This window comes from Variovorax sp. GW821-FHT10D07, from assembly GCF_059415325.1.
In genome coordinates this window covers 1-57,384 of the sequence record NZ_JBWKMZ010000011.1, presented here as the reverse complement: position 1 = coordinate 57,384, position 57,384 = coordinate 1, and the positions used below count along the sequence as shown (strand labels likewise).

Below are 57,384 nucleotides of genomic sequence, written 5' to 3'. Positions count from 1 at the left end.
GGTCGGCCAGATGCCGATCGGCGACGCCGACACGAACGCGGCCTCGCCGGGCGGCGGATTGCGCAACGTGACCGAGTTCAACTACCGCATCAGCGACGCGGCCCAGGCCCATGTCTTCGTCGGCCTCACGACCTCGACGCGCGGCGAATCGGCGGTCATCGCCAAGGCCTTCGGCGAGCACGGCTTCGACGCGCTCGACCTCACGCACGACGAGCTCGCCAAGGAGCATCTGCGCCACCTGGTGGGCGGACGCACCGGCCTCGCGCACGACGAGCGCCTGCTGCGCTTCATCTTCCCCGAGCGCCCCGGCGCGCTGCTCAAGTTCCTGAGCCTGATGCGGCCGAACTGGAACATCAGCCTGTTCCACTACCGCAACCAGGGTGCGGATTACGGCCGCATCCTGGTCGGCCTGCAGGTGCCCGCCGGCGACGGCGAGGCCTTCGATGCCTTTCTCGAGACGCTGGGCTATCCCTACGTGGAAGAAACCGCGAACCCCGCGTACCGCCTGTTCCTCCAGGCCTGATCCGAAGGCCCGAAGGCGCCACGGCAGCGCCTCCCCCAAAAAAGAAAACCGGCGCGATGCCGGTTTTTTTTCTTCCTGCCGAACGCACGACGGCGCGAAGGCTACTGCGCGGTCGCCCCGCCCTGCCCGGGCTGCGGCATCGGCGCCCCCCCATCCGGCTGCAGCGCGCTGGCGGCGGGCGCCATCGCAGGCATGGTCGCGGGCAGGCCCCCCACATTCGCCGGCGCCTGCATCACGGGCGCCGTACCGATCGGCGGCGGCACGCTCACGTTGATCGGCGCCTTCACCGGCAGTTGCAAGGTGAAGGCGGCCGGCGCGTCCATCCGCGTGCCCAGCGTCGCCGAGCGCAGCCCGACCGACTGCAGCACATAGCCTTCGCCGACGCGTGCCCCAACGCGGAAGGGGCGGGGCGGCTTGCCGTCGACGGCGATCAGCGCCGCGCCCTGGCTCGAGGGGTCGGCCACCACGCCCGCGAGCGCGAAGCGGCTGGCCGCCTCGGGCGCCACCGGCGCATTGCTCGAGGCCGGCAGCACGCCGAAGATCCGCGCCACCGCGTCGGTGTCGGCGGCCGCGGCGGGCCGTCCGGCGGCAGCGGCGGCCGCCACGGTCTGCACCGGCGAAGCCAGCCGCAGCCCCCAGAACACGGCCGCGCCGGCCGCGAGCGCCCACAGGCCTGTGGTTGCGAGGGGCGCATGCCAGCGCGCGGCGGTATAGGGACTTGTCATGGCCGCGGATTATCATGCAGCGCGCTTTCCGAACCATGTCACCGAAATCCATGACCAAACTCCTTCGCGCCGCCACCCGTTCCGCCCAGCGCGGCTTCACGCTGATCGAGCTGATGGTGGTGCTCGTCATCATCGGCGTGCTGGCCGCGCTGATCGTGCCGAACGTGATCGAACGGGCCGATGACGCCCGTGTGACGGCGGCCAAGACCGACATCAACAACCTGATGCAGGCCCTCAAGCTCTACCGCCTCGACAACCAGCGCTATCCCACGGGCGAGCAGGGCCTGCAGGCACTGCTGGTGCGCCCGACCACCGGTCCGGCCGCGCCCAACTGGAAGCCCTACGTCGAGAAGCTCCCGAACGACCCCTGGGGTCATCCCTACCAGTACATGAACCCGGGCATCAAGGGCGAAATCGACGTGCTCTCGCTCGGCGCCGATGGCCAGGCCGGCGGCGAGGGCAAGAATGCCGACATCGGCAGCTGGCAATAGCCGGGGCGGCCGCCAGGCTGCCGGCTTCACGCTGATCGAGCTGATCGTGGTGATCGCGATCATCGCGATCGCCACGGCCGGCGTGAGCTTCGCGATGCGCGACAGCGGCCAGGCCCGTCTCGACCGCGAAGCCGACCGCCTCGCAGCGCTGCTCGAATCGGCCCGCGCCCAGTCGCGCGCCAGTGGCATCGCGGTGCGCTGGCGCCTGGTCGAGGGCGGCAGCTTCGTGTTCGACGGCCTGCCGCCCGGCACCTTGCCCAACGGCTGGGCCTCGCAGGGCATGACGGCGCAGGCCTTCTTCGCCAACGGCATTCCGGTCGCGACGCTGCTGCTCGGCCCCGATCCGATCATCGCGCCCCAGCAGGTGCTGCTGTCCTCCGACGGCCCGCCCGCGCGCACCCTGCGCATCGCGACCGACGGTCTGCGTCCCTTCTCGGTCAGCAATCCATGAGGCAGCGCGCCCCCCGCGCCGCGGCCGCCGCGCGGCGCCGTCGCGGCTTCACGCTGATCGAGGTGCTGATCGCGCTCGGCATCGTCGCGCTCGCGCTGGCCGCGGGCTCCGAGGCGACGATGGCGCTCACGCGCAACGCGCAGCGCCAGTCCGACCTGCTGCTGGCCGACCTGTGCGCCGAGAACGAGCTGGCCAAGGCCCGGCTCGCGCGCCAGATGCCGGGCGTGGGCATCTCGGGCTCCATCTGTGCCCAGGCCGGTACGAGCTTCAACGTGACGACCACCGTCTCCGCCACGCTGAACCCCAACTTCAACCGCATCGACGTGCAGGTGCGCGACACGGTCGATGCGCCGATCCTGCGCCTGTCGACGGTGGTGGGGCGCTACTGATGGACCGCACGCCTTTCCGCGCCCGGCCCGCGCGCGGCTTCACGCTGATCGAGCTGCTGGTCGCGCTCGCGGTGATGGCGCTGCTCGCGCTGGTCAGCTGGCGCGGGCTCGACGGCATGTCGCGCGCCACCACGCAGAACCAGCTGCGCGCCGACGCGGTGCTCACGCTGCAGACCACGCTGGCGCAATGGAGCGCCGACCTCGACGCGGTGGTCGCACTGGCGCAGACGCGTCCGATCGACTGGGACGGCCGCGTGCTGCGCCTCACGCGCAGCGGCGGCGACGCCGCCAACCCCAGCGTGCTGGTGGTGGCGTGGACGCTGCGCGCCGGCCCCGACGGCGTGCGCTGGCGCCGCTGGCAATCGCCGCCCTTCAGCACGCGCGGCGCCTGGCAGCAGGCCTGGACCCAAGCGGCCTCGTGGGCGCAGGAGAACGGCGGCGCGCAGGGCAGCTACGGCGGCCCCAACGGCTTCAGCGACACGGTGCTGATCCCGGTGCAGAACTGGCAGCTCTACTACTTCCGCAACGACGTCTGGGTGCCTGCTGGCGAGCTGCAGGCCACGCCGGCCAATCCGCAGGCCCCGATCGGCTCGATCGTCAGCATGCCCGACGGCGTGCGGCTGGTGCTCACCCTGCCGCCGGGCGACGGCCTCTCGGGCACGCTCACGCGCGACTGGGTGCGGCCCACCGTGGGATCGCAACGCTCATGACGCCACGCCACCGCCATCGCCATCAACAGGCCGGCGCCGCGCTACTGGCCGCGATGCTCACCGTGACCCTGGTCGCCACCTTCGCGGCCGCAGCGCTGTGGCAGCAGTGGCGCGCGTCCGAGGTCGAATCGGCCGAGCGCGCGCGCGTGCAGGCGGCCTGGGTGCTGGTCGGCGCGCTCGACTGGTCGCGCCTGATCCTGCGCGAGGACGGCCGCGCCGGCGGCTCCGACAACCTGGCCGAGCCCTGGGCCGTGCCGCTCGAGGAAGCGCGGCTCACCAGCTTCTTGGCGGCCGACAAGAACGTCTCGAGCGACCAGCTCGAGGGCCTGCCCGATGCCTTCCTCTCGGGCCGAATCGTCGATGCGCAGTCCAAGCTCAACGTGCTGACGCTGGTGAATGCGAACAAGCCGGTGCCGGCGGCGGTCGCCGCCTTCACCAAGCTGTTCGGGCTGCTGAACCTGCCGGGCGCCGAGCTCAGCGCGATGACCGCCTCGCTGGCGCGCACGCTGGCCACCACCACCGATGCCTCCGCCGGCGCGCCGGCCGACGACGGCGCCAGCGCGCCGCTGATGCCGCAGGAGGTGTCGCAGCTCGTGTGGCTCGGCCTCTCGCCCTCGACCGCGGCGGCGCTCGAACCCTACGTCACGGTGCTGCCGATCCGCACGCCGATCAACGTCAACACCGCCAGTGCCGAAGTCCTCGCCGCCAGCCTGCCCCGGCTCACCATCGCCGATGCGCGCCAGCTCGTGGAGCGGCGCACGCGCTCGTACTTCAAGGACATCGCGGCCGCCAATGCCGGCCTGCCCGACGGCATCCTGTTCAACGCCGAGCAGCACAGCGTCGGCACGCAATTCTTCGAGGTCTATGGCCGCCTGCGCATCGACCGCACCTGGGTCGACGAGCGCTCGCTGCTGCAGCGCGACGGCGTCACCGTCAAGACCATCTGGCGCACGCGTGGCACCGGCGCCACCTACACCTCGGTCAAACCCTGAGGCCCGTTACATTTTTCCGAGCATAAAAGCCTTCCAACGCCCGTCATATCTGTCAGGTACGCTATGAAAAACGTAGTGCGCCTTTGTAAGACGCCCACCTACAATCACCGGCTTTTCCCCACACCCCCATGACCCCGCTGCTGCTCATCGCTCCCCTGCCTCCGGCCGACGCCGCGGGCGAGTACGACTGGGCCCAGGCCGGCGACGACGGCATCGTGCTGCGCGACCATGGCCGCGCACTGCTCGCGCTGCTGCCCTCGGGCAGCGAGGTCACGCTCGGCGTGCCGTCGACCGCGCTCTCGTGGCACCGCGTCACGCTGCCCAAGGGCAGCATGGGCAGCGCCTCCAAGCTGCGCGCCGTGCTCGACGGCCTGCTCGAGGAACACCTGCTCGACGACCCCGAGGCGCTGCACTTCGCGCTCGAACCCGAGGCGCGCGCCGGCGATCCGGTGTGGGTCGCGGCCTGCAACCGCATCTGGCTGCGCTCGGTGGTGCAGGCGCTCGAGGCCAGCGGCCGGCGCGTCACCCGCATCGTTCCCGAGTTCGCGCCGCAGCCGGCCGACGGCCCGCCGCAGTTGCTGATCACCGGCGAGCCCGAAGCCCCGCAACTCACGGTCTGCGACGCCGACGGCGTGGTCTCGCTGCCGCTCGCGGGCGCCGGCCTCGCGCTCTCGGCCGGCCTGCCGGCCGACACCGCCGTGATCTCGGCCGAACCGGCCGTGGCCGCGGCGGCCGAGCGGCTGCTCGAGCAGCGCGTGCCGATCGTGCAGGCGCCGCAGCGCTGGCTCCAGGCCGCGCGCTCGCGCTGGGAGCTCGCGCAGTTCGACCTCGCGGTCACGGGCCGCGCGCGCGCCGGCAAGAAATTCGCCTCCGTGGTTCAGACCCTGCGCTACGCGCCCGAATGGCGCGCCGCGCGCTGGGGCGCGGTGGTGCTGGTGCTCACGCAGCTGATCGGCCTCAACGCCTGGGCCTGGAAGGAGCGCAGCGCGCTCGAGGCCAAGCGCGAAGCCGTCAAGGGCGTGCTCACGCAGACCTTCCCCACCGTCAAGCTGGTGGTCGACGCGCCGCTGCAGATGCAGCGCGAAGTCGCCGCGCTGCAGCTCGCCGTGGGCGACGTGGCCAGCGGCGACTTCGAACCCATGCTCGGCGCGCTCGCCGGCAACCTGCCGCCGGGCCGCGTGCCGAGCGCCATCGACTACGTGGCCGGCCAGTTGCGGCTGCGCGGCCTCGGGCTGCAGCCCTCCGAGGTCTCGCAGCTCACGTCCGCGATGGCGCCGCGCGGCTACGGCGTGCGCACCGAAGGCGATCTGCTGCTGGTACAGGCCGAGGCCACCCGATGAAATTCACCGAAGAACTCAAGGCCCGCTGGGCCGTCCTCGCGATGCGCGAGCGCCGCATGGTGATCACCGCCGTCTCGCTGGTGGCGCTGGCCCTGCTGTGGTGGATCGCGCTCGCGCCCGCGCTGCGCACCCTCTGGGCCGCGCCGGCCGAGCATGCCAAGCTCGACGCGCAGCTGCAGCAGATGGCCACCCTGCAGAACCGCGCCAAGGCGCTGCAGTCGCAGCCGCGGCTGGCGCGCGACGACGCGCTGCGCGCGCTCGAGACCTCGGTGCGCCAGGGCATCGGCGCCAGCGGCCAGCTGATGACCGGTGGCGGCGGCTCCGGCGACGTCGCCACCGTCACGCTGCGCCCCACCGCCGCCGATGCGCTCGCGCAATGGCTCGCGCAGGCGCGCGGCAACGCCCACGCGGTGCCGCGCGAAGCGCACCTCACGCGCGCGGTCGCCGCCACCCCGCCACCGGCCCTGGGCACCGGCGCGGCGCAGGCCGCCGCGCGCGACAAGGCCCCCGAGCCGCCGCAGATCCGCTGGGAGGGCACCCTCGTCATGACGCTGCCGGCCGCGCGATGAGCCGCCCCCTCCACCGGTGCGCCCGGCCATGGTGACGCGCGCCCCGCTGTCTTCCCCCAAGCCGCGCCGCGGCTGGCGCTGGGCGGTGCTCGGCATCGTCGTCGGCGCGCTGGTCGCGCTGGTGCTGTTCGCGCCCGCGCGCTGGCTCGCGGCCGGCCTTTCGAGCTGGAGCGACGGCCGCCTGCTGCTGGTCAATCCGCGCGGCACGGTCTGGAACGGCGCCGCGGCCGTGGTGTTCGCGAGCGGCGCGGGCGGCGGCGAAGCCGTCTCGCTGCCCGGCACGCTCAACTGGCGCCTGCGCCCGAGCTGGGGCGGCGTGTCGGCCTCGCTCGACCTGCCCTGCTGCGCCGCCCAGCCGCTCGAGCTGCGCGCCGGCCCGCGCGCCGGTGGCGTGCAGATCGACTGGGGCGATGGCCGCTCGCGCTGGCCCGCCACCATGCTCAGCGGCCTCGGCGCGCCCTGGAACACGCTCAAGCTCGAAGGCACCCTCGACCTCTCGACGCGCGCCTTCTCGCTGCGCACCGACGGCCCGGTGCTGCGCATCGCGGGTCAGGCCACGCTCGACGCCACCGACGTTTCATCCAGCCTCTCGACCCTGCGGCCGATGGGCAGCTACCGCCTCGCGCTCGAGGGTGGCAACCGCCCCTCGCTGCTGCTGAGCACGCGCCAGGGCAGCCTCGAGCTCAACGGCAGCGGCAGCTGGAACGGCACCGCATTCCGCTTCAACGGCGAGGCCAGTGCCGCGCCGGGCAGCGAAGACGCTCTCTCCAACTTGTTGAACATCATCGGGCGGCGCGACAACGCGCGCTCGATCATCACCCTGGGTTGACCTGACCATGACGACGCCCCTGTCCTCCTTCCCCCGCGCTTCCCGTGGCCTGGTCGCGCATGCGGTCCGGCTGCTGATCGCCGCCACCTTCCTGCAGGCCGCGCCGCTCGCGCTCGTGCCCGCCTTCGCGCAGGGCGAAGCGCCGCGCCGCGGCGAGCCGATCACGCTGAACTTCGCCAACGCCGACATCGAGGCCGTGGCGCGCACCATGGCGGTGGTCACGGGACGCGACGTGGTGGTCGATCCGCGCGTGAAGGGCACGATGAACCTCGTGACCGACCGCGCGATCCCGCCCTCGGCCGCCTTCAACCAGTTCGCCTCCGCGCTGCGGCTGCAGGGCTTCGCGGTGGTCGAGGCCGACGGCCTCTACAAGATCGTGCCCGAGGCCGACGCCAAGCTGCAGACCAGCACCGTCACCACCACCACGGGCGGCACCGCCTCGGTCGCGGGCAACCAGATCATCACGCAGATCTTCCGCCTCAACTACGAGTCGCCGAACAATCTGCTGCCGGTGCTGCGCCCGCTGATCCCGCCGAACAACACCATCAACGTGAACCCGGGCAACAACTCGCTCGTGATCACTGACTACGCCGAGAACATGCGCCGCCTTTCGCGCATCATCGCGGCGCTCGACGTGCCCAACGCCTCCGACATCGACGTGATCCCGCTCAAGCACTCGATCGCCACCGACATGGTGCCGCTGATCCAGCGCCTGGTCGACGGCGGCGGCGCCACCGGCCAGCCCGGCGCGGCCGCGGCCGGCGGCGGCACCGATGCCTCGTTCCGCACCACGCTGATGGCCGATCCGCGCAGCAACGCGCTGATCCTGCGCGCGGCCAATCCGGCGCGCGCGGCGCTGGTGCGCACGCTGGTCGACAAGCTCGACCGCCCCGCCATCGACAGCAGCAATGGCGCGGCCGGCAACATCTACGTGGTCTACCTGAAGAACGCCGACGCGGTGCGGCTCGCGGCCACGCTGCGCGCGGCCATGGCGGCGGCGCAGACCAACAACCAGGGCCAGCCCGGCGCGGCCGGCGGTGCCGCCGGCGCGGCCGCGGCGCAGTCGCAACCCAACCTGTCGGCGGCGATGCCGGTCAATTTCGGCAATAGCAACTCGCAGGGCGGCAGTTCCCCGCAGGCGAGCGCGCCGCTGAACAACGCCAACCAGCCCTCCACCGGCGGCCAGATCCAGGCCGACCCGTCGACCAACTCGCTGATCATCACGGCGCCCGAGCCGCAGTACCGCCAGATGCGCGCCGTGATCGACAAGCTCGACGGCCGCCGTGCCCAGGTCATGATCGAGGCGCTGGTCGTCGAAGTGAACGCGACCAAGGCCGCGCAGTTCGGCGTGCAATGGCAGAGCGCGCTCGGCAACAACGCGGTGCTCGGCACCAACTCGAGCCTGACCGGCACCAACCTGCTGGCGCTCACGACGGCGATCGCCACGCGCAACCCGCAGGGCATCTCGCTGCCGCAGGGCTTCAACATCGGCATCGGCGGCAAGATCGGCGGCCACTACGTGCTGGGCGCCATCGCCAACTTCTTCGCCAGCGACAACGACACCAACGTGCTGTCCACGCCGAACCTGCTGACGCTGGACAACGAGGAAGCCAAGATCGTGATCGGCCAGAACGTGCCCTTCCCGACCGGTTCCTACTCGAACCCCACCACCGGCGGCCTCAACCCCTTCACCACCGTCGAACGCAAGGACGTCGGCCTCACGCTGCGCGTGCGCCCGACCATCAACGAGAACGGCACGGTGAAGATGACGATCTTCCAGGAGATCTCGACCGTGCTGCCCGGCAGCCAGACCGACCCGAACGGCCCCACCACCAACAAGCGCTCGCTCGAATCGAGCGTGCTGGTGGAAGACGGCGGCCTCGTCATGCTGGGCGGCCTGCTGTCCGACAACTACGGCAACAAGATCGAGAAGGTGCCGCTGGCCGGCGACATCCCGGTCGTGGGCAACCTGTTCAAGAACGAGACCCGCTCGCGCGAGAAGAACAACCTGATGATGTTCCTGCGCCCGGTCGTGATGCGCGACGCCGCCTCCACCGAGGCCTTCGCCTTCGATCGTTACGACCAGATCCGCGCGCTGCAGGTCCAGGCCCAGCCCGATACCGGCAACCCGATGCTCAACAAGGTCGATGCCGCGCCGATCCTGCCCGACACGCCGCTGACGCGCGCGCCGCGCGCTCCCTCGGGCAGCCTGCGCGAGGAAGGCACGCAGCTCATCCCGCCGCCGATCCCCGCGCCCGACAACCGCAAGCTGCCGGCCAGCCCGTTGCGCGGCGCCCTGCCGCCCACCGCCGACCCGGCCACCCAGCGCGAAATGCCCTGAGGCCCGAAGGCCGCACGCCCGCCCCGCTCGAAACCCGCACCGACCACGCCCCGCCGACCCGCCCCATGCGCTATCCCCTGCCCTACGCCTTCGCCCGCAGCCAGCAACTGCTGCTCGAGGAAGCCGACGACGGCCGCTACACGCTGTGGATGTCGAGCCACCCCGCGCGCAGCGCCGTCGGCGAGGTCGCGCGCAAGTACGGCGTGCGTTCCTTCGAGGTGCTGGCCGACGGCCCGCTCGCGCAGCGCATCAGCGCCGCCTACGCGCAGGGCGAATCGAGCGCCGCCGCGGTGGTCAGCGAGGTGCAGAGCGATGCCGACCTCTCGCGCATGATGCAGGAGCTGCCGGCGGTCGAGGACCTCTTGGAGAGCGCGGGCGACGCGCCCATCATCCGCATGCTCAACGCGCTGCTCACGCAGGCCGCGCGCGACGGCGCCAGCGACATCCACATCGAGCCCTACGAGCGCACGTCGTCGGTGCGCTTTCGCATCGACGGCACGCTGCGCGAGGTGGTGCAGCCCAACCGCGCGCTGCATGCCGCGCTGATCTCGCGCCTGAAGATCATGGCCGACCTCGACATCTCCGAGAAGCGGCTGCCGCAGGACGGACGCATCTCGCTGCGCATCGGCACGCGCGCGGTCGACGTGCGGGTGTCGACCTTGCCGAGCGCGCACGGCGAACGCGCCGTGCTGCGGCTGCTCGACAAGAGCGAGTCGAAGCTCACGCTCGAATCGGTGGGCATGCTGGGCGACACGCTGGAGCGCTTCGAGAAGCTGATCACGCAGCCGCACGGCATCATCCTCGTGACCGGTCCCACCGGCTCGGGCAAGACCACCACGCTGTATGCCGCGCTGGCCCGGCTCGACGCGAGCCGCAGCAACATCATGACGGTGGAAGACCCGATCGAGTACGAGCTGCCGGGCGTGGGCCAGACCCAGATCAACGCCAAGATCGAACTCACCTTCGCCAAGGCCCTGCGCGCCATCCTGCGGCAGGACCCGGACGTGATCATGATCGGCGAAATCCGCGACTTCGAGACCGCGCAGATCGCGATCCAGGCCTCGCTCACCGGCCACCTGGTGCTGGCCACGCTGCACACCAACGACTCGGTCAGCGCGGTCACGCGTCTCACCGACATGGGCGTCGAGCCCTTCCTGCTGAGCTCCTCGCTGCTGGGCGTGCTGGCGCAGCGGCTGGTGCGCAAGGTCTGCACCAGCTGCGGCGGGGCCGGCTGCGAGGCCTGCGGCCAGACCGGCTACCAGGGCCGCACCGGCATCTTCGAGCTGCTGGTGGCCGACGAGACCATCCAGGGCCTGATCCACAGCAAGGCGGCCGAGAGCGAACTGCTCAAGGCCGGCGCGCGCGGCGGCCTGCGCCTGATGCGCGAGGACGGCGAGCGGCTGGTGCAGGCCGGCATCACCTCGCGCGCCGAGCTGCTGCGCGTCACGCGCGACTAGCGCAGCACCGGTTCCGCCATGCCCGCCTATTCCTTCGAAGCCATCGATGCCGCCGGCCAGTCGCGCGAAGGCGTGCTGGAGGCCGACACCGCGCGCAGCGCGCGCAGCATGCTGCGCGCCCAGGCGCTGATCCCGCTGTCGGTCAAGCCGGTCGGCAGCGACCACGTCAACGGCACCGGCCAGCGCAGCGGCCTGTCGCGCTGGCTCGGCGGCGGCAAGCGGGTCTTCAATTCCACCGGTCTCGCGGTCTGGACGCGCCAGCTCGCGGGCCTGGTGTCCTCGGGCCTGCCGCTCGAGCGCGCCCTCACGGCGCTGACCGACGAGGCCGAATCGGAACAGCAACGCAACCTCGTGGCCTCGCTGCGCGCCGAGGTCAACGCCGGCTCGCCGTTCGCGCGCGCGCTGTCGGCGCACTCGCGCGAGTTCTCGCCGATCTACACCGCCGTGATCGGCGCCGGCGAGCAGAGCGGCAACCTCGGCCTGGTGCTCGACCGTCTGGCCGACGACCTCGAGGAACGCCAGGCGCTGCAGCAGAAGCTGGTCGGCGCGGCGCTCTATCCGGCCATCGTCACGCTGGTGGCGATCGTGATCGTGATCTTCCTCGTGAGCTACGTGGTGCCGCAGGTGGCCCAGGTGTTCGCGGGCACCAAGCGCTCGCTGCCCTTCCTCACCACCGTGATGCTGGGCCTCAGCGCCGCCGTGCGCAACTACGGCTGGTGGATGCTCGGCATCGTGCTGCTGTCCGCCGTCGGCGCGCGGCTGGCGCTGGCGCAGGAAGCCTTCCGCCTCAAGTTCGACGCCGCCTGGCTCAAGCTGCCGCTGGTGGGCAAGCTCGCGCGCGGCTACAACGCGGCGCGCTTCGCGAGCACGCTCGCCATGCTGGCCACCGCCGGCGTGCCGATCCTGCGCGCGCTGCAGGCGGCCGCCGAGACCCTGAGCAACCGCGCCATGCGCGCCGACGCGCTCGATGCGCTGGTGCTGGTGCGCGAGGGCGCGCCGCTGGCCTCGGCGCTGGCGCAGAAGAAGCGCTTTCCGGGCCTGGTGTCGATGTTCGCGCGGCTCGGCGAACAGACCGGCACGCTGCCGCTGATGCTGCAGCGCGCCTCCAACCAGCTCGGCGCCGAAGTGCAGCGCCGCGCCATGCACCTGGCGACCATCCTCGAGCCGCTGCTGATCGTGGCGATGGGTGGCGTGGTGATGCTGATCGTGCTGGCCGTGATGCTGCCGATCATCCAGCTCAACCAGTTCGTGAAGTAGCGCCCGCGGTTCGGCCGCGGGCAAGGAACACGCCGATGGCCAATCGAAGCTACCTCTACGCCAGCGCCGCCCTGCCGGACGCGGGCGCCCGCCCGTCCGCGCTGCGCGGCATCTCCGAATACGCGTACGACGTGCCGCTGGTGTTCCGCCTGCTGGTGTCGTGCGAGACCCGGCCCTGCCGTTCGGCGATCTGGAACGAGCCCGAGCCGCTCGCGCTGGCCGGGCGTTGCGGCCCGGGCATCGCGCGCCTGACCGCCTTCCTCGCGCGCATCGACCATCCCGCGATCTCGCCGATGCGCGAGGACGCGCTGCGCTTCCTGGCCGAACACACGCGGCCCGACGAGTGGTTCGTGCTCGAGCCGGCCGAGGTGCTGAGCATGGGCGACGCACCCGTGGCCGGCGAGGTCGAGAAGCTGCGCCAGGGCCTGGCCGATCTCGATGCCGAGATCGAGCGCACGCTCGCCGCGCTCGCGCCGCGCCCCAGGACCTTCTGGCAGCGCCTGCTGCCGCCCGCGCAGCAGGTGGTCGAGGCACCGATCCGCGAGCTCGGCCTGGGCCACTGGTCGGATACGCTCTACTTCTCGTTCGATGCGGCCGACGATGGCCGCGACGACTCCTGACCGCACAACCGCACGCCATGCCCGTCACCCTCGAAGACAAGCTCGTGGTCGCGATCTCCTCGCGCGCCCTGTTCAACCTCGAAGAAGAGAACAAGATCTTCGAGTCGGGCGACGACACCGGCTACATGAAGCTGCAGCTCGACCGGCTCGACGTGCCGGCCGCGCCCGGCATCGCCTATTCGCTGATCCGCAAGCTGCTGCGCTTCAACGACGACGGCGTGCAGCGCGTCGAGGTCGTGATCCTCTCGCGCAACGACCCGGTCTCGGGCATGCGCATCTTCCGCTCCAGCGCCGCGGCCGACATCAAGCTGCAGCGCGGCGTGTTCACCCAGGGCCGCCCACCCTTCGGCTATTTGCGCGCGCTGCGCGCGCACCTGTTCCTGTCGGTCAATGCGCAGGACGTGCGCGAGGCGCTGGGCGCGGGCTTTCCGGCCGCGCGCGTGCTGGTCGAATCGGTGAAGGCCGGCGATGCCTGGCCCAACGAGGTGCGCATCGCCTTCGACGGCGACGCCGTGCTGTTCAGCGACGAGGCCGAGCGCGTGTTCCAGGCCGAGGGCCTCGATGCCTTCCAGGCGCACGAGGCGAGCAAGGTCGACCTGCCGCTGCCCGGCGGCCCGTTCAAGCCGCTGCTGGCCGCGCTGCACCGGCTGCAGATGGCGGGCAATGCGCAGATGCGTATCCGCACCGCGCTGGTCACGGCGCGCAGCGCACCCGCGCACGAGCGCGCCATCCGCACGCTGATGAACTGGAACATCCGCGTCGACGAGGCCATGTTCCTCGGCGGCCTGCCCAAGGGCGAGTTCCTGCGCGAGTTCGAGCCCGACTTCTTCTTCGACGACCAGACCGGCCATGTCGATGCGGCGGCACGGCATGTGCCGGCGGGGCATGTGTCGAGCGGGATCAGCAACGAGCCGGCGCAAGAAGCGGTGAAGGCGGCGCCGAAGACCGCGAAGGCGCCAGCGAAGCAACGCGCGGCGAAGCCCGCGAAGCCGCGCTCGCCGAAGCCGCGCTCGCGATAGGCACGAGCGCCGCCTCGACACGCGGCGCCGGGCCGAGCGCATCGGCCACCTCCGACTTCATTCTTTCGCAGTAACGGGCGGCGCGTTGTCACGCGCATGCCTTCGCTTTGTCATGCGCAGTTCACTGCTGCGTCACGGGTTCTCCCTAATCTTCGCGGCGTCCGCACACGTGCCCTTCGGGCACTTTTTTTTGCCTCGGGCCGACTGTCACCGGCCCCTTGCTCCCTCTCCATTCCATGGTTCCACGATGCGTCCGAAACTTCATCCGCTTTCCGTTTCCCGATCCCGTGCCACGGCCCGCTGGCTGCTGCCGCTGGCAGCGGCCACGGCACTCGCCGCATGCGGCGGCGGTGGCGGTGGAGGCGTGGTGTTCCCGCCGGTCGCTCCGCCGGCCGGCGACGGCGGCGGCACCAACCCGCCCACCACCAACCAGGCCAAGAGCGGTCCCAAGGCCCTGGTGGTGCAGGTCGACGGCCTCACCCACGCCGCGCTGCGCGATGCGATGGCGCAGAACAAGGTGCCCGCGCTGCAGGGCCTGAAGCTCGCGCCGGCCTGGACCGGCGGCGCCAATGGCGCGCTCACCGAGCAGCGCACCACCGCGAGCCCCGGCTGGGCCACGCTCGTGACCGGCACCTGGGCGCAGCGCCACTCGGTGCAGTGGGACACGGCCGACCAGCGCATCGACGCCAAGCTCGCGCCCTCGGTGTTCGCGCTCGCGAAGCAGAAGAAGGACGCCGGCTACCTCACCGCCTCGGTGACGGCCGGCGCCAACTACCGGTCGCTGCTCGCGAACGAGAGCGGCACGCTCGATGCCACCGTCGACTGCGCGGGCGCCGACGCCTGCGTGACCGAACGCACCGGGCAGCTCATCGACCAGGGCTACGACCTGCTGGTGGCGCAGTACGGCGCGCCCGCCGCCGCGGCGCCCTCCGGCCTGCGCGGCGAGGCCTACCAGCGCGCCGTGTCCGACACCGCCGCCGCGGTCGGCCAGCTGCTCGCGCGCATCGCGCGGCGCAGCGCCAACGATGCGAAGGAGGATTGGCTCGTGGTGCTCACCACCCCGAACGGCCTCGATGCCTTCGGCAACGCGACCGGCACGCAGAGCGCGCAGACCAAGACGATCTTCGTCGCGAGCAACAAGACGCTGGCCGCGCTGCCCGCCACCGGCGAGGCCGCGCCCACCGACGTCGCCACGCTGACGAAGCTGGCCGCCGCGACCGACATCGCACCGACCGTGCTGCGCCACCTCGGCGCGCTGCCCGCGGCCGAGGCCTACCGCTTCAACGGCCAGCCGCTGCAGGCCGCCACCGCATTGCGCGGCCTGCTGGCGAAGACCGGCGCCGACAAGACCAGCGTCGATCTCTCGTGGACGCTCGCGGGCAACGCGAACGTGCCGGTGAAGGTGCTGCGCGACGGCAAGCTGGTCGCCACGCTCGCGGCCGGTGCCACCGCCTACAACGACCCCGTGGAAGCAGCCAGCGACGGCATCCTGGCCTTCGACTACACCGTGGTCGCGGGCGATGCGAGCCTCGCGCTGCCGGCGCGCGTCACCTACGTGAAGCCCGCCACGCTCGCGCCCACGCTGCGCAACGGCCTGGTCAACTACTACCCGCTCGACGCGCTGCCGCCCGCCGACCGCAAGAGCGCCTCCACGCTCGCGCCCTGGGCCGCCGGCGCCGACGGCGGCAGCCTGACGGACGACGGCTTCAAGGCCCCGTACAAGGCCAAGGCCTTGCGCGTGGACAGCAGCGTGAAGACCGCCGAGGGCACCGCCGGCTACCGCCTGCTGCAGACCACCGACGTGGCGACCGCGCCCTCGGTCACGGCCTACACCATCGGCTTCTGGCTGCGCACCGACGCGACCTGCAGCGTGGGTGCGGGCGACGGCGCCTCGGTGATCGCCAACAAGAACTACGACAGCGGCAGCAACGCCGGCCTCGCGATCGGTCTGTTCGATGGCTGCGAGCTGCGCTTCAACGTCGGCAAGGGCGGCGACCGCGCCGACAGCAACGGCTACCGCCTGAGCGCCGGCCAGTGGGCCTACGTGGCGGTCGTGATCGACAAGGCCAACCTCAAGATGACCGGCTTCCTGTTCGACGCCGCGCGCGCGCTGCAGACCGGCAGCGCCGACATGACCGCCGACATCGTGGCCCAGCTCGGCGGCCTGAAGAACGGCCTGAGCCTCAACGAGGACGGCACCGGCCAGTACTACAAGCGCTGGACCAGCTCGCCGCGCGGCCCGCTCGACTTCAACGAGTTCGCGATCTGGAACCGCGCGCTCACGGCCGACGAGCTCACGAGCATCTTCAAGTCGGGCCAGCCGCTGTCCACGCTCGAGCCCTGAGCCCCATCGCACCCCTTCCCCCACACACAACGACCCGAGAGAGAGGATCACCATGCAAGCCCCACGTTCCCTTCACCTGCTTCGCTTCGCGCCCGCCCTTCTGTTGGCCTGCCTGCTGTCCGCCTGCGGCGGCGGCGACGGCGGCGGCGGCTTCATCGGCCTGCCCGGCGCCGGCAACCCCGGCGGCGGCACGAACCCGCCGGCCGCCACCGAGCCGGTGAAGCGCTGCGCGCCCTGAGCGTCCGCTCCTTTGCGCACCGAAAGAATGCCCAGGACGCCACCACGATGACCGCCAACTCACGCCGCAAATTCCTCACCGGCACCGCCACCACCGGCGCCGCCGCGCTCGCGCTCTCGGCCTTCCCGCCGAGCATCCGCCGCGCCCTCGCGATCCCCGCCAACAACAAGACCGGAACCCTCCAGGACGTCGAGCACATCGTGATCCTGATGCAGGAGAACCGCTCGTTCGACCACTACTTCGGCACCCTGATGGGCGTGCGCGGTTTCGGCGACCGCTTCACCATCCCGCTGCCCAAGGGCATGAACGTCTGGCAGCAGAGCGACGCTAGCGGCACGGCCATCCTGCCCTACCACCTCGACAGCACCAAGGGCAACGCCCAGCGCGTGAGCGGCACGCCGCATTCGTGGAGCGACGGCCAGAACGCCTGGGACGGCGGGCGCACCTACCAGTGGGCGCGCTACAAGACCAACGCGGCGATGGGCTACTTCAAGGAAGCCGAGGTGCCCTACCAGTTCGCGCTCGCCAACGCCTTCACGCTGTGCGACGAGTACCACTGCAGCATGCACACCGGCACCAACTCGAACCGCATGTTCCACTGGACCGGCACCAACGGCCCGACCGGCGCGGGCGTGGCCACGGTCAACAACGAGTGGGACTCGATCGACAGCTCGGCCAAGGGCTATGAGTGGAAGACCTATCCCGAGCGCCTACAGGAGGCCAAGGTCAGCTGGATCGTCTACCAGAACATGCCGGAGAACTTCGGCGACAACCCGCTCGCGGGCTTCAAGCAGTACCGCCTGGCCAACGAGGCCTCGGGCAAGCCGGTCAGCAACGACGGCCCCTCGCCGGTCTACGACCCGGCGAGCGACGACGCGCGCAACCCGCTCTACAAGGGCATCGCCAACACCATGGGTGACGGCGGCTTCCTCGAGCAGTTCCGCCAGGACATCAAGAACGGCAAGCTGCCGCAGGTGTCGTGGATCGTCGCGCCGGCCACCTACTCCGAGCATCCCGGACCGTCGAGCCCGGTGCAGGGCGGCTGGTACATCCAGGAAACGCTCGATGCGCTGACCGCCGTGCCCGAGGTGTGGAGCAAGACCGTGCTGCTCATCAACTTCGACGAGAACGACGGCTACTTCGACCACTACCCTTCGCCCGCCGCGCCCTCGATCAATCCCGACGGCACGCCCGCGGGCAAGACCACGCTGCCGCTCGACGCGCTCAAGCCCGAGTACTTCAACCATCCGAAGCCACCGGGCACCACCGGCCAGCCCGCGCCCGACGGCCGCGTCTACGGCCCCGGCGTGCGCGTGCCGATGTACGTGGTGTCGCCCTGGAGCCGCGGCGGCTGGGTCAATTCGCAGGCCTTCGACCACACTTCGGTGCTGCGCTTCATCGAGGCGCGCTTCGGCGTGAAGGAGACCAACATCAGCGCCTTCCGGCGCGCGGTGTGCGGCGACCTCACGAGCGCCTTCAACTTCGCGAACCCGAACAACGAGACGCTGCCCACGCTCGCGGGCCGCACCACGCGCAACGCGGCCACTCAGTTGCGTAACGACCAGGAGAAGCTGCCCCAGGTGCCGCTGCCGCTCGACCCGCAGCTGCCACGCCAGGCCACCGGCACGCGGCCCTCGCGCGCCCTGCCCTACGAGCTGCACACCAGCGCGCGCAGCGATGCGATCGGCGGCAGCGTGCGGCTGATCTTCGCCAACACCGGCAAGGCGGCCGCCGTGTTCCACGTCTACGACCGGCTGCACCTCGACCGCCTGCCGCGCCGCTTCATGGTGGAGCCGGGCAAGACGCTCGACGACGCCTGGAACGCGGTCAGCGACGACAGCGGGTTCTACGACCTCTGGGTGCTCGGGCCGAACGGCTACCACCGCCACTTCAAGGGCGACCTGAGCCGGCTGCGCGCCGGCGGCACCGCCATCCCCGAGGTGCGCGTGTGCTACGACATCGCCAACGGCAACGTCTACCTCGAGATGCTCAACGCCGGCCAGGCCGCCGCGAAATTCACGGTGCGTGCCAAGGCCTACCGCGACGACGGCCCGTGGAGCGCGACCGTCGCGGGCGGCGCCAAGGCCGAGCTGCATTGGGATCTCTCGTCGAGCGGCGCCTGGTACGACTTCGTCGTGAGCTGCGATGCCGACGCGAGCTGGCAGCGCCGCTTCGCGGGCCGCGTGGAGACCGGCAAGCATTCGGTCAGCGATCCGGCCATGGGCCTGGGCGATCTGTGAAGGAGGCACGCACCATGACCGACAACGCACGCCGCAAGTTCCTCACCGGCAGCGCCACCACCGGCGCCGCCGCGCTCGCGCTCTCGGCCTTCCCGCCGAGCATCCGCCGCGCCCTCGCGATCCCCGCCAACAACAAGACCGGCACCATCCAGGACGTCGAGCACGTCGTCATCCTGATGCAGGAGAACCGATCGTTCGACCACTACTTCGGCACGCTCGCCGGCGTGCGTGGCTTCGGCGACCGCTTCACCATCCCGCTGCCCAAGGGCATGAACGTCTGGCAGCAGAGCGATGCCAGCGGCAAGGCCATCCTGCCCTACCACCTCGACAGCTCGAAGGGCAATGCGCAGCGCGACGGCGGCACGCCGCACGACTGGGCCGACAGCCAGAACGCCTGGGACGGCGGGCGCATGTACCAGTGGGCGCGCTACAAGACCAGCAAGGCCATGGGCTATCACAAGGCGACGGAGATCCCGTTCCAGTTCGCGCTGGCCAATGCCTTCACGATCTGCGATGCCTACCACTGCGCGATGCACACCGGCACCGACGCCAACCGCTCCTTCCACCTGACGGGCACCAACGGTCCGACCGCGACCAACACCGCCTTCGTTCGCAACGAATGGGACTGGATCGACGGCCGGCCCGGCTCGCTGGGCGTGGGCTACACCTGGAAGACCTACGCGGAGCGCCTGGAAGATGCAGGCGTGCGCTGGATCAGCTACCAGAACATGCCCGACGAATGGGGCGACAACATGCTCGGCGCGTTCCGCCAGTTCCGCAAGGCCAACATCGACTCGGGCTACCCGGTCTCCAGCGGCGGCGAGCCCAACAAGCCCTATGCCGACACCGGCCAGGCACTGCCCTACAAGGCCTACGATCGCGCCACCGACGATGCGAAGAGCCCGCTCTACAAGGGCGTGGCCAACACGCTGCCCGGCACGAAGCCCGAGGACTACCTCGACGCGTTCAAGCGCGACATCCGCGAAGGCAAGCTGCCGCAGGTCTGCTGGATGAACGCGCCGTCGATCTACTGCGAGCATCCCGGTCCCTCGAGCCCGATCCAGGGCGCCTGGTTCCTGCAGGAGGTGCTGGACGCGCTCACTGCCGTGCCCGAGGTGTGGAGCAAGACCGTGCTGCTGATCAACTTCGACGAGAACGACGGCTACTTCGACCACCTGCCCTCGCCCTCGGCGCCTTCGCCCAACGGCGACGGCAGCTACGCGGGCAAGACCACGCTGTCGGACTCGGCGATGGGTCCCGAGTACTTCACGCATGCCGCGCCGCTGGGCAGCGGCGGCCAGCCCAAGGCCGACGGCCGCGTCTACGGCCCGGGCCCGCGCGTGCCGCTGTACGTGATCTCGCCGTGGAGCCGCGGCGGCTGGGTCAGCTCGCAGGCCTTCGACCACACCTCGGTGCTGCGCTTCCTCGAAACCCGCTTCGGCGTGCAGGAGCCCAACATCAGCGCCTTCCGGCGCGCGGTGTGCGGCGACCTCACGAGCGCCTTCAACTTCGCGAACCCCAACGGCGAGGCACTGCCCACGCTGACCGGCCGCGCCACCCGTGCCGAGGTCGACCAGATCCGGCGCAACCAGGAGGCGCTGTCGCAGGTGCCGCTGCCGCTCGATCCGCAGCTGCCGCGCCAGACCACCGGCACGCGGCCTTCGCGTGCCCTGCCCTACGAGCTGCACACCAGCGCGCGCACGGCACCGCTCGACGGCACGGTGCAGCTGCTGTTCGCGAACACCGGCAAGGCGGCCGCGGTGTTCCACGTCTACGACAAGCTCAACCTCGCGCGCCTGCCGCGCCGCTACATGGTCGAGGCCGGCAAGACGCTCGACGACACCTGGATGGCGGGACGCGACAACAGCGGCTTCTACGACCTGTGGGTGCTCGGCCCGAACGGCTACCACCGCCACTTCAAGGGCGACCTCGGCAGCCTGCGCGCGAGCGACGCGGCCGCCCCCGAAGTCCGCGTGTGCTACGACATCGCCAACGGCAACGTCTACCTCGAGCTGCTCAACGGCGGCAAGAAGGCCACGAAGTTCACGGTGCGTGCCAAGGCCTACCGCGACGACGGCCCCTGGACCGCGACCGTGCAGCCCGGCGCCAAGGCCGAGCTGCATTGGGATCTTTCGTCGAGCGGCGCCTGGTACGACTTCGCCGTGAGCTGCGATGCCGATCCGATCTTCGCGCGCCGCTTCGCGGGCCGCGTCGAGACCGGCAAGCACTCGGTCAGCGATCCCGCGATGGGCATGGCCGACCTCTGAGGCGCATGCATCGCTGAAGGCTTTCGGGACCCGCTCCCGCAGCCTTCCCACCAAGCCGGACACGGTACGCGCGAGCCCTTCGCGCGCTGCCTGTCCGGCTTTGGTATTCATCGCGCGCGCAGGCGCAACGCGCGCTTACACCTGGGCCTCGTTCTTCACTCGACTGTCATTGCCGCTTCCTACCGTGGCAGTGGCGGCGCGCTCCTCGTCGCCTCTTCACAAGAAAACACACCTGCGAGGATTTCCCATGCATCTCTTCTTCTCGCGCGCACGGCTGCTGCCGGCGCTGATCCTGGCCTGCACCCTCGCCGCCTGCGGTGGCGGCAGCGGCGGCGGCTTCGGCGGACTGCCCGGCACGGGCAACCCGGGCGACGGCGGCACGCAGAACCCGCCCGCCACCACGCAGCCCGTGATGCGCTGCGCGCCCTGATACAACGGCCCGAAAAACAACACGACAAGACCATGACCTCACGCCGCAAATTCCTCACCGGCACCGCCACCACCGGCGCCGCCGCGCTCGCGCTCTCGGCCTTTCCGCCGGCCATCCGCCGCGCGCTCGCGATTCCCGCCAACAACAAGACCGGCACCATCCAGGACGTCGAGCACATCGTGATCCTGATGCAGGAGAACCGTTCGTTCGACCACTACTTCGGCACGCTGCAGGGCGTGCGCGGCTTCGGCGACCGCTTCCCGATCCCGCTGCCCAACGGGCTCAACGTGTGGCAGCAGCTCGACGAGAACGGCAAGGTGGTGCTGCCCTATCACCTCGACGGCAGCAAAGGCAACGCGCAGCGCGTGAGCAGCACGCCGCACACCTGGGTCGACTCGCACAACGCCTGGGATGGCGGCCGCCTCTACCAGTGGCCGCGCTACAAGAAGGTCAGCAGCACCGCGCCCTACGTGCAGTCGATGGGCTACCTCGCCGAGGCCGAGCTGCCGTTCCAGTTCGCGCTGGCCAACGCCTTCACGATCTGCGACGACTACCACTGCGCGATGCACACCGGCACGCACGCCAACCGCTCGTTCCACTGGACCGGCACCAACGGCCCCACCGGCGGCAACGTGGCCTACGTGAACAACGTCAATGCCTGGAGCTCGACCGGTCCCTCGACCGAGGGCTACGAATGGAAGACCTATGCCGAGCGCCTGCAGGACGCGGGCGTGAGCTGGATGGTCTACCAGAACATCCCGAACAACTACGGCTGCAATCCGCTGCTGGGCTTCAAGAACTTCCGCAAGGCCAACGAGGCCTCGGCCAAGCCGGTCAGCACCTCGCTGCCGCAGGGCGCGTCGCCGGCCTACGCGCCCGGCGACGACGCCGGCAACCCGCTTTACAAGGGCACGGCCAACACGCTGCCGGTGGCCGATCAGGCGGCCTTCGACGCGGGCGCGATCATGGATGCCTTCCGCGCCGACGTGAAGGCCGGCCGGCTGCCGGCGGTGTCGTGGGTGATCCCGCCCGACGTCTACTCCGAGCACCCCGGCCCCTCGAGCCCGGTGCAGGGCGCGTGGTACATCCAGCAGGTGCTGGAGGCGCTCACCGCCGTGCCCGAGGTCTGGAGCAAGACCGTGCTGTTCGTGAACTTCGACGAGAACGACGGCTACTTCGACCATGTGCCCTCGGCCTCGGCGCCCTCGCCCATCGCATCGGCCGACCCCTCGGTGAAGGCCTTCGCGGGCAAGACCACGATGTCCGATGCGGACCTGAGCTTCGAGTACTTCAACCATCCCAAGCCGCCGGGCATGACGCAGTCGCAGCCCACGCCCGACGGCAACGTCTACGGCCCCGGCATGCGCGTGCCGATGTACGTGATCTCGCCCTGGAGCCGCGGCGGCTGGGTCAACTCGCAGACCTTCGACCACACCTCGGTGCTGCGTTTCGTCGAGGCCCGCTTCGGCGTGAAGGAAAGCAACATCGGCCCGTTCCGCCGCGCGGTCAACGGCGACCTCACGAGCGCCTTCAACTTCGCCAATCCCAACGGCGAGGCGCTGCCCACGCTCGCGGGCCGCCGCACCAAGGCCGAGGCCGACCAGCTGCGCGCCGCGCAGCAGGCGCTGCCGCAGGTCACGCCGCCGGCCAACGGCCTGCTGCCGCGCCAGGCCACCGGCACGCGGCCCTCGCGCGCGCTGCCCTACGAGCTGCACACCAGCGCCAGGGCCGACGCGGCCGGCGGCACGCTGCAGCTGCTGTTCGCCAACACCGGCAACGCGGCCGCCGTGTTCCATGTCTACGACCGGCTCAACCTCGACCGCCTGCCGCGCCGCTACATGGTCGAAGCCGGCAAGTCGCTCGACGACCGCTGGAACGCGACCGCCGACAACGCCGGCCGCTACGACCTCTGGGTGCTCGGCCCCAACGGCTACCACCGCCATTTCCAGGGCGACCTCAACGCATTGCGCGCCGGCGGCGCGGCCGTGCCCGAGCTGCGCGTGTGCTACGACATCGCCAACGGCAACGTCTACCTCGAGATGATGAACGGCGGCCAGGCCGCGGCGAAGTTCAGCGTGCGCGCCAAGGCTTACCGCGACGACGGCCCATGGAGCGCGACCGTCGCGGGCGGCGCCAAGGCCGAGCTGCACTGGGAGCTCGCGGCCAGCGGACAGTGGTACGACTTCGCCGTCACCTGCGATGCCGATCCGGCCTACTACCGCCGCTTCGCCGGCCGCGTCGAGACCGGCAAGCATTCGGTCAGCGATCCCGCGCTGGGCTTGCCCGACCTCTGAGCCCGCATGCATGATCCCCCCGCGCCCACGGTGGCGCGGGAGATGTCATGCACGCCAAGGTGGTCCGGTACTTCGTCGAGGTGGTTCGCGCGGGTTCGATCCGCAAGGCGGCCGCGCAGCTGCACGTGGTGCCGACCGCGATCAACCGGCAGATCCTCAACCTCGAGGAGGAGCTGGGCGCGCCGCTGTTCGAGCGCATCCACAACACGCTCAAGCTCACGCCGGTGGGCGAGCTGGTGCTGGCGCATGCGCGCGGCACGCTGCGCGAGTTCGACGGGGTGCGCCAGCGCATCGAGGCCATGCGCGGGCTGCGCCAGGGCGAGGTCACGCTGGCCACCACCGCCGGGCTCGCCGACGCCTTCCTGCCGGGCGTGGTGCGGCGCTTTCGCGCGGCCCATCCCGGCATCCAGCTCAAGCTGCTGGGCCTGCCGATCGCGGCCGTGCTGCACGGCGTGCGCGAAGGCGATGCCGACCTCGCGCTGGCCTACGACGTGCCCGCCACCGCAGGTTTTCGCACGCTGTTCGCCAGTGAGTGGCCGATCGGCGCGGTGGTGCCGCCCGGCCATGCGCTCACGGCCCATGCGAGCACCGTGCTGGCCGAGTGCGTGGGCCATCCGCTGCTGTTGCCCGCGCCCTCGCTGTCGATCCGGCCGATCATCGACGCCGCCTTCGAACGCTCGGGCCTGCGCGCCTCGCCGGTCATCGAGACCACCTCCACCGCGCTGATGCGCCGCCTGGTGCGCGAGGGCGAGGGCATCACGCTGCTCAACCGGCTCGACGTGGCCGAGGAGATGCACGACGGCTCGCTGGTCTTCGTGCCGCTGCGCGACGCCACCCTGCCGGCGCAGACGCTCACGCTCGAGACCCGCGCCGCGCAGTCACCGAGCCCCGCGGCCGAGCTGTTCGCGAACCACGTGACGGCCTGCCTCGACGAGCTGCTCGCGCCTTGAGGCCCGCGCCGGGGGCCGTCCACTTTTTGTGCACGGGGCGCGCCATTTATTGACTTTGCGCGTTCGAAGGCATGGCTCCTAGACTGCCGCGCCGGTCATCGGCCGGAAGGAAAAGTCCCATGCTTTCGAACGACAAGAAAAAGACCCCAGCAGGAGACGGCGAAGGGGTCGACCAGAAGCTTCCCCTGGTGCGCTGCGGCGCGCTGAGCCTGCAGCACGTGCTCGTGATGTACGCGGGCACGGTGGCGGTGCCGCTGATCGTGGGCGGCGCGCTCGGCCTCTCGAAGGCCGACATCGCCTTCCTCATCAATGCCGACCTGCTCGCCGCCGGCATCGCCACGCTGGTGCAGGCCATCGGCTTCTGGCGCTTCGGCATCCGAATGCCGGTGATGATGGGGGTGACCTTCGCGGCCGTGGGCCCGATGATCGCCATCGGCATCGATCCCTCGCTGGGCCTGCCCGCGATCTACGGCGCCACCATCGTGGCGGGGCTGTTCGGCATCGCGCTCGCGCCGCTGATGGGGCGCGTGCTCGGCGTGTTCCCGCCGCTGGTGACGGGCACGGTCATCACGCTGATCGGCGTCTCGCTGATGGTGGTGGCGATCCACTGGGCCGCGGGCGGGCAGCCCACCTCGACGCGCAGCATCGAGGGCGTGGCGCATGCGGTGGCCAACCCGGCCTACGGCGAGCCGGTGAAGCTCGCCATCGCCGCGGCCGTGCTGGCGGCGATCATCGCGATCACGCGCTTCGGCAAGGGCCTCATCGCCAACATCGCGGTGCTGCTGGGCATCGTCTTCGGCGTGCTGCTGTCGCTGGCGCTCGGCCGCATGCAGTTCGACGGGCTCGAGGAAGCGAGCTGGATGGCCCTGACCACGCCCTTCCACTTCGGCCTGCCGCGCTTCGAGCTCACGGCCATCGCCTCGATGTGCATCGTGATGCTGATCACCCTGGTCGAATCGACCGGCATGTTCCTCGCGCTCGGCGAGATCACGGGCCGCAAGGTCGACACCGACGCGCTCTCGCGCGGCCTGCGCGCCGACGGCCTGGGCACGGTGATCGGCGGCGTGTTCAACACCTTCCCCTACACCTCGTTCTCGCAGAACGTGGGGTTGGTCACGGTCACGGGCGTGCGCTCGCGCTACGTGGCGGCCGGCGGCGGCGTGCTGCTGATCGCGCTCGCGCTGTTCCCCAAGGTCGCGCACGTGGTGGCCTCCGTACCCTCCTTCGTGCTCGGCGGCGCGGGCATCGTGATGTTCGGCATGGTCGCGGCCACCGGCATCCGCATCCTCGGCAGCATCGACTACGCGCGCGAGCGCCACGCGCTCTACGTGATCGCGATCTCGGTCGGCCTCGGCCTGATTCCCACGCTGTCGCCGAACTTCTTCCAGCACTTCCCGGCCTGGACCCATCCGCTGACGCACAGCGGCATCGTGCTCGGCACCGTCGCCGCGGTGCTGCTCAATCTCTTCTACAACGGCGTGCAGTCGAGGGAGCGTTCCTTCACACTGGCGGCACGCACCTCGCACGGAACCGAATGACATGACTTCCTCCACCGCTTCCTCGCCCCGGCCGTTGCGCGTGCTGCGCCACGCCGACGTGCTCGTCACCATGGACGCCGCGCGGCGCGAGATCGCCGATGGCGCGCTGGTGATCGACGGGCCGGCCATCGCCTGGGTTGGTGCCACGGCCGAGCTGCCGCCGGTCTACCTCGAGGCGTTGCGCAGCGGCGGTGCCGAGGCCATCGACCTGCACGGCCACGTGCTGATGCCGGGGCTGGTAAACACGCACCACCACATGTACCAGAGCCTTACGCGCGCGGTACCCGAGGCGCAGGACGCCGAGCTGTTCGGCTGGCTCACCAACCTCTACCTGCTGTGGGCGCGGCTCACGCCCGAGATGATCCGCGTGTCGACCCAGACCGCGATGGCCGAGCTGATGCTCTCGGGCTGCACCACCACCAGCGACCACCTCTACCTGTTCCCCAACGGCGCGCGGCTCGACGATTCGATCGAGGCCGCCACCGCGATGGGCATGCGCTTCCATGCCGCGCGCGGCAGCATGAGCGTGGGCCGCAGCGCCGGCGGCCTGCCGCCCGACGAGGTGGTGGAGAGCGAGGCCGCGATCCTGCGCGACAGCGAACGGCTGATCGACCGCTGGCACGATGCCTCGCGCCACTCGATGCGGCGCATCGTGCTCGCACCCTGCTCGCCGTTCTCGGTCTCGCGCGAGCTCATGCGCGACTCGGCGCTGCTCGCGCGCGAGCGCGGCGTGTCGCTGCACACGCACCTGGCCGAGAACGACAACGACGTCGCCTACTCGCGCGAGAAGTTCGGCATGACGCCGGCCGAGTACGCCGAGGACCTGGGCTGGGTCGGCCGCGACGTCTGGCATGCGCACTGCGTAAAGCTCGACCCCGCGGGCATCGCCCTGTTCGGCCACACCGGCACCGGCGTGGCCCACTGCCCGTGCTCGAACATGCGGCTGGCCTCAGGCATCGCGCCCATCGGCGCCATGCGCCGCGCCGGCGTGCCGGTGGGCCTGGGGGTGGACGGCAGCGCCTCGAACGACGGCGCCCACCTGCTCGGCGAGGCGCGCCAGGCCATGCTGCTGCAGCGCGTGGGCCATGGCCCGGCCGCGATGACGGCGCGCGAGGCGCTCGAGATCGCGACCCTGGGCGGCGCGCGCGTGCTGGGCCGCGACGACATCGGCGCGCTCGCGCCGGGCATGTCGGCCGACATGGTGGGCTTCGACCTGCGCGGCGTGTCGCACGCGGGCGCGGGGCACGACCCGGTGGCGGCGCTGGTGTTCTGCACGCCGGCCTCGGCCGCGCTCAGCATCATCGACGGCCAGGTGCGCATCCGCGCGGGCCGCTTCGTCGATCTCGAGCTGCCGCCGCTGCTCGCGCGGCACCGCGAGCTCGCGCGCACGCTGTACGAGCGCGCGCGGCATCCGCACACGGCCTGAGACGCTGAACAGCACCTGACCGGCGTGCGCTTTCGCCACGCCGGATGCAAACCTTCGCCCTAGGCAGCTACCCGCATTGCGGGCGTCATGCCTCGTCCGCAGAATCCGCTGGCTCGAATAGAACGATCGTTCGATTTTGCCGGCCCTATAAGTTCGACATCGGCCGGTGCCCGGATTCACGACAACAACAGGGAACACCAGCGATGAAACGCAGAGAACTCCTCAAGGGCGCGGCCGCGGCCGGCACCGCAGCGGGATTCGGCAGCCTGCTGGCCGGCGCGCCATCCACCGCCTCGGCCGCGCTGCCGGTGCTCAAGCCCACCTTGCCGCAGAAGATCGATCCGATCAGCGCCACCTTGCGCCGGCTCGAGCTGGTGAGCCGGCAGGCCACCTACCTCTGGACCGAGTCGCACCTCAACCTCGCGGGCGTGCCGATGGGCACTGTCGTGCCGCCGGCCGAGCTGCCGGCGCTCGAGCACCAGTTGCTGACGCTATCGCGCGCGCTCGAGGCGGCCGTGAACTTCGCGGCCTCCTTCGCCACCAGCCCGCTCGCCAGCGGCAGCCTGCAGACGCTCGACAACCTGCGCACGCGGCTTTCGAGCCTTCAGGCCAGCTTCGCGCAGCTGCTGTCGCAGAACGCCGGCCTGCTCACGCTGCCGGCCGCGGCACTCGCGCTGCTGGGCACGCTGACCGGCACCGCGGGCGACATCGCCACCCAGTTGCGCCAGGTGCACCAGGACCTGATGACGCAGGGCCTGCTCGGCGGGCCGCGCACCGTGGCGCAGTACGACGCGCTGTTCGCGACCATCGAGAAGCCGTCGATCGCGCAGGTCTTCCGCGACAACGCGCTGTTCGCCTGGATGCGCGTGGCCGGCCCGAACCCGATGTTGATCCGCAAGGCCAGCGTGCTGCCCTCGAAGTTCCCGCTGACCGGCGCGCAGTACCGGCAGGCCATGGGCAACGCCGACAGCCTCGCCGACGCGGCCGCCGAGGGCCGCCTCTATCTGCTCGACTACGAGGGCCTGGGCGACATGGCGCCCACGGGCCCGGTAACCAAGCCGCTGACCGGCACCGCCTATGTCTTCATGCCGGTCGCGCTGTTCGCGCGGCCCAGGGCCGGCCGTTCGTTGGTGCCCGTGGCCATCCAGTGCGGCCAGAACCCGGCGCAGCATCCGATCTTCCTGCGCGTGGACGACGCCTCGAACGCCGAGGCCTACTGGGCCTGGCAGTCGGCCAAGACCACGGTGCAAGTGGCCGACTTCAACTACCACGAGATGTTCGTGCACCTGGGCCGCACGCACCTGATGTCGGAGGCCTTCGCGATGGCCACGCAGCGCCAGCTCGCGACCGCGCATCCGCTGAGCCGCCTGCTGTCGCCGCACCTCGAGGGCGCGATGTTCATCAACGAGGCGGCCACGCTGATCATCATGGCGCCGCTGACCACGGGCGACGGCATCCTCGCGGCGCCGATCGAGACCCTGCAGCGCGAGTGCGGCCGCGACCGCCTGGCCTACGACTTCCAGGCCAACCTGATGCTGCCCGACGAGCTGCGCGCGCGCGGCGTCGACAACCCGGGCGAGCTGCCCGAGTACCCGTACCGCGACGACGCGCTGCTGCTGTGGAACGCGATCGCGCAATGGGTCGGCGACTACGTCGCGACCTATTACCTCAGCGACGCCGACGTGAGCGGCGACCATGAGCTGCAGGCCTGGGCCGTCGACCTCTCGACCCACGGCAAGGTGAAGGGGCTGCCGGCGATTTCCACGCGCGCCAGGCTGGCCGACGTGATCACGGCCATCGTCTTCAACACGAGTGCGCAGCATGCGGCCGTGAACTTCCCGCAGCTCTCGGTGATGACCTATGCGCCCTTCAGCGCGGGCATGGCCGGCACGCCGGCGCCCGCCTCGACGGCCGGCCAGTCGGAGGCCACCTGGTCGCAGATGCTGCCCGCGCGGCTCGCGGCGCAGGAGCAGATCCTGCTGTTCCACATCCTCGGCGGCGTCTACTACCGGCCGCTCGGCGAGTACAAGGACAATGCCTTTCCGCACCTGCCGGTGCTGATCGATCCCGCGATCGCGGGCCAGGGCGGGCCGCTCGAGCGCTTCCGCGCGGCGCTGGCGAACATCGAAACGACGATCAAGCAGCGCAACACCACGCGCTCGCGGCCCTACGAGCACCTGCTGCCGAGCCGGATTCCGTCGAGCACGAACATCTGAACCGGGGGCAGCTCAGTACTGCGCCTTCACCGCGCTCGCCGCGCCGCTCGCCAGGGTCGCCGGATCCTCCAGCACCGCCGCCACGTCGCCCAGGTACTGCCCCACCACCGGCTCGTGCGTGAGGTTCAGCATGTGGTGGATGCCGTCGGGGTTCTTCACGTAACCCACGGTCCAGCCGCGCGCGCCGAGGCCGCGGCCGACGGCGCCCATGTCGCGTTCGGGCGAGCCGAAGGCGAAGATCGACAGCTCGGGCCGGCCCAGCGTGGGCAGGCCCAGCGCATCGAGGCCCTGCTGCATCGCGCGCCGCGTCGCGAGCACGCGCTCGGTGACGCGCAGATAGCCCGCATGGCCCAGGTAGTTCATCACCGCCCAGGCCGCGGCGATGGCGCCGCCCGCGCGCGTGCCCACCAGCGTGTGGGTGAAGTACTGGCCGCGCGGCCAGTCGTCGAAGTAGTAGCCCATCAGCGCGAAGGCCTCGGGATCGGCGAAGAACAGGGTCGAGGCGCCCTTGGCGGTGTAGCCGTACTTGTGCAGGTCGGCCGAGATCGAGGTCACGCCCTCGACCGCGAAATCGAAGTCGGGAATGTCGGCGCCGAGCTCGCGCGCGAACGGCGCGAAGTAGCCGCCCACGCAGGCATCGACATGCATCCAGCAGCCGTGCTCGCGCGCCAGTGCCGCGATCTCGGGAATGGGATCGACCACGCCGTGCGGAAAGGCCGGCGCCGAGCCCACCACCATCGCGGTGTCGGGCGTGAAGGCGGCGCGCATCGCCGCCGGGTCGGCGCGGAAGTCGGCCGCCAGCGGCGTGCGCACCGGCACCAGGCCGAGGAAGTGCGCGGCCTTGTCGAAGGCCGGGTGCGCGCTCTGCGGCATCAGGATTTCGGGCTTCGCCATGCCGGGGCGCCGCGCCAGCGCGCGGTCGCGCGCGCACTTGACCGCGAGGAAGATGCTCTCGGTGCCGCCGGTGGTCATGGCGCCGCGCGACTCGGCACCGCCATGCAGCAGCGAAAGGCCCATCTCCACCACCTCGCGCTCGAAGGTCGCGAGGCTCGCGAAGGCGCGCGGGCCCAGGCCGTTCTCGGAGAAGTACATCAGGTAGGCCTTCTTGGCCACCTCGAGCACGTCCTCGCCCGCGTAGTGGATGAACATCGGCACGCGGCCGTTGCGCCAGTCGGCGTCGCCGCGGCCGGCCTCCTCGAGCCGCCGCTGCAGCTCGGGCCAGGACGCGCCTTGCTCGGGGAATGTCAATGCCATGGTCGCTTCATCCTTCCTTGCCGCCCCAGTGGACGACCTTGTTTTCGAGCGCCCGCGCCAGCAGGTCGAGCAGGTAGCCGAGGATCGCCATGATCAGCGCGCCGACGATCACGACGTTGGTGAGCAGGAAGTCGGAGGCCGACATCGCCATGTAGGCGATGCCCGCGTTGGTGGCGATCATCTCGGCGCCCACCAGCATGGTCACGCCCAGGCCGATGCTCACGCGGATGCCGGTGAAGATGCCCGGCAGGCTGGCCGGGAAGATCACGCGCCGGAAGATCATGGTGCGCGAGGCACCGAGCGCCATCGCGGCCTGCACCTTGCGCCGGCCCACCGCGCGCACCGCCTGCATGGCGCTGATCGAGAGGATCGGGAACAGCGCGAGCACGATGATCACGATCTTCGAGACCTCGCCGATGCCGAACCAGATGATGAGCAGCGGCAGCAGCGCGAGCTTGGGCATCGGCCGCGTGATCTCGATCGGCGGATCGAGCAGCGCCTTCACGGTCTCGTTCATGCCCATCCACAGCCCCAGCGGTACGGCCACCAGCACCGTGAGCCCGAAGGCCACGCCGAAGCGGAACAGGCTGATGCCCAGGTGGTGCGCGAGCGTCTTGCCCTGGTAGCCGTTCTGCATGAGCTGCAAAAAGGTGTTCCACACCGACATCGGCGAAGGCAGGAACAACGGCGCGACCAGCGGCTGGTCGCCCACGATCGGCACGGTGATCAGCAGCCACAGCACGAACAGCGCGGCGAAGGAGCCGAGGTTGATCCAGCGCGCGCGGCCGCGGGCGCCGTTCGGCCGGTTCGGTGCGGCGCTCATCGCTGAGCCTCCTGGTGCTGCGCGGCCAGCGCCTCCTCGCGCAGCAGGCCGAAGATCTCGGCCTTCATGCGCGCGAACTCCGCGCTCGCAACCACGGCCGGGTCGTCGCTCTGCGCGAAGCCGGGATGGAACTTCGCCTTGATGCGCCCGGGCCGCGCCGACATCACGACGATCTCGGTGGCGAGGAACAGCGCCTCGTCGATGCTGTGGGTGATCCACAGCACGGTCTTGCGCGTCTCGTGCCAGATGCGCTTGATCTCCTCCTGCAGCAGCTCGCGCGTCTGCGCGTCGAGCGCGGCGAAGGGCTCGTCCATCAGCAGGATCTCGGGCGAATTGGCGAGCGCGCGCGCGATGCCCACGCGCTGCTGCATGCCGCCCGAGAGCTCGTAGGGATAGCGCCTCGCAAAGCTCGTGAGGCCGACCATCTCGAGGTACTTCGAGGCGATGCGCGTGGCCTCGGCGGCCGACTTGCCCGTGGCCAGCGGCCCGAAGGCCACGTTGTCGATCACGCGCATCCAGGTGAACAGCGCGCCCTGCTGGAACACCACGCCGCGGCGCGGATCGGGGCCGCGCACCGGCTGGCCGTCCATCAGCACGCGGCCGGCCGTGGGTTGCTCGAAGCCCGCGAGGATGTTCAGCAGCGTGCTCTTGCCGCAGCCCGAGGGGCCGAGCAGGCAGGTGAAGGCGCCCTCGGCGATGTCGAGCGTGATCGGCTCCAGCGCCTGCACCGCGTCGGGGCCGTCGCCGAAGCGCTTGGAGACTTCCTCGAAACGGACCTTGGGCGTGCCCGCCTGCTGCGGTGGCAGTCCCATGGCCTCAGGCGGCCATCTTGGCGACGAAGCTCGAATCGACGAGCCCGCTCAGGTCCTTCGGCATGGCCGAGATCTGCGCCGACTCCAGCAGGAACTGCGCCTGCGTCTGCAAGGTCTTGAGCACGCCCGTGTCCTTCTCGCCGGGCTTGCCCATCCAGTGGCTCTGCAGCTGCTCGCGCGCGGGCACCGGGTAGAAGGTGTTGAGCGAGCGCATCACCGCGGCCTCGTCGACGTTGAGGAATTTGGTCATGGTCTCGACCACTTCCTTCGGTTCCTGCTTGAAGGTGCGCGCGATCTGCTCGTAGTCCTTGAGGAAGGCCAGCACCAGGTCGGGCGACTTCTGCTTGAACTCGTCGCGCACCAGCAGGCCGTCGAAGATCAGCAGGTTGTTCTTGTTGAGGTCGCCGGTCTTGAAGATGATCTTGCCGCCGTCCTCGGTCAGGCGCGGCAGCACCGGCACCCAGATGTAGCTGGCATCGATCTCGCGGCGCTGCCAGGCCGAGGCGATCTGGTCGGCGCGCATGTTGATGAGCTGCACGTCCGCCAGCCCGATGCCCGCGGTCTTGAGCGCCGCCACCGCCGCGAAGTGCACCGAGGTGTTGAACGGCAGGCCGATCTTCTTGCCCTTGAGCCCCGCCACCGTGGTGATGCCCGAGTTGCCCTGCACCACCAGGCATTCGCTGTCGACGATGTTCTTGTAGACGTAGACCATCGAGGCCTTCAGCCCGTTGGCGTAGCCGACCATCATCGGGCTGGAGCCGATGTTGCACATGTCGAGGCTGCCGCCGGCCATGGCCGCGATCACCTCGGAGCCCGCGCGCACGGTCACGAAGTCGGCACTGGTGCCGGCGCCGAAGGTCTTGGCCGCCATGTTCTTCGCGCGGATGTAGTTCTGCGCATCGATGGCGCCGAAGGTGCCGAGCTTGACCGAGCGCGACTGCGCGGCGGCCGGGCCCGAGGCCCCGAGCAGCAGCGAGCCGGCGGAGGAGGCCAGCAGCATGTGGGCGCTGGCCAGGTGGAACTCGCGGCGGGAGAGATTCAACTTCATGCGACGGCCTTTCTTCGAACAGACGAAGGAACTGGAGCCCCGGCAACGAGGCCTTGGGCCGCACTTTAGGCGATCAGAATATATTCTGTCTACGCAAAAACCCGCGCCAGTCGTTTTTTCAGGGCTTGAGCAGCCGGATCAGGTAGCGCGAGCCGTGCGTCAGGTCGTCGCGCATCGCCTGCCCGAGCGCGTCGCCGTCGCGCCGGCGCAGGGCATCCATCGCGGTCAGATGCGTCTCGTGGCCCGTGAGACTGCCGCAGTACTGCGGGAACAGCAGGTTCAGCGTGGGGCCGACGCGCAGCCACAGGCTCTCGATGATGCGGATCAGGATGGCCTGACCCGAGGCTCGATATATCGAGAGATGGAATTCGGTGTTCTCGAGCAGGGTGCGGTGCGCGTCGCCGGCCTGGATGGCCGCCAGGTGCGCCTGCACCACGCCGTCGAGGCGCTCGATCTCGTCGTTCGAGATGCGCGGCGCGGCCTCCTTGGCCGCCAGGCATTCGAGCTCCATGCGGATCTTCAGGATCTCGCGGTAGGTCTCGACGTCGAGGCGCGGCACGCGGATGGTGCGGCCGTTGACCACCTCGAGCCCGTGCTCCACCACCAGCCGCTGCACCGCCTCGCGCACCGGCGTCAGGCTCACGCCCTGGCTCTCGGCCACGCCGCGCACGGTCAGCACCTGCTCGGGCAGCAGCGCGCCGGTCATCAGCGACTGGCGCAGCCGCTGGTAGACCTGGTCGGTCAGCGTGTCGGCGCGCGTGCCCTGCGCCTCGTCGCGCAACGCCGGTTCCGCATGGGCGGCACGGCGCGCGCGCGGACGGACCTCGGGTCGGCGGGCGGTGGGCTTGGAGGCGGGCATCGGGGGTCGGCTCGGTGGGATTGTGGCTTGAATATACTCTGCCGCCTCCAGCCGCCCGGGCGCTGGCTCAGGCCGGCGCGACGCGGCGGCCGCGCCCCATGACGCGGTAGAGCAGGAAGGCCGCGATCGAGACGTTGACGAGGTTCCAGGCGATGCCGTTGAGGAAGGCCGCGTGGTAGCTGCCCGTGAGGTCGAACACCTTGCCCGACATCCAGCCGCCGAGCGCCATGCCGAACAGCGTGAACATCAGCACCGTGCCCACGCGCGCGCCCGCCTCGGAGGCCGGGAAGTGCTCGCGCACGATGATCGCGTACGAGGGCACGATGCCGCCCTGGAACAGGCCGAACAGCGCCGACACCACGTACAGCGGCACCAGGCCGTCGAAGGGCAGGAACAGCAGCAGCGCCACGCACTGCAGCGCGCCGCCGAGCAGCAGCGTGCGCAGCCCGCCGATGCGGTCGCAGATGGCGCCCGACACCAGCCGGCTCACCACGCCGAAGGCCAGCATCAGCGAGAGCATCTGCGCGCCGCGCGCGGCGCCGAAGCCGAGGTCGCTGCAGTAGGCCACGATGTGCACCTGCGGCATCGCCATCGCCACGCAGCAGGCCACGCCCGCCACGCACAGCAGGCCCTGCGCCGTACCGGCGCTGAAGCCGAAGGGCCGCGCGAGGTTGCGCACCGCGGCGCCACCGGGGCCCGCCACGGGCGGCGTGGCCACCGCGGCCGGCGCACGCGCGCGGAAGAAGAAGGCCAGCGCCACCATCGTGACGCTGCAGAACAGGCCCATGCCGATGTAGGTCTGGCGCCAGCCCACGGTCTCGATGAAGTGCTGCACGATCGGAGGCCACACCGCGCCCGCCACGTAGTTGCCGCTGGCGCAGATCGCCACCGCGATGCCGCGCCGCTTGACGAACCACAGCGAGGTGTCGGCCACCAGCGGCGCGAAGGCCACCGAGCTGCCGAGCAGGCCGACCAGCAGGGTCTGGGCGATGGTGAAGGAGACGATGCCGCCCGCGAGGCCCGAGGCGACGTAGCCGAGCCCGAGGCAGACCGCGCCGCCGAGCAGCGGCCACATCATGCCGAAGCGGTCGGCCAGCTTGCCCATCAGCACGCCGCCGATGCCGAAGCCCAGCATCAGCAGCGTGTAGGGCAGCGAGGCCTGCGCGCGGTCGATGCCGAACTCGGCCTGCACCGAGGGCAGCATCACCGACACCACGTACATGCCGCTGCTGCCGACGGTCATGATCAGCAGCGTGAGGCCGAGCCGCACCATGGCGTAGCGCGAATCGGGCTGGTGGGAGGGGTGGCGTGCGGCGAGCGTCTCCGTCATCGTTCTCTTTCTTGTCTTGCATGCGTCCGTCGGGAAGACGGCGAGGTCGAGCATACAAGGCAAGCCGCGCTGGCGCACGAGCGCACCGCGCCGCGCGTCGGCGGCGCCGCCATGCGCCGGTGCGCGTCAGGCCTGCGACGGCGCGACGAGCGGCTGCGCGGCCGAGGCCTTGGGCATCGGACCGCCCGGCCTGGGCTTGTCGTCGCAGCCGGCGGCCATCAGGCCGAGGCAGCAGCAGAGTGCGAGGAAGAGGTGTCGCATGGCGGGCATGCTAGGCCCGCTCGATGGGCGGTCAAGTCGGACGCGGGCCCGATCGCGCCGCCGTGAAAACGGAACTCAGCGCCCGGGCCGCTCGCCGGCCGCGAGGCGGCGCTCGATGTCGTCGAGCACCGGCATGAGCTCGGCCACGCTGTCGATCACGTAGTGGGCGCCGGCCGCCTTCAGCTGCTCGGTGGCCTGCTCGCGGCGTGCCTGCTGCTCGTCGGCGCCGAGCGCCTGCCATTCGGCCAGGGTCAGCCCCATCACGTTGCCGCTGACCGCGAGGCCCACGGCCCAGGTGCCGGCGTTCAGGCCTTCCTCGAGGCCCACGCCGGTGTCGTCGACCTTCACCACGGCGTGGGCCGGCCACACGCCGAGGTCGGCGAAGCAGCGGTACATCATCAGCGGCGAAGGCCGGCCGGCCGCGAGGTCGCCCGCGCACACGAGGTTGTCGGGCACGTAGCCACCCTGCGCGGCGATGGCCGTGACCACCTCCATGATCGGGCGGTTGTAGCCGGTGGTCGAGCCGATCTTCAGACCGCGCGCACGCGCGGCGGCCACCGCATCGAGCGCGCCCGGGATGAAGTCGGCATGGTCGCGCGCGCTGGCGGCATTCATCGGCGTGAACACCTCGTAGAGCCGGTCGACGTCGGCATCGCTGAAGGCATGGCCGTGCTTCGCTTCCCACTGCGCGGCGATGCGCGGCAGCGAGCCCAGCGCCTTGATGTGGTCCCACTTGGCCATGCCCATCGGGCCGCGCGCCTCGGCGATGGTGATCTCGATGCCGAACTGCTCGAACAGCTTCACGAAGGCGCCCATGGGCGCGCAGGAGCCGAAGTCGAGGATGGTGCCGGCCCAGTCGAAGACGACGGCCTGGAGCCTGGAGGAATGCGTGGCGGACATGAAGAAGGACTCGCGTGAATGAAAAGGGATCACCAGCCGGCGAACACGTCGTGCGCGATGCCGAAGCCGGTGCTGGCGCCGGTGCCGCTGGTGACCAGCACCACGCGGGTCGCGTCGTCGGGCGCGTCGATCACGCAGGGCGTGGTCTTCGAGGAGGGATAGACGCCGTTCCAGCGCTCGACGATCTGGGCGCTCTCGAGGTCGAGCGTGCTGCGCAGGTGGCGCAGGATCAGGCGGTCGACCTCCTCCAGCGCGAAGGGCTCGGGCGCGGCGGCGTAGTGGTGCGAATCGCCGACCACCAGCGAGCCGTCGGCGCTCTGCACCACGATCAGGTGGATGCCGTGCGCGAGCGAAGCGGCCTCCTCCTGCTGCAGGCGCTCGCGCAGCGCGGCCGCCTCGGGCAGCGTGCTGTAGCCCTCGTAGCGCACCAGGCTCAGGTCCATCATCACCGAGCCCGGCAGCCGGAAGCCGGCCTCGGGCTGCACGCGCAGCATCTGCAGCCGGCACAGGGTGAGGTCGTGGGCCGCGATGCGATCGGCGAACAGGCCATGCAGTTCGCTGTTGGTGCAGACCACCACGCGCTCGGCATGCAGCTCGCCGCGCGAGGTGCGCACGCGCGGCGTCTGCACCTCGAGCACGGCCTCGCCGAAGCGGAAGGTCACGCCGTGCGCGCGCGCCAGCCAGGTGGCGAGCCGGGCGATCGCGGTGCGCGATTCCACGCGCAGCTCGTGCGGGCTGAACAGCACCGAGCGCGCCTCGGCCAGGTGCAGCGCGGGCGCCTTGGCCTGGGCCTCGGCGGCATCGATGAGTTGGCAGGCCTCGCCCATGGGCGTGCGCATGAAGGCCTCGAGCACCGCATGCGCCTCGGGCCGGTAGGCCGCGAGCCACAGGTGGCGGTGCACGATGTCGATGTCGGCCTGCGGCGCGATCTCCTGCCACACATCGCGCGAATGCATGGCGCGGCGCCAGCTGTCGCCCGGCGCCTGGCCGGTCACGGTGATGAAGCCGAAGTTGCGGATCGAGGCACCGATGCAGGCGGCGTCGCGCTCGATCACGCAGACCCGCAGGCCGCGCTTGACGGCCGTGTAGGCGTGCGCGAGGCCGACGATGCCGGCGCCGACGACGATGACGTCGAAGGAGGAGGAGTTGGGAGCGGCGGTCAACGGTGTCTCCAGGCTTGGGTGCGCGCGAGCGCCCAGTGGCCGGCCAGCGCGAACAGGCCGCGGCCGGCGGCGGCCGTGAGCATGATCAGCGAGGCCATGGCCGCGGCGGGCGCCACGTCGCCGGCATCGTCCATGTTGAGCACGGCGATGGCGGCCAGCGTGGTCTGCGGCGAATAGAGGAACACGACGGCCGAGACGGTGGTCATCGCGTTGACGAAGAAGTAGCCGCCGACGTTGAGCACCGTGGGCAGCGCGACCGGCAGGTGCACGCGCCACAGGGTGCGCCAGAACGGGATGCCCATCGATTCGGAGACCAGCTCGTACTCGCGGTCGAGCTGGCGCAGCGCGGTCAGCGAGGTGAGGTGCGCGACCGAGAAGAAATGCGCCACGGTGCAGACCACGAGGATGGTCATGCTGCCGTAGATGGCGCGCAGCGGGTTCGAGGGCGAGATGAAGAAGAAGATGTAGCCCACGCCGAGCACCAGGCCCGGCACGGCGAGCGGCAGGTTGGCCAGCAGGTTCAGCAGTTCGCGCAGCAGGCCGAAGTGGCGCGGCTTCTCGACCAGGTAGGCCGAGACGAAGGTGAGCAGCGCGCCCGCCACGGCGGCGCAGACCGCGAGCCGCAGCGAGTTGAAGTAGCTGCCCCAGCCGCCGCCGTCCATGTTGCTGAAGTCGTAGTTCTTGAACGAGGGCGCGAGCTGGTAGGGCCAGTAGGTGGCGAGCGAGGCGAACACGGCCATGCCGATCATCACGAGGATGGCGCAGGCCGTGAGTGCGCAGAACACGAGCAGCGCGCGGTCGCGCGTGCGCACCGGCTCGGGCTGGTAGGGCGTGGCGCGCGCCGACAGCGCCGCGGCCTGCTTGCGACGCACATGGCGCTCGACCAGGAAGGACAGCACGGCCGGGATCAGCAGCACGAAGCCCACCACCGCGCCCATCTGGAAGTTCTGTTGCCCGACCACCTGCTTGTAGATGTCGGTCGCGAGCACGCCGGTCTGGCCGCCCACCACCTTGGGCACGCCGAAGTCGGTGATCACCAGCACGAACACCACCATCGCGGCCACGATCAGCCCGTAGCGCGTGGACGGCAAGGTGACGGTGCGGAACATGCGCCAGCGCGAAGCACCGAGGGTCTGCGCGGCCTCGTAGAGGCGGCCGTCGGAGGTCGCCATCGCGGTGGTGAGGATCAGCAGCGCATGCGGCAGGGTCCAGAACACCGAGCCCAGCACGATGCCCAGCGGACCGTAGATGGACGCGCCACCGAGCAGGCCCTTGAACAGGCCCTGGTTGCCGAACAGGTAGACCAGGCTGATGGCGGGCAGCAGCGAGGGCGCGAGCAGCGGTATCAGCGCGACGGCGCGCAGCACGCCCTTGGCCGGCATGCACGAGAGCGTGAGGCCATACGCGTAGACGTAGGCGATGGCGGTGCAGATCACGGCGCTGATCGCGGCCAGCCAGAGGCTGTTGAAGGCGGACTGGACCAGGGCGGGGTTGTCGAGGTAGCGCGCGAAGTTGGCGAGGCCTACGAAGCCGCCTTCGCGGTCGAAGAAGCTCTGACCCACGAGTGCGCTGACCGGGAAGGCGACGATGACCAGCAGCAATGCGACGACGAGCAGTACCGCGGCGCCGGTGAGCCAGCGTTCGCGGTCTACGGCGTTGGTGCGTATCGGCGCTGCGGGGATTACTGCAATGGCTTCTTGGGTGCTGCTCATTTTGATTGTCCGGGGCGCGTGCACAGGACAGCGGGTACTTCCCTCCGCGAATGTCCCCCGCCTTCGGCTCCTCCTTTATTTCGCTGCGGGAAGCACCCACTGCCCTGTGCACGGAGGCGCAGCAGTGGTGCGGGCCGATTCAGCCGCCGCGTCCCAGGCTCACGTCGATGGGGTACTCCCCGCAGCGAAATAAAGGAGGAGCCCGAAGGGCGGGGGACATTCGCGGAGGGGAGTACCCCGTCGGCGTGAGTCCGCCCCGAGCGGACCCTATCGAGAGCCAGAGCGCAAGACGTCATTCAATGCGCCAGCACCGACAGCGCATGCAAAGGCAACTGGATATGCACCATGCTGCTCGGCACCAGCGGCTCGCCGCCATTGCCTTGCGCATCGGCCGGCAGCTCGGCCTCGATCTCGATGCCCAGCGGCTCGCAGGCCAGGCGCGCGGCGGTGCGGTTGCCGAAGAACTCGGTGTCGAGCAGACGCGCCGCGAAGCTGTTGGCGCCGAGCTCGGCACCGAAGCGCTTCACCACCACGTGCTCGGGACGAATGCCCACGGTGGCCTGCGAACCCACGCTGAGGTTGCCGGGGGCGCAGAACAGCTCGGCGTCGCGCACGCGCACCTTGCCGTCGGCCAGCACCGTGGCCGGCAGCATGTTCATGCGGCCGACGAAGCCCGCCACGAAACGCGTGCGCGGCTGGCGGTAGAGCTCGTCGGGCGTGCCGGCCTGCTCGATGCGGCCGTCGTGCATCAACACCACGCGGTCGGCCATCGAGAGTGCCTCTTCCTGGTCGTGCGTGACCATGATGGTGACGATGCCCAGGCGCTTCTGCAGCGCACGGATCTCGGTGCGCAGGCTGGCGCGCACCTGCGCGTCGAGCGCCGACAGCGGCTCGTCGAGCAGCAGCAGGCGCGGATTGGGCGCGAGCGCGCGGGCCAGTGCCACGCGCTGCTGCTGGCCGCCCGAGAGTTGTACCGGGTACTTGTCGGCATGCGCCGCCAGGCCCACCAGGTCGAGCATCTCGCGCGAACGCTTGGCCATCTCGCGCGCCAGCGCGCCCGTGGGATGCAGGCCGTAGGCGATGTTCTGCGCCGCCGTCAGGTTGGGGAACAGCGCATACGACTGGAACACCACCCCGAAGCCGCGCGCCGCCGGCGGCAGGCCCGCGATGTCCTGGCCGCCGAGCAGGATCTGCCCGTGGTCCGCGCGCTCGATGCCGCAGACGATGCGCAGCAAGGTCGTCTTGCCGCAGCCCGAGGGGCCGAGCAGGCAGACGAACTCGCCCGGTTCGATGTCGAGGTCGATGCCGTCGAGCACGCGCGTCGCGCCGAAGGACTTGCCGATGCCGCGGAGGGAAAGAAAGCTCGTCGTCATGCGCGGCTGCCTGCTGGAAGAGAAGAAGAAAAAAGGAAAGAGGGATGCGAAGAGCCGTCAGCCCCTCACATCGGCTTCTTCTCGGACTTCGATTCGTAGCGCTTGGACCACTCGGCCAGGATGCGGTCGCGGTTCGCGGCGGCCCAGGTGAAGTCGTTCTTGGCCAGCAGCTTCTCCACGTCGCCCGGCACGAATTCCAGCTTCTCCTGGATGCCCGGCAGCGCCAGCACCGCGAAGTTCTTCGCATAGAGCTCGTTGGCCTGCTTCGTCACGGCCCAGTCGGCCAGTGCCTTGGCGGCTTCCTGCTTCTTGCTGGTCTTGATGATGCCGGTGGCTTCCATGTCCCAGCCCAGGCCTTCCTTCGGCAGCACGATGTCGATCGGCGCGCCGTCGCGCTTGGTCTTGTTGGCGCGGTATTCGAAGGACATGCCGAGCGCGAACTCGCCGGCGCCGGCCTGGCGGCAGGGCTTGCTGCCCGACTGGCTGTAGATGCCGATGTTCTGATGCAGCGCGTCCATGTACTTCCAGGCCTTGTCCTCGCCCATCATCTGGATCCAGCCCGAGACCATCAGGTAGCCGGTGCCCGAGGCGGCCGGGTTGGGCATCGTGATCTGGCCCTTGTAGACCGGGTTCGTGAGGTCGGCCCAGCTCGTGGGCTTGGGCAGGTTCTTCTTGGTTGCTTCGGCGGTGTTGAAGCAGATGGCCGAGGACCACACGTCCATGCCGACCCACTTGGGCGGGTTGGCCGGATCGCGCATGGTGGGCTTCACCGCGTCGAGGCCCTTGGGCGCGTAGGGCTGCAGCATGCCTTCCTTGTCGAGCAGCATCAGCGAGGTGGCGGCCAGGCCCCACACCACGTCGGCCTGCGGGTTGGCCTTCTCGGCCAGCAGCTTGGCGGTGACGATGCCGGTGGAGTCGCGCACGAACTTCAGCTCGATGGTCGGGTTCTCCTTCTCGAACGCGGCCTTGTAGGCCTGCACCTGGTCGGCCTCGAGCGCGGTGTAGACCAGCAGCTCGGTGCGGCCCTGGGCGGTGGCGGCGAAGGCCAGCGAAAGCAGGGCGGGCACGGCGGCCCAGCGAAGACAACGACGCAGCATGGTGAGATCCCTCGGGAAAGAATTGGAGCGAAAAACGGGAGAAAAACGAAAACGCAACACGGTGGCGCAGGCCTGCCGTGGACGCGGCGATGCTGGCAGCGGCGTGTGACAGGGATTTGTCAAACGCATGCGTTGGGGCATGCCAAAACCCTTCCCGCGACCGGGCTCGCACGGGCGGTCACGGCCTTGTCATCGAGATCCGCGAACTTCGGTGTGCTGTCGCCCGCGCTTCGTTTCAGAACAATGACACTCGACCTCGCCGAGATCGCCCGCCTGTTTGCCGAACGCGGCGGCGTCGCCTATGCGGGCGAGCCGGTGTCGCAGGCCGAGCACGCGCTGCAATGCGCCTGGCTGGCCGAACAGGCCGGGGCCGGCGACGCGCTGGTCACGGCCGCGCTGCTGCACGACCTGGGCCACATGCTGATCACCGAGCACCAGACGCTCGAGCGCTCGCCGACCGAGCTCGGCATCGACGACCGCCACCAGTACATCGCGCTGCCACTGCTGCGCGGCGCCTTCGGCCTCGAGGTGCGCGAACCGATCCGGCTGCACGTGGATGCCAAGCGCTACCTCTGCGCGACCCGGCCCGACTACTTCGCGCGGCTCTCGCCCGATTCGGTGCGCAGCCTGCAACTGCAGGGCGGGCCGATGAACGACGCGGCCGCGCGGCGCTTCGCCGACCATCCGTGGTCGGGCGATGCGATCCGGCTGCGGCTGTGGGACGAGGAGGCGAAGGTCGAAGGCCTGAAGACGCCGCCGCTGGCCCACTTCCTGGCGACCGCGGCGCGCGTGATGCTGGACACCTACTGAGGGCGGCGCAGGCCGGTCGCATGCCGTGCCGGCATGTTTCAGCCCGGTTTAAGAAACATTTGTCTACTATGGCCTCCTCACGATGACCGGCGCGCCTGCGCCAGCGAGGAAAGCCAGCATGTCCCCCACCGTCAACGAACGCGCCCAGACCTTCCTGCAGGTGCTGCGCCGCGTCTTCAAGCTCGCGGCGCCCTACTTCCGGTCCGACGAGAAATGGAAGGCGCGGCTCATGTTCGCGACCATCGTCGCGCTCAACCTGGGCTACGTGTACGTGGCGGTGCTCGGCAACCAGTGGTATGGGCGCTTCTACGATGCGCTGCAGAACAAGGACGCGGCGAGCTTCTGGCGCGAGGTCGGCGTGTTCGGCTGGATCGCCTTCTTCAACATCGCGGTGCAGGTGCTCAAGTTCTACGTGACACAGCTGCTGCAGCTGCGCTGGCGCACCTGGATGACGCGCGAGTACATGTCGCGCTGGATGGCCGACCGGACCTTCTACCACCTCGAGCTGGCGCGCTACGCCGGCAAGGAAGGCCAGGCGCCCGACAACCCCGACCAGCGGATCCAGGAAGACGTGCAGATGTTCACCAGCGCCACCATGTCGCTGTCGATGGGCCTGCTGAACGCGGTCGTCACGCTGATGAGCTTCATCGGCCTGCTCTGGGGCCTGTCGGGCAACTTCTCGTTCACCTTCAGCGGCACCACCTACCAGGTGGTGGGCGCGATGGTCTGGATCGCGCTCGCCTACTCCATCGTCGGCACCGCGATCACGCACTTCATCGGCCGCCCGCTGATCGGGATCAACTTCCGCCAGCAGCGCTACGAGGCCGACTTCCGGCACCACCTGATGCGCGTGCGCGAATACAGCGAAGCGGTGGCGCTGGACCACGGCGAGAAGGTCGAGCGCGCCCAGCTCGACACGCGCTTCGGCAACGTGCTGCGCAACTACCTGCTGCTGATCAAGCAGCAGAAGAACCTCGTCACCTTCACCTCCTTCTTCGGCCAGGCGGCCGTGATCTTTCCGTTCCTGGTCGCGGGGCAGCAGTACTTCGGCGGCGCCTTCCAGCTCGGCCACCTGATGCAGATCGGCTCGGCCTTCGGCAAGGTGCAGGAGTCGCTGAGCTGGTTCGTCGACAACTACGACAGCCTGGCCGTCTGGCGCGCCACCGCGGACCGCCTCTCGAGCTTCGACGAGGGCATGACCGCGCACGCCGCGCGCCCCGAAACGCTGGAGCGCGCGCCGGCCGCGGCGCTGAGCACGCAGGACCTGTCGGTCGCGCTGCCCAACGGCACGCCGCTGCTCAGCGGCGCCGCCCTGTCGGTGCAGCCCGGCGACAGCGTGCTGGTGCAAGGTCCCTCGGGCAGCGGCAAGTCGACGCTGTTCCGCGCCTTCGCGGGCATCTGGCCGTTCTCGAAGGGCCGGCTCGAAGTGCCCGAGGACGTGGCCTTCATGCCCCAGCGTCCCTACGTGCCGGACGGCAAGCTGCGCGATGCCCTGACCTATCCCAACCCGTCGACGGATTTCAGCGACGACCAGTTGCGCCAGGCCCTGGCCGATGCGCTGCTGCCCGACCTCGTGGCGCGCCTCGACGACAGCGACGCCTGGGGCCAGAAGCTCTCGGGCGGCGAGCAGCAGCGGCTCGCGATCGCGCGCGTGCTGCTCAAGAAGCCGCGCTGGATCTTCGCCGACGAGATCAGTAGCGCGCTCGACGCGCCGGCCGAGCGCACGCTCTACCAGCGGCTGGCCGGGATGGTGCGCGAGAAAGGCGGCGCGATGGTCTCGATCGCGCACCGCGCCGCGGTCGGCGAGTTCCACACCCAGCGCTGGACGCTGGTGCCCGAGGCCGAGGGCGCGCCCGCGCGCTACCGCGTGGAGGTGGTGCCGGGCACGGCCGGCTCGGCATAGCGCGCCCAGCCCCGGGCTCGCAGCTCGCAGGCCGGGCACTCGCCGCACCCGTAGCCCCAGGCATGGCGGTGCGTGCGGTCGCCCAGGTAGCAGGTGTGGGTCTCCTCCACGATCAGGTCCACCAGCGGCTGGCCGCCGAGGCGGTGCGCGAGCTGCCAGGTCTCGGCCTTGTCGATCCACATCAGCGGCGTGTCGATCACCAGCCGGCGCTCCAACCCCAGCGACAGCGCGAGCTGCATCGCCTTCATGGTGTCGTCGCGGCAGTCAGGGTAGCCCGAGAAGTCGGTCTCGCAGACGCCGGTGACGATCACCTGCAGCCCGCGCCGGTAGGCCAGCGCGCCGGCCAGCGTGAGGAACAGCAGGTTGCGCCCCGGCACGAAGGTGTTGGGCAGGCCGTCGGCCTGCATCTCGAACGCGACCTCCTCGGTCAGCGAGGAGCCGCCGAGCTGCGCCAGCGCCGCCAGCGTGAGCACGTGGTCCTGGCCCAGGCGCGGCGCCCAGTCGGGAAAGCGCTCGCGCAGCGAGGCCAGGATGCCGGCGCGCACGTCGAGTTCGACGCGGTGGCGCTGGCCGTAGTCGAAGCCCAGGGTCTCGACGCGCTGGTACTTCGAGAGGGCGTCGGCCAGGCAGGTGGTGGAGTCCTGCCCGCCGGAGAACAGGACGAGGGCGGTGGTGTGCAGGGGCATGGTGGGCTCAAGGAATGGATGGCAAGGCGCGTCGGTGCGCGGGAACGACGGAGCTGTAGTCCGAACGCGCGATTTTCGCAGCCCGCGCCGCCGGCGCTACCCGCGGCCCCCGGGCCTCGCTACGATGGCCGCGACACCCCACCCATCCGCACCGCCGCCATGACCACCAAACACCTCGCCGCCTGGGCCGCCACCTTCCTCGTGATGGCGCTGATCGATTCGCTCTGGCTCGGCGTGATCGCCAAGAACCTCTACCAGCAGGGGCTGGGCCACCTGATGGCCTCCGAGCCGAAGCTGGGCTTCGCGGCGCTGTTCTACCTGCTGTACCCGGTGGGCCTGGTGTTCTTCGCGGTGCTGCCCGGCGCCGAGGCCGCGAGCCTCGCGCGTACCGCGCTGCTGGGCGCCCTGCTCGGCCTGTTCGCCTACGCCACCTACGACCTCACCAACCTCTCGATCATGAAGGGCTGGCCGCTGGGCCTGTCGCTGCTCGACATGGCCTGGGGCACCTTCGCGAGCGGCGTGGCGGCGACGGCGGGCGGGGCGGCGCTGCGCTGGATGGGCTCTCGCTGACTAGAGAAAGCGCTCGAGCAACTTGCGCGACGCGCGGTCGAGCGCCTTCAGATCGGCGATGCGGAACTGCACCCCGTGCGCGCTCGCGATCAGCAGCGCGCCGTGCTCGAGCCGGCGGATGTCCTCCTCGGCCTTGAGCACGAAGCGGGTGTCGCCACGGTCGGTGCTCACGGTCCAGGTGCTGGGCACACCGAAGCTCGACACGGCATGCAGCTTGAGCAGCGTGGGCGCGAAGTCGCGCACCGCGAGTTCCTCCTCGAGCAGCGCGCGCGCCGCGGGCGGCAGCTGATCGACGCGGTCGATCCAGACCAGCTCGCGGCCCTCGCCACCGACCAGCGAGATGCCTTCGCCCGGCGCGCTGAGCGGGAAGGCCCGCACCGGCGCGACGCCCACGTGCCGCTGGCCCTGGGCATCGGTCAGCACCAGCCGGCCGAAGGCATCGCGCTCGAGCCCGAAGCCGGGCGGGGTGATCGTCGTCGTTTCCATCATGCGTCTCCCGCCGGATGCGCCGCATGGCTCACCGGGATGCCCTGCGCGCCCACGCGCTCGTTGGCCGCGCCTTCGCTCGCGTCGTCGTCGCCCTGGCGCAGTTGCGCCTGGTAGAGGCGCCAGTAGGCGCCCTGCTTGGCCATGAGCGCGTCGTGCGGGCCGACCTCGACGATCTCGCCGCGGTCCATCACCACCAGGCGGTCGGCCTTGCGCAGGGTCGAGAGCCGGTGCGCGATCGCGATCGTGGTGCGGCCCTGCACGAGGTTGTCGAGCGCCTTCTGGATCTCCTTCTCGGTCTCGGTGTCGACCGCCGAGGTGGCCTCGTCGAGGATCAGGATGCGCGGGTCGATCAGCAGCGCGCGCGCGATGCTGATGCGCTGGCGCTCGCCGCCCGACAGGCCCTGGCCGCGCTCGCCCACCAGCGAGTCGTAGCCATGCGGCAGCCGCAGGATGAAGTCGTGCGCATGGGCGGCGCGCGCCGCGGCCACGATCTCCTCGCGCGTGGCGTCGGGCTTGCCGTAGGCGATGTTCTGCGCGATGGTGCCGAAGAACAGGAAGGGCTCCTGCAGCACCAGCCCGACGTGGCGCCGGTAGTCGGCCACGGCGAAGCGGCGGATGTCGGTGCCGTCGACCTCGATCGCGCCCTCGGTCGCGTCGTAGAAGCGGCAGATCAGGTTGACCAGCGTGCTCTTGCCCGAGCCGCTGTGGCCCACCAGGCCGATCATCTCGCCGGGCTCGATGCGCAGGTCGAGGTCGTGGATGACGGCGCGCGAGCCGTAGCGGAAGCCCAGCCCGCGCATCGCGATCGCGCCCTGCACCCGCTCCACCTTCACCGGGTTCGCGGGTTCGGGCACGTTGCTCACGTGGTCGAGGATGTCGAAGATGCGCTTGGCGCCGGCCGCGGCCTTCTGCGTCACCGAGACGATGCGGCTCATCGAGTCCATGCGCGTGTAGAAACGGCCGATGTAGGCGATGAAGGCGGTCAGCACGCCCACCGTGATGCTGCCGCGCGCCACCTGCCAGATGCCGAAGCCCCAGACCACCAGCAGGCCGATCTCGGTCAGCAGCGACACCGTGGGCGTGAACACCGACCAGGTGCGGTTGAGCTTGTCGTTGACCTGCAGGTTGTAGGCATTGGCGGCGCGGAAGCGCTCGGCCTCGCGGCGCTCCTGGGCGAAGGCCTTGACCACGCGGATGCCGGGAATGGTGTCGGCCAGCACGTTGGTGACCTCGGACCAGACGCGGTCGATCTTCTCGAAGCCGGTGCGCAGCCGGTCGCGCACCACGTGGATCATCCAGGCGATGAAGGGCAGCGGCACCAGCGTGACCACGGCCAGCAGCGGATTGATCGAGATCAGGATCGCCGCCGTCATGACGATCATCAGCACGTCGTTCGCGAAATCGAGCGCATGCAGCGACAGGAAGACGTTGATGCGGTCGGTTTCGGAGCCGATGCGCGCCATCAGGTCGCCGGTGCGCTTGCCGCCGAAGTAGTCGAGCGGCAGGGTCAGCAGGTGCTCGTAGGTGGTGGTGCGCAGGTCGGCGCCGATGCGCTCGGACACCAGCGCCAGCAGGTAGGTGCGCGCCCAGCCCAGGCCCCAGCCGACCAGCGCCGCGCCGAGCAGGCCGCTCAGGTAGAGGCCCACGCGCATCGGATCGATCTTCTGCCCGTTCTGGAACGGGATCAGGATGTCGTCCATCAGCGGGATCGTGAGGTACGGCGGCACCAGGGTGGCGGCCGTGGACAGCACGGTGAGGAAGAAGCCGGCGATCAGCTGCTTGCGGTAGGGCCGGGCGAAGCGGCCCAGCCGCAGCAGCACCCAGGTCGAGGGCGGGGTCTGGAGCTCGGTGTCGACCTCGTCGGCTTCGGCCTCGGGTGTCGCGCGCGCGACACCGCCGGCATGGCTGGCACGCTGGCCGAACAGCCGCAGCAGGCGCAGCGCGGCGACCTGGCTGGCCAGGGTGTAGCGCCAGCGCGCCAGCCGGCCCTCGCCGCCCACCAGGTCGAGCAGGCCGACCCCCGACTGGTCGCTCAGCTGCAGCGCCAGCGCCGGGTCGGCGAGCGACCACTCACGCCAGACGCCTTTGCCGCCGGGCTCCAGCGCCAGCAGCCGCTGGTCGGTGAGCGCCACCAGGCCAAAACTGAAACGAAGTTCTTCATCGAGGTCAACCGACAGTGTTGCCAGAACGTTTTCCGCGACTGCGAGCCGGCTTTTCAGAGCCTCTGAAACCGCTTCGTTTTCGCCCTCCTGGGTGCCGACTGGATCGTGATGTTGCATTGTGTTTCTTTGACTCTTGCCCGTCGCGGCCCGCTGGGACCGCGCCATGACGCCCTTCGCGGGGCGCCGATTCTGACCGATCGCCATGGGCGCGCTTGAAGGCGCCGCGGTGCTCGGCCAAAGCACATCGAACGTTTGCATGACCCGTTTCGACGACATTCGCCTGCTGCGCATCAACTATTTGCGCGGCCCGAGCATCTGGACCTACCGCCCGGTGCTCGAAGTCTGGCTGGACCTCGGCCGGCTCGAGGAATTCCCCTCCAACAAGATCGAAGGCTTCGGCGACCGGCTGACGACCCTGCTGCCGGCGCTGATCGAGCACCACTGCGGCGTCGGCGAGCGCGGCGGCTTCATCCAGCGGCTGCGCGAAGGCACCTGGTCGGGCCACGTGCTCGAGCACGTGGTGATCGAACTGCTGAACCTGGCCGGCATGGCCACCGGTTTCGGCCAGACCCGCGAGACCTCGGTCTCGGGCACCTACCGCATGGTGTTCCGCTCGCGTGACGAGCAGGTGGCGCGGGTGGCGCTGGCCGAGGGCCACCGCATCATGATGGCCGCGATCAACGACGACCCGATCGGCCCGGCCGACGTGCAGGCCGCGATCGAGGCGATCAAGTCGAAGGTCGATGACTGCTACCTCGGCCCGAGCACCGAGGCGATCGTGAATGCCGCGATCGACCGCGACATCCCCTACATGCGCCTGAACAGCGGCAACCTGGTCCAGATGGGCTACGGCGCCAACCAGCAGCGCATCTGGACCGCCGAGACCGACTACACCAGCGCCATCGGCGAATCGATCGCCAGCGACAAGGTGCTGACCAAGTCGCTGCTCGCGGGCTGCGGCATCCCGGTGCCCGGCGGCCAGGCGGTCGCCAGCCCGGCCGAGGCCTGGGAAGTGGCCGAGGAGATGGGCGTGCCGGTGGTGGTCAAGCCCTCCGACGGCAACCACGGCCGCGGCGTGATCCTCGACCTGACCAAGCGCGAGGACATCGAGGCCGCCTTCTCCGTGGCCGAGCGCCACGGCAGCGAAGTGCTGGTCGAGCGCTACATCCGCGGCGAGGAACACCGCGTGCTGGTGGTCGGCGGCCGCATGGTGGCGGCCGCGCGCGGCGAGACCGTCTGGGTCACGGGCGACGGCAAGTCCGACTGCAGCGAGCTCATCGACCTGCAGATCAACAGCGACCCGCGCCGCGGCGACACCGAGGACTTCCCGCTGTCGTTCCTGGGCGCGCGCGACGGCGCGATCCTGTCGGACCTGCGCCGCCAGGGCCTGGTGCCCGAATCGGTACCCGAGGCCGGCCGCCGCGTGCTGATCCAGCGCAACGGCAACGTCGCGATCGACTGCACCGACAGCGTCCATCCCGAGGTCGCGCACATGGTCGAGCTGGCCGCGCGCGTGGTCGGCCTGGACATCGCCGGCATCGACCTGGTGTGCGAGGACATCTCCAAGCCGCTCGGCCCGCAGGGCGGCGCCATCGTCGAGGTGAACGCCGGCCCCGGCCTGCTGATGCACCTGAAGCCGGCCGTCGGCTCGCCGCGCCCGGTGGGCCGCGCGATCTGCGACCACCTGTTCCCTGACGACTCGCAAGGCCGCATCCCCGTGGTGGGCGTGGCCGGTTCGCGCGACAACGCGGTGATCGCCCGCCTGGTGGCCTGGCTGGTCGGCCTCGGCGGCCGCCACACCGGCCTGGCCTGCCGCGACGGCCTGTTCCTCGAGCGCCGCCGCGTCGATGCGCGCGACAGCGCCAACTGGGAAGCCGGCCACCGCCTGCTGATGAACCGCCAGGTGCAGGCCGTGGTGATCGAGAACGGCGCGCGCACCATCCTGCAGGACGGCCTGCCCTACGACCGCTGCGAGGTCGGCATCGTGACCGACCTCGGCGGCTTCGAGCAGCTCGGCGACTTCGACATCCGCGAGAGCGACCACATGGTCAAGGTGCTGCGCACCCAGGTCGACGTGGTGCTGCCCGAGGGCACCGCGGTGCTCAACGCCGACGACGAACGCGTGGCCGGCCTGGCGCCGCTGTGCGACGGCGCCGTGATCCTCTACAGCGTGGACGCGCAGGCCGCGTCGCTGACGGCCCACCAGGCCGCCGGCGGCAAGGCAGTGCTGATCCGCCAGGACCGCGTGGTGCTGGCCAACGGCACCAGCGAATCGTTCCTGCCGGGCCTGGGCCGCCTTACCGTGTGGCGCGCCACCCATGCGGGCGTCAGCCTCGAGAGCCTGCTGGCCGCCGTGGCCGCGGCCTGGGCGCTGGGCATTCCGCTCAACCTCATCGGCGCGGGCATCGAGGCCTTCGAGGCCGACCTGCAGGCGGCACTGGCCTCGCTGCAGCTCTCGCAGAGCCAGCCCTCGCCCCAACTCCAGCTCGCCTGATCCATCCGGTCCCCCGCGTTCTCGCGGGGCACCCGCCGATACCCCAGAAGAACCGCGCCGCCCCATGAAAGTCACCCGCACCCGCGCCCTTCGCGGCCCCAACCTCTGGAGCCGCCACACCGCCATCGAGGCGGTCGTTGCCTGCGACGGCGACGAGAACGCCATCGGCCGGCTGGCCGGCTTCGAGGACCGCCTGCGCGCGGCCTTCCCGACCATCGGCGAGCTGCACCCGATGGTGCTGGGCCAGCCGCTGGCGCTGGCCCACGTGCTGGAGAACGCGGCCGTGGCGCTGCAGGCCCAGGCCGGCTGCGCGGTCAACTTCGGCCACACCTCGCCGACGTTGGAAGAAGGCGTCTACCAGGTGGTCGTGCAATACACCGAGGAGGCCGTCGGCCGCCGCGCGCTCGAGCTGGCCGAGGCGCTGATCGCCGCGGCGCAGAACGGCACCGCCTTCGACGCCACCGCCGCCATCACCGAGCTGCGCGACCTCGACGAGTCGGAACGCCTGGGCCCGAGCACCGGCTCCATCGTCGACGCCGCCGTGGCGCGCGGCATCCCCTACCGCCGCCTCACCAGCGGCAGCCTGGTGCAGTTCGGCTGGGGCTCGAAGCAGCGCCGCATCCAGGCCGCCGAGGTCGACAGCACCAGCGGCGTGGCCGAGTCGATCGCGCAGGACAAGGAACTCACCAAGCAGTTGCTCAACGCCGCCGGCGTGCCGGTGCCGCTGGGCCGCCCGGTGGCCGACATGGACGATGCCTGGGCCGCCGCGCAGGAGATCGGCCTGCCCGTGGTGGTGAAGCCGCAGGACGGCAACCAGGGCAAGGGCGTGACCGTCAACATCACCACGCGCGAACAGCTCGATGCGGCCTACGCGGCCGCCGATGCCCACGGCGAGGTGATGGTCGAGAAATTCCTGCCGGGCTTCGACTTCCGCCTGCTGGTGGTGGGCGACCGCCTGGTGGCCGCCTCGCGGCGCGATCCGCCGCACGTGATCGGCGACGGCAGCGCCACCGTGCGCCAGCTGGTCGACACGGTCAACCTCGATCCGCGCCGCGGCGAGGGCCATGCCACCTCGCTGACCAAGATCCGCCTCGACGACATCGCCGTCGGCCGGCTCGAAGCGCAAGGTCTCACGCCCGACAGCGTGCCCGCGCTGGGCCAGCGCGTGGTGCTGCGCAACAACGCCAACCTCTCGACCGGCGGCACCGCCACCGACGTGACCGACACCGTGCATCCCGAAGTGGCGGCGCGCGCGGTCGACGCGGCGCAGATGGTCGGCCTGCACATCTGCGGCGTGGACGTGGTCTGCGAGAGCGTGCTGCGCCCGCTCGAGGAGCAGCACGGCGGCATCGTCGAGGTCAATGCCGCACCGGGCCTGCGCATGCACATCTCGCCCTCGTTCGGCCGCGGCCGCGCGGTCGGCGAAGCGGTGGTCGACGCGCTGTTCGCCCATGGCGATGACGGCCGCATCCCGGTGATCGCGGTCACCGGCACCAACGGCAAGACCACCACCACGCGGCTGATCAACCACATCGTCGCCTCCAGCGGCCTGCGCACCGGCATGACCAACACCGACGGCGTGTACGTCGACGGCCGCCAGACCGACAGCGGCGACTGCAGCGGCCCGAAGAGCGCGCGCAACGTGCTGCTGCATCCCGACGTGGACGCGGCGGTGTTCGAGGTCGCGCGCGGCGGCGTGCTGCGCGAGGGCCTGGGCTTCGACCGCTGCTCGGTGGCCGTGGTCACCAACATCGGCAGCGGCGATCACCTGGGCCTGAACTACATCACCACCGTCGAGGACCTCGCGGTGCTCAAGCGCGTGGTGGTGCGCAACGTGGCGCCCGGCGGCTATGCCGTGCTCAACGCGGCCGACCCCAACGTCGCCGCGATGGCCACCAACTGCCCGGGCGAGGTGATCTTCTTCGCGGCCGACCGCCAGCATCCGGTGATGGCCACGCACCGCGCGCAGGGCAAGCGCACCGTCTACGTCGACCAGGACACGGTGGTGGCGGCCGAAGGCTCGTGGCGCGAACGCATCTCGCTGCGCGACGTGCCGATCACGCGCGGCGGCAGCATCGGCTTCCAGGTCGACAACGTGATGGCCGCCGTGGCCGCGGCCTGGGCCGTGGGCCTGGACTGGGACACCATCCGCAGCGGCCTCGCGAGCTTCCTCAACGACGCCGCCGGCGTGCCCGGCCGCTTCAACGTGATGGACTACCGCGGTGCCACCGTGATCGCCGACTACGGCCACAACACCGACGCCATGCGCGCGCTGGTCTCGGCCGTGGACACCATGCCCGCGAAGAAGCGCTCGGTGGTCATCAGCGGCGCGGGCGACCGGCGCGATTCCGACATCCGCGACCAGACCGCGATCCTGGGCCAGGCCTTCGACGACGTGATCCTCTACCAGGACGCGGCCCAGCGCGGCCGCGCCGACGGCGAGGTGATGGGCCTGCTGCGCCAGGGCCTGCAGGGCGCGACCCGCACGCGCCAGATCGACGAGATCCGCGGCGAGTTCATCGCCATCGACGCCGCGCTGGCCCGGCTGCAGCCCGGCGACCTCTCGCTGATCCTGGTCGACCAGGTCGACGAAGCGCTCGCTCACCTCGCGAAGCGCATCGCCGAAGGCTGAGCCCACGGGCCGAGTCCCGCAGCTGCGGGATTCGTCCCACACGCAGGGGCGCGTCCCGCCGGGTCCGCTGTCTGTGCCGTCCCACAGGCCGCGCGCCATGCGCGGCCGGACACTGGCCCTCCAGTCGCGCACTGCCTCGCTCTCGAGGAAGTCGCGTTCTTTCAGGAGGCACGATGACCCCAACAGTTCACCCGGGAACGATCCCGACCCGCCGACCGATGCGGCCGCTGCGTTCCCTTCGCATCCTCGCGCTCGCGGCCGGCCTGGTCGCGCTCGGCGCGCAGGCCCAGGCCCCCGGTTCCGAGGCGCGCATGCAGAAGGAGCGCGCCACCTGCGACGGCGTGCAGCAGGACCGCGCGGCCTGCCTGCGCGAAGCCGGCGCGGCACGGCAGGAAGCCGGCCGCAACGGCCTCACGAGCGCCGATCCCGGCGGCTACGACGCCAATGCGCTCGCGCGCTGCCGCGAACAACCCGCGGCCGATCGCGCCGATTGCGAAGCGCGCATCCGCGGCAGCGCGGGCGCCGGCCGCACCACCACCGAAGGCAGCGTGATGGGCGGCGGCGTGATCCGCGAGACCGTGACGCCGCTTCCCGCGCAGCCGGCACCGGCGCGCTGATCCCTCGTCCTCTTCATCGGCTGATCTCAAGGAGCACACACCATGAACCAGCGTCTTCTTCTCACCCGCGGCGCCATCGCCGCCCTCGTGGCACTCGGCGCCCTGGCGAGCGCCGGCACCGCCAGCGCGCAATCGCGCCGCGGCGAAGCCACCTACGAACGCGAACTGGCCGTCTGCGGCCACAACCAGCAGGACCGCGCGGCCTGCATCCGCGAAGCCGGCGCGGCGCGCCAGGAAGCGGCGCGCGGCGGCCTCACCGCCGCGCCCGACTACCGCCGCAATGCGCTGCAGCGCTGTGCCTTGCAACCGCCGGGCGACCGCGCCGACTGCGAGGCCCGCGTGCTCGGCGGCGAAGGCAACACCCGCGCCGCGGTCGACGGCAGCGTGATGGGCGGCGGCGTGATCCGCGAGTCGGTCACCACGGTCGTGATGCCGGCCCCCGCGCCGTACCCGGTGGCCCCGGCGATGCGCGCGCCCGAGCCCGTGATGGTGCCGCCGGCCGCCTATCCGGCCGCGCCGATGCCCTACCCGGCACCGCAGCCGATCCGCTGATCGACATCGGCATCCGCCACGAGGCGCCCTTCGGGGCGCCTTTTTCATGCGAAAAACCGCCCCGAAGCGCCGAAATCCGGGTGTTTTCCCTCTTGGCGAGGTTCTGCAGGACTGCAATTCGATGCCCCGCAATGTCACAGAATTGTCATAAAAGCCTTGGGGGCTGCTAGCTATAGTTCTCGGCTCCTGCCTTACCGAGAAACTTTTCACCCATGAATGCCATCAAGGTCGCTCGCCGATTCATCGAAACGGACCCGGCCAACGAATCGGCCAAGATCCTCGCCCAGCTCGTGCTGGCCCTCGAATCCGAACACAGCTTCGAACTCGTCACGCTCTACAGCCTCGACTACAAGAGCTTCCAGCTGGCGATGGACATCCTCAAGGAATGGCGCCTCGACCGCTACTACGCCAGCAAGTCCAAGCTGTTCGATCTGTCGCTGCAAGTCACCGAGCTCGACAAGAGCAGCAGCAGCAGCAACTGAGATTCGACGGTTCCGCGCTTTTTCGTTTTCCGCTTTCCTCCCTCCCCTCCCCGCCTCTCTCTTTCTCCCAGTTCCCCTCGCGTTCGACGCGACCGCTGCACCGTCGCAGCCGGCTGATCCGCTTCCCTCTCGCCTCCCGAACCCGCGCCGCGCGACGCGCCTGCTTTTGCGTGGGCGCGCGGCGGGAGCGCGCTCGCGTGGCGCTGGCACGCGAGCGTGTCGCGCCCGTGTCCCGGGATCGCCGATTGGGCCTTCAGCTTTCTAATTTTTGGAAGGCCAAGCGCTAGAACTAGCCCGGTTCATTACCGATCTCCCTGGAAAGACCCGCCGCAGCCCCTTCCAATATTGGCAAGCCGGCGTACGTGCCATTCCCGATCCCGCCCCGCCGATCCAGTCCTAGACTCCGACGCGGCAGGCGCACGCCCCGCATGACGGGCGCCCCGCGCCGTCCCTCATCAACCGGGTACTGGATCAAATGCAAGCAAAACACAGGATCGCCGTCATTCCCGGCGACGGCATCGGCGTCGAGGTGATGCCCGAGGGCCTTCGCGTGCTGGACGCCGTGGGCCGCCGCTTCGGCATCGATTTCTCGTTCGACCACTTCGACTGGGGCTCGGACCACTACGTGCGCACCGGCCTGATGATGCCGGCCGACTGGGACGACAAGATCCAGGGCCACGACGCGATCTACTTCGGCGCGGTGGGCGCGCCCGACAAGGTGCCCGACCACATCGCGGTGTGGGGCCTGTTGATCAAGATCCGCCGCGAGTTCGACCAGTACGTGAACCTGCGCCCGGTGCGCCTGATGCCCGGCGTGCCCGGCCCGCTGGCGCACCGCCAGCCCGGCGACATCGACTTCCTGGTGGTGCGCGAGAACACCGAGGGCGAATACACCTCGGTCGGCGGTCGCCTGTTCGAGGGCACGCCGCGCGAGATGGCGATCCAGGAAGCGGTGTTCACGCGCACGGGCGTGGACCGGATCATCGACTACGCGTTCCAGCTGGCGAGCCGCCGCAAGCGCAAGAACCTGGTGGCCGCGACCAAGTCGAACGGGATCTCGATCACGATGCCCTACTGGGACGAGCGCCTGGCCGAGATCGCGAAGCGCTACCCCGACGTGGCGACGAGCAAGTACCACATCGACATCCTGTGCGCGCACTTCGTGCAGCACCCGGACTGGTTCGACGTGGTGGTGGCCTCCAATCTGTTCGGCGACATCCTGTCGGACCTGGGCCCGGCCTGCACCGGCACCATCGGCATCGCGCCCTCGGGCAACCTCAACCCCGAGCGCAAGTTCCCCTCGCTGTTCGAACCCGTGCACGGCTCGGCCCCCGACATCGCCGGCAAGGGCATCGCCAACCCCATCGGCCAGATCTGGTCGGCCGCGCTGATGCTCGACCACCTCGGCGGCGACAACCCGGTCTACGCCGAAGCCTCGGCCGCCGTGCTCTCGGCCATCGAGACCGTGCTCAGCGAAGGTCCGCGCACCCGCGACATGGGTGGCACCGCCAACACCGTCGACGTGGGGCGTGCGATCGCCGAGTGCATCTCGGCATGAGTCCTCGCGCCTGCCGTACGGTCCGTCGCGCCCTGGATGAGGTGCGTGGGTCGGGGCGGGCGCGCGCCGATGGGGTACTCCCCTCCGCGAATGTCCCCCGCCTTCGGCTCCTCCTTTATTTCGCTGCGGGGAGTACCCCAT

The 57,384-nt window shown here is 70.4% G+C and carries 49 protein-coding genes (1 of these 49 only partly in view); 33 read left to right on the top strand and 16 right to left on the bottom strand.

The genetic code is table 11. The features are described 5' to 3' along the window. Window positions 1-523, top strand: partial view of a threonine ammonia-lyase, biosynthetic gene (gene ilvA / locus AC07PU_RS27940; RefSeq protein WP_093355467.1) — the 3' portion only. The gene continues 1,070 nt to the left of window position 1, outside the view; 523 of the gene's 1,593 nt are visible here — the last part of the coding sequence; the start codon falls outside the window, past its left edge; it ends in the stop codon at window positions 521-523. Between the two features lie 101 nt (window positions 524-624). Here the strand turns inward: ilvA and AC07PU_RS27935 are convergent, their stop codons facing one another. Further along, window positions 625-1,248: a type II secretion system protein N gene (locus tag AC07PU_RS27935; protein ID WP_431511709.1), complete on the bottom strand. Its 624-nt coding sequence runs from the start codon at window positions 1,246-1,248 to the stop codon at window positions 625-627. Window positions 1,249-1,298: 50 nt separating this feature from the next. Here AC07PU_RS27935 and gspG point away from each other — a divergent pair, with 50 nt between their 5' ends. From gspG to AC07PU_RS27820, 23 genes are all read left to right on the top strand, one after another. Continuing rightward, window positions 1,299-1,739 (top strand): type II secretion system major pseudopilin GspG, encoded by a 441-nt coding sequence (gene gspG, locus AC07PU_RS27930; protein WP_093355462.1) that lies wholly within the window; start codon window positions 1,299-1,301, stop codon window positions 1,737-1,739. Beyond that, a complete protein-coding gene (locus AC07PU_RS27925; protein WP_093355460.1) occupies window positions 1,714-2,190 on the top strand; it encodes a prepilin-type N-terminal cleavage/methylation domain-containing protein in 477 nt (158 codons plus the stop codon). Before gspG ends, AC07PU_RS27925 begins: the two co-directional genes overlap by 26 nt. Further along, on the top strand, window positions 2,187-2,579 hold the full coding sequence (gene gspI, locus AC07PU_RS27920) for a type II secretion system minor pseudopilin GspI (RefSeq protein ID WP_495321684.1): 393 nt from the start codon (window positions 2,187-2,189) through the stop codon (window positions 2,577-2,579). The genes AC07PU_RS27925 and gspI overlap by 4 nt, the downstream gene beginning before the upstream one ends. Beyond that, a complete protein-coding gene (locus AC07PU_RS27915; RefSeq protein WP_093355455.1) occupies window positions 2,579-3,289 on the top strand; it encodes a PulJ/GspJ family protein in 711 nt (236 codons plus the stop codon). The genes gspI and AC07PU_RS27915 overlap by 1 nt, the downstream gene beginning before the upstream one ends. After that, window positions 3,286-4,281, top strand: coding sequence for a type II secretion system minor pseudopilin GspK (gene gspK, locus AC07PU_RS27910; RefSeq protein ID WP_495321683.1), 996 nt, complete (start codon window positions 3,286-3,288; stop codon window positions 4,279-4,281). Before AC07PU_RS27915 ends, gspK begins: the two co-directional genes overlap by 4 nt. 128 nt (window positions 4,282-4,409) lie before the next feature. Then, complete coding sequence (gene gspL / locus AC07PU_RS27905) at window positions 4,410-5,621, top strand: type II secretion system protein GspL (RefSeq protein WP_296780684.1); 1,212 nt, start codon at window positions 4,410-4,412, stop codon at window positions 5,619-5,621. Beyond that, complete coding sequence (locus AC07PU_RS27900; RefSeq protein ID WP_495321682.1) at window positions 5,618-6,190, top strand: type II secretion system protein M; 573 nt, start codon at window positions 5,618-5,620, stop codon at window positions 6,188-6,190. Before gspL ends, AC07PU_RS27900 begins: the two co-directional genes overlap by 4 nt. A gap of 28 nt (window positions 6,191-6,218) precedes the next feature. Then, on the top strand, window positions 6,219-7,019 hold the full coding sequence (gspN, locus tag AC07PU_RS27895; protein WP_398498723.1) for a type II secretion system protein N: 801 nt from the start codon (window positions 6,219-6,221) through the stop codon (window positions 7,017-7,019). Between the two features lie 7 nt (window positions 7,020-7,026). After that, the gene (gspD, locus tag AC07PU_RS27890; RefSeq protein WP_296780675.1) at window positions 7,027-9,360 is read left to right on the top strand and encodes a type II secretion system secretin GspD; all 2,334 of its coding nucleotides are present in this window, start codon (window positions 7,027-7,029) and stop codon (window positions 9,358-9,360) included. 65 nt (window positions 9,361-9,425) lie between these two features. Beyond that, window positions 9,426-10,817, top strand: a complete 1,392-nt coding sequence (locus tag AC07PU_RS27885) for a GspE/PulE family protein (protein ID WP_093355442.1) — start codon at window positions 9,426-9,428, stop codon at window positions 10,815-10,817. 18 nt (window positions 10,818-10,835) lie between these two features. After that, window positions 10,836-12,074 (top strand): type II secretion system inner membrane protein GspF, encoded by a 1,239-nt coding sequence (gene gspF / locus AC07PU_RS27880; protein ID WP_093355440.1) that lies wholly within the window; start codon window positions 10,836-10,838, stop codon window positions 12,072-12,074. Window positions 12,075-12,109: 35 nt separating this feature from the next. Beyond that, the gene (locus tag AC07PU_RS27875; RefSeq protein WP_495321681.1) at window positions 12,110-12,694 is read left to right on the top strand and encodes a DUF7822 domain-containing protein; all 585 of its coding nucleotides are present in this window, start codon (window positions 12,110-12,112) and stop codon (window positions 12,692-12,694) included. A gap of 17 nt (window positions 12,695-12,711) precedes the next feature. Further along, on the top strand, window positions 12,712-13,713 hold the full coding sequence (locus AC07PU_RS27870; RefSeq protein WP_495321680.1) for a 5'-nucleotidase: 1,002 nt from the start codon (window positions 12,712-12,714) through the stop codon (window positions 13,711-13,713). Window positions 13,714-13,960: 247 nt separating this feature from the next. Continuing rightward, window positions 13,961-16,057 carry a LamG-like jellyroll fold domain-containing protein gene (locus AC07PU_RS27865; protein WP_495321679.1) on the top strand — a complete coding sequence of 699 codons (2,097 nt, stop codon included), beginning with the start codon at window positions 13,961-13,963 and terminating at the stop codon, window positions 16,055-16,057. A 52-nt stretch (window positions 16,058-16,109) separates the two neighbouring features. Next, a complete protein-coding gene (locus AC07PU_RS27860) occupies window positions 16,110-16,295 on the top strand; it encodes a hypothetical protein (protein WP_208512533.1) in 186 nt (61 codons plus the stop codon). A gap of 47 nt (window positions 16,296-16,342) precedes the next feature. After that, complete coding sequence (locus AC07PU_RS27855) at window positions 16,343-18,535, top strand: phosphocholine-specific phospholipase C (protein WP_495321678.1); 2,193 nt, start codon at window positions 16,343-16,345, stop codon at window positions 18,533-18,535. A 14-nt stretch (window positions 18,536-18,549) separates the two neighbouring features. Beyond that, entirely contained in the window at window positions 18,550-20,802 is a 2,253-nt protein-coding gene (locus tag AC07PU_RS27850) for a phosphocholine-specific phospholipase C (RefSeq protein ID WP_495321677.1), read from the top strand. A gap of 247 nt (window positions 20,803-21,049) precedes the next feature. Next, window positions 21,050-21,232 (top strand): hypothetical protein, encoded by a 183-nt coding sequence (locus AC07PU_RS27845; RefSeq protein ID WP_093355428.1) that lies wholly within the window; start codon window positions 21,050-21,052, stop codon window positions 21,230-21,232. 32 nt (window positions 21,233-21,264) lie between these two features. Then, the gene (locus AC07PU_RS27840; RefSeq protein WP_495321676.1) at window positions 21,265-23,526 is read left to right on the top strand and encodes a phosphocholine-specific phospholipase C; all 2,262 of its coding nucleotides are present in this window, start codon (window positions 21,265-21,267) and stop codon (window positions 23,524-23,526) included. A 47-nt stretch (window positions 23,527-23,573) separates the two neighbouring features. Continuing rightward, window positions 23,574-24,476, top strand: coding sequence for a LysR substrate-binding domain-containing protein (locus AC07PU_RS27835; RefSeq protein ID WP_208512529.1), 903 nt, complete (start codon window positions 23,574-23,576; stop codon window positions 24,474-24,476). A 119-nt stretch (window positions 24,477-24,595) separates the two neighbouring features. After that, on the top strand, window positions 24,596-26,014 hold the full coding sequence (locus AC07PU_RS27830; protein ID WP_495321675.1) for a nucleobase:cation symporter-2 family protein: 1,419 nt from the start codon (window positions 24,596-24,598) through the stop codon (window positions 26,012-26,014). Window position 26,015: 1 nt separating this feature from the next. Beyond that, complete coding sequence (locus tag AC07PU_RS27825; RefSeq protein ID WP_495321674.1) at window positions 26,016-27,440, top strand: 8-oxoguanine deaminase; 1,425 nt, start codon at window positions 26,016-26,018, stop codon at window positions 27,438-27,440. A gap of 203 nt (window positions 27,441-27,643) precedes the next feature. Continuing rightward, the gene (locus AC07PU_RS27820; RefSeq protein WP_495321673.1) at window positions 27,644-29,656 is read left to right on the top strand and encodes a lipoxygenase family protein; all 2,013 of its coding nucleotides are present in this window, start codon (window positions 27,644-27,646) and stop codon (window positions 29,654-29,656) included. A 12-nt stretch (window positions 29,657-29,668) separates the two neighbouring features. Here AC07PU_RS27820 and AC07PU_RS27815 read toward each other — a convergent pair whose 3' ends face one another. From AC07PU_RS27815 to AC07PU_RS27760, 12 genes are all read right to left on the bottom strand, one after another. Then, window positions 29,669-30,910, bottom strand: a complete 1,242-nt coding sequence (locus AC07PU_RS27815; protein ID WP_495321672.1) for a pyridoxal phosphate-dependent decarboxylase family protein — start codon at window positions 30,908-30,910, stop codon at window positions 29,669-29,671. A 7-nt stretch (window positions 30,911-30,917) separates the two neighbouring features. Then, window positions 30,918-31,733, bottom strand: a complete 816-nt coding sequence (locus tag AC07PU_RS27810; protein WP_296780635.1) for an ABC transporter permease — start codon at window positions 31,731-31,733, stop codon at window positions 30,918-30,920. Then, a complete protein-coding gene (locus AC07PU_RS27805) occupies window positions 31,730-32,545 on the bottom strand; it encodes an ABC transporter ATP-binding protein (RefSeq protein WP_495321671.1) in 816 nt (271 codons plus the stop codon). Before AC07PU_RS27805 ends, AC07PU_RS27810 begins: the two co-directional genes overlap by 4 nt. 4 nt (window positions 32,546-32,549) lie before the next feature. Further along, window positions 32,550-33,593, bottom strand: a complete 1,044-nt coding sequence (locus AC07PU_RS27800) for a taurine ABC transporter substrate-binding protein (RefSeq protein ID WP_093355408.1) — start codon at window positions 33,591-33,593, stop codon at window positions 32,550-32,552. Between the two features lie 118 nt (window positions 33,594-33,711). Next, window positions 33,712-34,452, bottom strand: coding sequence for a GntR family transcriptional regulator (locus AC07PU_RS27795; RefSeq protein ID WP_495321670.1), 741 nt, complete (start codon window positions 34,450-34,452; stop codon window positions 33,712-33,714). A 67-nt stretch (window positions 34,453-34,519) separates the two neighbouring features. Continuing rightward, window positions 34,520-35,782: an MFS transporter gene (locus AC07PU_RS27790; RefSeq protein ID WP_208512520.1), complete on the bottom strand. Its 1,263-nt coding sequence runs from the start codon at window positions 35,780-35,782 to the stop codon at window positions 34,520-34,522. 126 nt (window positions 35,783-35,908) lie between these two features. Further along, window positions 35,909-36,043 (bottom strand): hypothetical protein, encoded by a 135-nt coding sequence (locus tag AC07PU_RS27785; RefSeq protein WP_495321669.1) that lies wholly within the window; start codon window positions 36,041-36,043, stop codon window positions 35,909-35,911. Window positions 36,044-36,118: 75 nt separating this feature from the next. Continuing rightward, window positions 36,119-36,943 carry a phosphonoacetaldehyde hydrolase gene (gene phnX / locus AC07PU_RS27780; RefSeq protein WP_495321668.1) on the bottom strand — a complete coding sequence of 275 codons (825 nt, stop codon included), beginning with the start codon at window positions 36,941-36,943 and terminating at the stop codon, window positions 36,119-36,121. A 29-nt stretch (window positions 36,944-36,972) separates the two neighbouring features. Beyond that, window positions 36,973-38,106, bottom strand: coding sequence for a TIGR03364 family FAD-dependent oxidoreductase (locus AC07PU_RS27775; protein ID WP_495321667.1), 1,134 nt, complete (start codon window positions 38,104-38,106; stop codon window positions 36,973-36,975). After that, window positions 38,103-39,818, bottom strand: a complete 1,716-nt coding sequence (locus AC07PU_RS27770; protein ID WP_495321666.1) for a putative 2-aminoethylphosphonate ABC transporter permease subunit — start codon at window positions 39,816-39,818, stop codon at window positions 38,103-38,105. The genes AC07PU_RS27775 and AC07PU_RS27770 overlap by 4 nt, the downstream gene beginning before the upstream one ends. A gap of 296 nt (window positions 39,819-40,114) precedes the next feature. After that, complete coding sequence (locus AC07PU_RS27765) at window positions 40,115-41,191, bottom strand: ABC transporter ATP-binding protein (protein WP_296801450.1); 1,077 nt, start codon at window positions 41,189-41,191, stop codon at window positions 40,115-40,117. A 65-nt stretch (window positions 41,192-41,256) separates the two neighbouring features. Continuing rightward, entirely contained in the window at window positions 41,257-42,288 is a 1,032-nt protein-coding gene (locus AC07PU_RS27760) for a putative 2-aminoethylphosphonate ABC transporter substrate-binding protein (protein ID WP_057593792.1), read from the bottom strand. A 243-nt stretch (window positions 42,289-42,531) separates the two neighbouring features. Between AC07PU_RS27760 and AC07PU_RS27755 the strand changes: the two genes are divergently transcribed. Continuing rightward, window positions 42,532-43,098, top strand: coding sequence for a phosphonate degradation HD-domain oxygenase (locus tag AC07PU_RS27755; RefSeq protein WP_208512514.1), 567 nt, complete (start codon window positions 42,532-42,534; stop codon window positions 43,096-43,098). A 118-nt stretch (window positions 43,099-43,216) separates the two neighbouring features. Next, entirely contained in the window at window positions 43,217-45,001 is a 1,785-nt protein-coding gene (locus AC07PU_RS27750; protein WP_395348774.1) for an ABC transporter ATP-binding protein/permease, read from the top strand. On the opposite strand, the gene queC is transcribed toward AC07PU_RS27750, so the two are convergent. Next, on the bottom strand, window positions 44,959-45,687 hold the full coding sequence (gene queC, locus AC07PU_RS27745) for a 7-cyano-7-deazaguanine synthase QueC (protein ID WP_495321665.1): 729 nt from the start codon (window positions 45,685-45,687) through the stop codon (window positions 44,959-44,961). The genes AC07PU_RS27750 and queC overlap by 43 nt on opposite strands. Before the next feature lie 159 nt (window positions 45,688-45,846). On the opposite strand from queC, the gene AC07PU_RS27740 reads away from it, so the two are divergent. Next, window positions 45,847-46,257 (top strand): DUF2177 family protein, encoded by a 411-nt coding sequence (locus tag AC07PU_RS27740; protein ID WP_296780600.1) that lies wholly within the window; start codon window positions 45,847-45,849, stop codon window positions 46,255-46,257. Here the strand turns inward: AC07PU_RS27740 and AC07PU_RS27735 are convergent, their stop codons facing one another. After that, window positions 46,258-46,743, bottom strand: coding sequence for a cyanophycin metabolism-associated DUF1854 family protein (locus AC07PU_RS27735; protein ID WP_093355377.1), 486 nt, complete (start codon window positions 46,741-46,743; stop codon window positions 46,258-46,260). Further along, window positions 46,743-49,025, bottom strand: coding sequence for a cyanophycin metabolism-associated ABC transporter (locus tag AC07PU_RS27730; RefSeq protein WP_093355374.1), 2,283 nt, complete (start codon window positions 49,023-49,025; stop codon window positions 46,743-46,745). The genes AC07PU_RS27735 and AC07PU_RS27730 overlap by 1 nt, the downstream gene beginning before the upstream one ends. Window positions 49,026-49,164: 139 nt before the next feature. Between AC07PU_RS27730 and AC07PU_RS27725 the strand changes: the two genes are divergently transcribed. The 6 genes from AC07PU_RS27725 to AC07PU_RS27700 all read left to right on the top strand — a co-directional run bounded on the left by AC07PU_RS27725 (window position 49,165) and on the right by AC07PU_RS27700 (window position 57,243). Further along, window positions 49,165-51,402 (top strand): cyanophycin synthetase, encoded by a 2,238-nt coding sequence (locus AC07PU_RS27725; RefSeq protein ID WP_256223074.1) that lies wholly within the window; start codon window positions 49,165-49,167, stop codon window positions 51,400-51,402. A gap of 64 nt (window positions 51,403-51,466) precedes the next feature. Beyond that, window positions 51,467-54,034, top strand: coding sequence for a cyanophycin synthetase (gene cphA / locus AC07PU_RS27720; RefSeq protein ID WP_495321664.1), 2,568 nt, complete (start codon window positions 51,467-51,469; stop codon window positions 54,032-54,034). A gap of 218 nt (window positions 54,035-54,252) precedes the next feature. Next, window positions 54,253-54,651 (top strand): hypothetical protein, encoded by a 399-nt coding sequence (locus tag AC07PU_RS27715; RefSeq protein ID WP_495321828.1) that lies wholly within the window; start codon window positions 54,253-54,255, stop codon window positions 54,649-54,651. Window positions 54,652-54,693: 42 nt separating this feature from the next. Further along, entirely contained in the window at window positions 54,694-55,203 is a 510-nt protein-coding gene (locus tag AC07PU_RS27710) for a hypothetical protein (RefSeq protein ID WP_495321663.1), read from the top strand. A gap of 212 nt (window positions 55,204-55,415) precedes the next feature. Continuing rightward, on the top strand, window positions 55,416-55,685 hold the full coding sequence (locus AC07PU_RS27705; RefSeq protein WP_093355358.1) for a hypothetical protein: 270 nt from the start codon (window positions 55,416-55,418) through the stop codon (window positions 55,683-55,685). A 475-nt stretch (window positions 55,686-56,160) separates the two neighbouring features. Further along, window positions 56,161-57,243, top strand: coding sequence for a tartrate dehydrogenase (locus AC07PU_RS27700; RefSeq protein ID WP_093355354.1), 1,083 nt, complete (start codon window positions 56,161-56,163; stop codon window positions 57,241-57,243). Window positions 57,244-57,384: the final 141 nt, after the last annotated feature.

Coding starts and splice junctions, on each gene's coding strand:
- AC07PU_RS27730 (WP_093355374.1), bottom strand. CDS start 49,025: ATGCAACATCACGATCCAGTCGGCACCCAGGAGGGCGAAAACGAAGCG.
- AC07PU_RS27805 (WP_495321671.1), bottom strand. CDS start 32,545: ATGGGACTGCCACCGCAGCAGGCGGGCACGCCCAAGGTCCGTTTCGAG.
- AC07PU_RS27765 (WP_296801450.1), bottom strand. CDS start 41,191: ATGACGACGAGCTTTCTTTCCCTCCGCGGCATCGGCAAGTCCTTCGGC.
- AC07PU_RS27815 (WP_495321672.1), bottom strand. CDS start 30,910: ATGGCATTGACATTCCCCGAGCAAGGCGCGTCCTGGCCCGAGCTGCAG.
- gspN (WP_398498723.1), top strand. CDS start 6,219: ATGGTGACGCGCGCCCCGCTGTCTTCCCCCAAGCCGCGCCGCGGCTGG.
- AC07PU_RS27715 (WP_495321828.1), top strand. CDS start 54,253: ATGCGGCCGCTGCGTTCCCTTCGCATCCTCGCGCTCGCGGCCGGCCTG.
- queC (WP_495321665.1), bottom strand. CDS start 45,687: ATGCCCCTGCACACCACCGCCCTCGTCCTGTTCTCCGGCGGGCAGGAC.
- AC07PU_RS27845 (WP_093355428.1), top strand. CDS start 21,050: ATGCATCTCTTCTTCTCGCGCGCACGGCTGCTGCCGGCGCTGATCCTG.
- AC07PU_RS27900 (WP_495321682.1), top strand. CDS start 5,618: ATGAAATTCACCGAAGAACTCAAGGCCCGCTGGGCCGTCCTCGCGATG.
- AC07PU_RS27840 (WP_495321676.1), top strand. CDS start 21,265: ATGACCTCACGCCGCAAATTCCTCACCGGCACCGCCACCACCGGCGCC.
- AC07PU_RS27740 (WP_296780600.1), top strand. CDS start 45,847: ATGACCACCAAACACCTCGCCGCCTGGGCCGCCACCTTCCTCGTGATG.
- cphA (WP_495321664.1), top strand. CDS start 51,467: ATGAAAGTCACCCGCACCCGCGCCCTTCGCGGCCCCAACCTCTGGAGC.
- AC07PU_RS27785 (WP_495321669.1), bottom strand. CDS start 36,043: ATGCGACACCTCTTCCTCGCACTCTGCTGCTGCCTCGGCCTGATGGCC.
- AC07PU_RS27825 (WP_495321674.1), top strand. CDS start 26,016: ATGACTTCCTCCACCGCTTCCTCGCCCCGGCCGTTGCGCGTGCTGCGC.
- AC07PU_RS27820 (WP_495321673.1), top strand. CDS start 27,644: ATGAAACGCAGAGAACTCCTCAAGGGCGCGGCCGCGGCCGGCACCGCA.
- AC07PU_RS27700 (WP_093355354.1), top strand. CDS start 56,161: ATGCAAGCAAAACACAGGATCGCCGTCATTCCCGGCGACGGCATCGGC.
- gspL (WP_296780684.1), top strand. CDS start 4,410: ATGACCCCGCTGCTGCTCATCGCTCCCCTGCCTCCGGCCGACGCCGCG.
- AC07PU_RS27855 (WP_495321678.1), top strand. CDS start 16,343: ATGACCGCCAACTCACGCCGCAAATTCCTCACCGGCACCGCCACCACC.
- AC07PU_RS27795 (WP_495321670.1), bottom strand. CDS start 34,452: ATGCCCGCCTCCAAGCCCACCGCCCGCCGACCCGAGGTCCGTCCGCGC.
- AC07PU_RS27835 (WP_208512529.1), top strand. CDS start 23,574: ATGCACGCCAAGGTGGTCCGGTACTTCGTCGAGGTGGTTCGCGCGGGT.
- gspG (WP_093355462.1), top strand. CDS start 1,299: ATGACCAAACTCCTTCGCGCCGCCACCCGTTCCGCCCAGCGCGGCTTC.
- AC07PU_RS27760 (WP_057593792.1), bottom strand. CDS start 42,288: ATGCTGCGTCGTTGTCTTCGCTGGGCCGCCGTGCCCGCCCTGCTTTCG.
- AC07PU_RS27770 (WP_495321666.1), bottom strand. CDS start 39,818: ATGAGCAGCACCCAAGAAGCCATTGCAGTAATCCCCGCAGCGCCGATA.
- gspI (WP_495321684.1), top strand. CDS start 2,187: ATGAGGCAGCGCGCCCCCCGCGCCGCGGCCGCCGCGCGGCGCCGTCGC.
- AC07PU_RS27790 (WP_208512520.1), bottom strand. CDS start 35,782: ATGACGGAGACGCTCGCCGCACGCCACCCCTCCCACCAGCCCGATTCG.
- AC07PU_RS27885 (WP_093355442.1), top strand. CDS start 9,426: ATGCGCTATCCCCTGCCCTACGCCTTCGCCCGCAGCCAGCAACTGCTG.
- AC07PU_RS27915 (WP_093355455.1), top strand. CDS start 2,579: ATGGACCGCACGCCTTTCCGCGCCCGGCCCGCGCGCGGCTTCACGCTG.
- AC07PU_RS27725 (WP_256223074.1), top strand. CDS start 49,165: ATGACCCGTTTCGACGACATTCGCCTGCTGCGCATCAACTATTTGCGC.
- AC07PU_RS27875 (WP_495321681.1), top strand. CDS start 12,110: ATGGCCAATCGAAGCTACCTCTACGCCAGCGCCGCCCTGCCGGACGCG.
- AC07PU_RS27755 (WP_208512514.1), top strand. CDS start 42,532: ATGACACTCGACCTCGCCGAGATCGCCCGCCTGTTTGCCGAACGCGGC.
- gspK (WP_495321683.1), top strand. CDS start 3,286: ATGACGCCACGCCACCGCCATCGCCATCAACAGGCCGGCGCCGCGCTA.
- AC07PU_RS27810 (WP_296780635.1), bottom strand. CDS start 31,733: ATGAGCGCCGCACCGAACCGGCCGAACGGCGCCCGCGGCCGCGCGCGC.
- AC07PU_RS27750 (WP_395348774.1), top strand. CDS start 43,217: ATGTCCCCCACCGTCAACGAACGCGCCCAGACCTTCCTGCAGGTGCTG.
- AC07PU_RS27735 (WP_093355377.1), bottom strand. CDS start 46,743: ATGGAAACGACGACGATCACCCCGCCCGGCTTCGGGCTCGAGCGCGAT.
- AC07PU_RS27870 (WP_495321680.1), top strand. CDS start 12,712: ATGCCCGTCACCCTCGAAGACAAGCTCGTGGTCGCGATCTCCTCGCGC.
- AC07PU_RS27705 (WP_093355358.1), top strand. CDS start 55,416: ATGAATGCCATCAAGGTCGCTCGCCGATTCATCGAAACGGACCCGGCC.
- AC07PU_RS27935 (WP_431511709.1), bottom strand. CDS start 1,248: ATGACAAGTCCCTATACCGCCGCGCGCTGGCATGCGCCCCTCGCAACC.
- AC07PU_RS27865 (WP_495321679.1), top strand. CDS start 13,961: ATGCGTCCGAAACTTCATCCGCTTTCCGTTTCCCGATCCCGTGCCACG.
- AC07PU_RS27800 (WP_093355408.1), bottom strand. CDS start 33,593: ATGAAGTTGAATCTCTCCCGCCGCGAGTTCCACCTGGCCAGCGCCCAC.
- gspF (WP_093355440.1), top strand. CDS start 10,836: ATGCCCGCCTATTCCTTCGAAGCCATCGATGCCGCCGGCCAGTCGCGC.
- AC07PU_RS27850 (WP_495321677.1), top strand. CDS start 18,550: ATGACCGACAACGCACGCCGCAAGTTCCTCACCGGCAGCGCCACCACC.
- AC07PU_RS27925 (WP_093355460.1), top strand. CDS start 1,714: ATGCCGACATCGGCAGCTGGCAATAGCCGGGGCGGCCGCCAGGCTGCC.
- gspD (WP_296780675.1), top strand. CDS start 7,027: ATGACGACGCCCCTGTCCTCCTTCCCCCGCGCTTCCCGTGGCCTGGTC.
- AC07PU_RS27710 (WP_495321663.1), top strand. CDS start 54,694: ATGAACCAGCGTCTTCTTCTCACCCGCGGCGCCATCGCCGCCCTCGTG.
- phnX (WP_495321668.1), bottom strand. CDS start 36,943: ATGTCCGCCACGCATTCCTCCAGGCTCCAGGCCGTCGTCTTCGACTGG.
- AC07PU_RS27860 (WP_208512533.1), top strand. CDS start 16,110: ATGCAAGCCCCACGTTCCCTTCACCTGCTTCGCTTCGCGCCCGCCCTT.
- AC07PU_RS27830 (WP_495321675.1), top strand. CDS start 24,596: ATGCTTTCGAACGACAAGAAAAAGACCCCAGCAGGAGACGGCGAAGGG.